The organism is Pseudomonas sp. Marseille-Q7302, assembly GCF_965111925.1.
In genome coordinates, this window is the sequence record NZ_CBCOPK010000001.1 from 3,485,530 (window position 1) to 3,540,949 (window position 55,420).

The window sequence follows — 55,420 nt, forward strand, 5'->3', positions numbered from 1 at the left end:
CGAACACCGAGGTGCCGAGGATATCGCCGGGCAAGAGGTCCGAGGTGAACTGGATACGCTGGAAGGACAGCCCCAGCACCTTGGCCAGGGCATGGCTGAGGGTGGTCTTGCCCATGCCGGGCAGGTCCTCGATCAGCAGGTGCCCGCGCGCCAGCAGGCAGGCCAATGCCAGCCTGACCTGGGTTTCCTTGCCCAACAAAACGCCGTCTACCGCCTTGAGACAGGCGTTCAACCTATCGTGCATGCCCTGAGGTCTCTCGCCTTGCGCCGACGCGGGAAGGCGTCGGCCTGCAGAACGAGAATAGCAGCACCTTTTGCCGGTAGCCGCGCCCGGGAGATTTAACGCTTATTTCAGGGTGGCGAGGATCTCTTCCACGGCGCGTGCCGGATCGGCCGCCCGGGCGATGGGACGGCCGATCACCAGGTAGTCGGAGCCGGCATCCAGCGCCTCGCGCGGGGTAAGGATGCGGCGCTGATCGTCCAGGGCGCTGCCGGCCGGGCGAATACCAGGGGTGACCAGTTGCAGCGCCGGTTGCGCGGCCTTGAGCGCCGAGGCCTCCTGGGCCGAACAGACCAGGCCGTCCATTCCCGCGCGGGCGGCGAGGCCGGCCAGGCGCAGGACCTGTTCCTGGGGATCCACGTCCAGACCGATGTCGGCCAGGTCCTCACGCTCCATGCTGGTCAGCACGGTGACACCGATCAGCAGCGGCTTGGGTCCGCTGAAGGCCTCCAGGGTCTCGCGACAGGCGGTCATCATGCGCAGGCCACCCGAGCAGTGGACGTTGACCATCCAGACGCCCATCTCCGCGGCAGCCTTGACCGCCATGGCGGTGGTGTTGGGAATGTCGTGGAATTTCAGGTCGAGAAACACCTCGAAACCGCGCGTGCGCAAGGCCTCCACCACACCGGCGGCGCTGGCGGTGAACAGCTCCTTGCCAACCTTGACCCGGCAGGTGGCGGGGTCGAGCCGGTCGGCCAGCGCCAGGGCGGCGGACGACGAGGGGAAATCCAGGGCGACGATGATGGGAGACTGGCAGGCGGACATGGGGGCTCTCGGCAAAACGGCAAAGGCCGGCATTTTCGCAGAAAAGCGCCGCGCGGGCACTTGGCAGCTGCCCGACGTGGCCTTGGTCAGTCAACTGGGCCTGAGCAACCGCTCGCGCAGCCAGTTGCCCGCCGGCCCCAGTGCTCGTCGCCGTGACCAGACCACATCCACCACCACCCGCTGCGGCCAGCCTGGCACGGCCAGTTCCACCAGGCGGTCCTGGCCAAAGGTCTTCACCAACCAGAGCGGCAGCTCGGCCCAGCCGAAGCCTTGCACCGCCATGTCCAGCAGCAGCAGGTAGTCCGGCGCCGACCAGCAGCGCCCCCGGGTGTCCGGCAGACGGCAGACCTGCTGGGAGGATTCGGTCACGGTGCTCAGGCGCAACAGGCGATAGGGCGCGAGGTCGGCCGTGGTGACCCGCGGCAGCTCCGCCAGCGGGTGATCGGCAGCCACGTACAGGCCAAAGGTCACCAGGCCATCCAGGGTCGCCGCCTCGATATCCGCCGGGTACGGCGGCTGACCCGCCAGCAGGCCCAGGTCCGCCCGCCCCTGCACCAGGTTGAGCACATCGGCGTCCTCGGCGATCAGGCATTCGAATTCGAGATCCGGATAACGCTGGTCCAGCTCGGCCAGGAGCGCCTCATAGCGGGTGGGCTGGTAGGTATCGGAAATCACCAGCGTCAGGCGTGGCTCCACGCCGGCCGCGAGCTGGGTGGCGCGATTGGCCAGGCGGTCGTGGGCGGAAAGCACGGCGCGCGCCTGATCGAGGAGCTGCTCACCCGCCGCCGTAAGCAGGGGATAACGGCCCTGCCGGTCGAACAGCACCACTCCCAATTCATCTTCCAGCCGGGCAATGCTCTCGCTGATGCTGGACTGGCGCTTGCCCAGGACGCGTCCGGCCGCGCTGAAAGAGCCCGAGGCAGCAGCTTCGACGAAGGCCTCCAGGGCCTCGGCATTGGGATACATATCGGCTCCGCCTATGGAGACCACTTTGATCCCCCTAGCTTAGCCGATGAGACTGAAGGCCTGTCCATCGCGGAGTATCCCCATGTCCATCCAGCTCACCCAGCGCCCTGCCAGTGCCCGCGTGCTGCACGCCTTGCTCTTCGAAGGGATCGCCGTGCTGCTCGCCACCCCGACCCTGGCCTGGCTGCTGGATCGCTCCCTCGGGCACATGGGCCTGCTTACCGCTGCCTTTTCCGCCATCGCCATGATCTGGAACCTGGTCTTCAACCTGGGCTTCGATCGACTGCAGCAACGCCTGGGCTTCACCCGTGGGCTGGGTGTGCGCCTGCTGCATGCCCTGGGCTTCGAGGGCGGACTGATCGTGGTGCTGGTGCCGCTGGCCGCCTGGTGGCTGTCCATCAGCCTGTGGCAGGCCCTGCTGCTGGACCTGGGACTGATCCTGTTCTTCCTGCCCTATACCCTGGCGTTCAACTGGCTCTACGACCTGGGTTATGCCGCCTGGCTCAGACGCACGGGCGCGGCTTGCCGGGCGCACTGATAAGCTCTCCTGTGGTCGAAGCTTTACAGCCACTCAAGGAGAAGACAGATGCCCTGGTATGCCTGGTTGATCCTGCTAGTCGCCGTCGGCTCGGTGGTCGGCAGCCTGCTCATGCTCAAGGACACGGCGCGCAAGGTGCCCCTGACCGACGAACAGAAAAACAAGATTCGGCAGCGCAATGCCGAGATGGATGCCAAGGAGGCCCAGGACCGCTGAAGGCAACCCTGGCTCCCGGACAAGGCCCTGCCGCATCAGCGTGCCGCAGGGCCTTGCTTCGTCAGGACTCCAGTGGCGCCTTGGTGTTGACGTACTCCGGCACCTGCGCCAGCGGCAGGCTGCGTACCTGCTCAGCGGTAGGTCCCTGGCGCTTGGGCAGCGGCTCCAGGCGCTGCGGCTGACCGCTTTCCAGGGCGCGCTCGATGGCCGCCAGCACGCGGACGTCGCGCCAGCCCTCCTCCCCGTCCATTTCTGGCTGGCGATCCTGCAGGATGCAATCGGAGAAGTAGGCCGTCTCGCCGCCGAAATGATCCACCACCGGTGCCTTGTGCTCCTGGGTTTCGCCATCCACGGTCAGGCGATAGCCAATCGCGACGCCTTCACCGAAACCAAAGCACGGCGAGGCCTCGATCTCACCTTTGCGGCCCACCAGCTGGAAACGCTCGGTATTAGGCCCACTGAAGCTGACGGTAAAACTCGCCAGCCGCTCCTCGGGGAAGCGCAGGGTCACGGCCACGGCATCCCAGGTCGTGACGTCGCGCCCTGGTGTTTGCACCCCCACCGCACTGACTTCGATGGGCTCGTCCCCAAAGAGCGCCCGCACGGCATTGAGCGGATAGGGCCCCATGTCGGTGACCGGGCCGGCCCAGAAGCCACTCTGCGCCCGGTGATTGGCCGTATCGACCGGCTGGGTGAAGGTCGCGGTGAACAGGCGCGGATCGCCGATCTCGCCCTTGCGCACCCGCTCGATCATCTCCACCGTGCCCGGCTCGCAATGCAGTCGATAGGCGATCATCAGCTTGGCTCCGGAGCGCTCCGCTGCCGCGTTGATCGCCTGGCATTCTTCCTCGCTGATCGCCATGGGCTTTTCCAGCAGGACGTGGATACCGGCATCCAGCGCCGGCACCGCGAACTCCAGATGGCGAAAATTGGGCGTGGCCAGGTAGATCGCATCAATCTCACCCGACGCCAGCAGGGCTGGAAACTCTTCGTAGGCATAGCTCTTGAGGCCGTACTTGGCGGCCAGATCCCGCGCCTTGATGGGATCGCCGGTGACCAGGGCGGTCATCTCGGAATTATCTGTCTGACCAACCCCGGGCATGAAGGCGCCCTGGGAAATCCAACCACCGCCTACTACCGCATAACGAATCTTGCCTGTCGCACTGGGCATGGAACGCTCCCTAATCCAGGCAGACGACGTGTCCGCCACCTGAACTGTCGGCAAGCATCCAGGCGACTAAGTTCCGGACGGGTGTTCAACAATGGCAAGCCAGCTGCAGCGGGTTAGCGTCGAAAGCGCAACTCGACCTCGGCCCCTTCGAAATCGTCGCTGCGATCCCGGCTGATGACCCGCCCGCCCAGCTCGAAACGGCCAGGGTCATCCTTGCCGCGAAACAGCTGTGGCAGCAAGTTGGCTTCGGCAACGGTGTTCTCGGCCTTCTTGGGCGCGACGCGGCGTGACGTCAGCGCCTGGGGCGCCTCGACTTCACCCGGCATGCTGAGGTCGAGAGGATGGGCTGCGGCCGGTGGCGCCTTGGGCGCGGCAGGTTTCTTGAGTTGACTGTTCTTGGCCAGGTCCCGCTTTTTCAGTGGCGGCGCGGGTAGCACGAAGGCCTTGGCTGGCAAGGGGTCCAGACGCAAGGCACGCAGGTCCGCCGCACTGCCTTGCGCCGCACTTGCCACGGGTGGCGCGGCAGGTGCGGGTGCAGGAGCGGCAGCCGGCGCGGCTGGGGCCTTAGCGGTCTTTGGTGGCGCGTCGTTGTCGCAACCGACCAGCGAAAGAGCCACCGCCGTCACCATCATCGCCAGGTATGCACGCATAGGTCCACCATCAGCAAGGCAAGGCGCCTCGACCGGAGCGGCAGGCGCGACAGGAGTCATCTACTACAACCGACCCGCCGGCCGCGAACCAGGTTCCAGAAGCGCCGCTAGGCGGCCAGGGTTTCCTGGCAGAGCTGACGAGCGAGCAGGCCGAGGGTCATCAGCGCCCGCTGGGCATCGCGCCCCCAGGGCAGACCGCAATTGAGGCGGATGCAGTGGTTGAACTGGTCGGTGTTGCTGAAGATCATGCCCGGGGCAATGCTCACCCCCTGATCCAGGGCGCGCTGGTGCAGCAGGCGGGTATCCACCCGCACCGGCAGGCTGACCCAGAGGATGAAGCCACCCTTGGGCCGACTCATCTGGGTGCCCTCGGGGAAATGCTCCTGGATCGCCAGCTGGAAAGCGGTCATGTTGCGCCGGTACTCCTGGCGGATGGCGCGCAGGTGGCGGTCGTAGCCACCATTCTCCAGATAGGCGGAAACGCCCATCTGGGTCACGCTGCAGGCCGAATGGGTGGTGAAGGTCTGCAGTCGGCAGATGTCCTCCTGATAGGGCCCGGCCACCACCCAGCCGATACGGACGCCGGGCGACAAGGTCTTGGAAAAGCTCGAGCAGTAGATGACGCGTCCCTGCTTGTCGAGGGCCTTGAGCGCCTTGGAGCCGCTTTCGTAGGTCAGCTCCCCGTAGATGTCGTCTTCGACGATGGCGATGTTGCGCTCCGCCGCTAGCCTGAGCAGCTGCTTCTGCCGCGCTTCGGGCATGCTGCCACCCAGGGGATTGCTCAGTCGCGGGGTCACCACCAGGGCCTTGACCGGCCACTGGCTCGCCGCCAGCTGTAGCGCCTCGACGCTGAGACCAGTTTCGGGATCGCAGGGAATCTCGATCACCTTGAGGCCCAGCACCTCGGCCAGCTGCAGGAGGCCATAGTAGGACGGCGACTCGGTGGCGATCAGATCGCCTGGCTTGGTCAGCACCCGCAGCGACATCTGCAGGGCATCCACGCAGCCGTGGGTGATCACCACCTCCTCCGGACCCACCACCACCCCGGCATCGCGCAGGCGGATCGCCACCTGACGGCGCAGGGGCTCGAAGCCCGGACTGTGCAGGTAGGAGAAAGCCGCGCGGGCCTGGAAGCGGGTGACCTTGGACAGTTGCTGGTGCAGCGCCCGCAGCGGCAGGTAATCGGTCTGGGGCACGGCCATGCCCAGGGGCACCACGCCTTCGCGACGCGATTCGGCCAGGACCTGGCTGATGATGCCCGCGCGGGTCACCAGACTGGGCCGCTCCACCGTGGCGATGTCCGGCGTCGGCGCGGTTAGCGCCGGAGTCTGGTGCACATAGAATCCCGACTGCGGTCGGGCACGGATCAGGCCCTGGTCTTCCAGGGTGGCATAGGCCTGCAGGACACTGGCATGGCTCACGCCCAGCTGCTGACTCAACTTGCGCACCGACGGCACCCGCTCGCCGGGCTTGTAGACCCCCGTGCGGATATCGTTCGCCAATTGCTGGGCGATGCGCTGATAGAGCAACAGGTTGGTCATGGCGTCTTCCTGGACGAGAGCGGAACAGTAGCAGGCTATTCTGGAGGTATACCGGTACAGCTAGCCTCGACCTTACCGCTTCCCTTCCCGGGGCGGCAATGTCCAAAAACGACAAGGAACCGGCGCACCTCTCTTTGACGCCAAGGGCTCTGCCGAGAGGCTTGCCGCGCCCATGAAAAAGCCCGCCAAAGGGCGGGCTCTTGGCTGGCGAAAAACCTCAGATGGCCTTTTCCAGCTCCGGGATCAGCTCGAACAGATCACCCACCAGGCCATAGTCGGCCACCTGGAAGATCGGCGCCTCCTCGTCCTTGTTGATGGCGACGATCACCTTGGAATCCTTCATGCCCGCCAGGTGCTGGATGGCACCGGAGATGCCGACGGCGATGTACAGCTGGGGCGCGACGATCTTGCCGGTCTGACCGACCTGCATGTCGTTGGGCACGAAGCCGGCGTCCACCGCGGCGCGCGAGGCACCTACCGCAGCGCCCAACTTGTCGGCCAGGGCGTAGAGGATCTTGAAGTTGTCGCCGTTCTGCAGCCCACGACCACCGGAGACCACCACCTTGGCGGCGCCCAGCTCGGGACGATCGGACTTGGCCAGCTCTTCGCCAACGAAGCTGGAAACCCCAGCGTCCTTGACCAGGCTCACGGCTTCGATGGCGGCGGAACCACCCTCGGCGGCGACCGGATCGAAACCGGTGGCGCGCACGGTGATCACCTTGACCGGCGCCGTGGAGCGCACGGTGGCGATGGCGTTGCCGGCATAGATCGGCCGCTTGAAGGTGTCGGCGGATTCGACGGCGATGATCTCGGAGATCTGGTCGACGTCCAGCAGCGCGGCCACGCGCGGCAGGAAGTTCTTGCCATTGGTGCTGGCGGGGGCCAGGACATGGCTGTAGTTGGCAGCCAGCTCGACCACCAGCGGCGCGACGTTTTCCGGCAACTGGTGGGCATAGGCGGCGTTGTCGGCCAGGAGCACCTTGCTGACGCCAGCGATCTTGGCGGCGGCCTCGGCGACCGGCTGGGCATTCTGGCCGGCGACCAGCACATGGATGTCGCCGCCGATGGCCTGGGCCGCGGCCACGGTATTCAGGGTGGCGCCAAAGAGGTTGGCGTTGTCGTGGTCGGCAATGACGAGAATGGCCATCAGATCACCTTCGCTTCGTTCTTGAGTTTTTCGACCAGTTCGGCCACGGACTTGACCTTGATGCCCGCCTGACGGCCTGCCGGCGCTTCTACCTTGACCACCTCGTAAGAGGCGTTCACCGCCACGCCCAAGGCGTCCGGGGTCAGGGTTTCCAGCGGCTTCTTCTTGGCCTTCATGATGTTGGGCAGCGAGGCGTAGCGCGGCTCGTTCAGGCGCAGGTCGGTGGTGACCACCGCCGGCAGCTTGAGCGATACCGTCTGCAGACCGCCATCGATCTCGCGGGTCACGTTGAGGCCGTCACCCGCCTGCTCCACCTTGGAGGCGAAGGTACCCTGGGCGAAGCCGGTCAGGGCGGCCAGCATCTGGCCGGTCTGGTTGTTGTCGCTGTCGATGGCCTGCTTGCCGAGGATCACCAGCTGCGGCTGTTCCTTGTCCACCACCGCCTTGAGCAGCTTGGCGGTGGTCAGCGACGACAGCTCGGCAGTGCCGGTGTCGATCAGCACGGCGCGATCGGCGCCCAGTGCCAGGGCGGTACGCAGTTGCTCCTGCGCCTGGGCCGGACCCGCGGTCACGACCACGATCTCGCTGGCGATACCCTTTTCCTTCAGGCGCACCGCTTCTTCCACGGCGATCTCGCAGAAGGGGTTCATGGACATCTTGACGTTGGCCAGGTCGACACCGCTCTGGTCGGCCTTGACGCGGACCTTGACGTTGTAGTCCACCACGCGTTTGACAGCTACGAGAACCTTCATGAATCCCTCGATTTATTCTGGTGAATAAACAGGACGCCAAGGCGGCCTTGCGTTGGACACGACCCCTGCCGATCCAACCTTGTTGCAAATCTTTCCTATGTTGACCTCCACGGCAGCAGGGGTCAACGCGACAGTCCGTCAGGGGCCAGTAACTCCCGAGTCTAACAGGCTTGCAGAAAATTTAAACAAACGTTTGAATGGGTGCTAGGGAGCACGCCGGATATAATGAAGTCTTTTGTTGCACCCCTACATAAATAACCAAGATCGTGAGTTTTGCCTGAGGAGAGTGAGCCGTGGAACGCGAATACATGGAATTCGACGTGGTGATCGTCGGGGCCGGCCCCGCGGGCCTGTCCGCGGCCTGTCGCCTCAAGCAGCAGGCCGCCGAAAACGGCCAGGAAATCAGTGTGTGCGTGGTCGAGAAAGGCTCCGAGGTCGGTGCCCACATTCTCTCCGGCGCCGTCTTCGAACCCCGCGCCCTGGACGAGCTCTTTCCCAACTGGAAGGAACTGGGTGCGCCGCTTAACACTCCGGTCAAGCGCGACGACATCTACCTGCTCAAGGACGATCGCCAGGCCACCAAGGTTCCCAACTTCTTCGTGCCCAAGCCCATGCACAACGAGGGCAACTACATCATCTCCCTGGGCAATTTCTGCCGCTGGCTGGGTCAGCAGGCCGAGGCCCTGGGCGTGGAGATCTATCCGGGCTTCGCCGCCCAGGAACCGCTGATCGATGATCAGGGCGTGGTACGCGGCATCATTACCGGCGATCTGGGCGTGGATCGCGAAGGCCAGCCCAAGGACGGCGTCTACACCCCCGGTATGGAGCTGCGCGGCAAGTACACCCTGTTCGCCGAAGGCTGCCGTGGCCATCTGGGCAAGCAGCTCGGCCAGAGATTCAAGCTTGGCGAAGGCGCCGATCCGCAGCACTACGGCATCGGCATCAAGGAGCTGTGGGAGATCGATCCGGCCAAGCACGAGCAGGGCCTGGTGATCCATACCTCCGGCTGGCCGCTGGACAAGGAGAATCCGGGTGGCTCCTTCCTCTATCATCTGGAAGACAACCAGGTAGTGGTAGGTCTGATCGTCGACCTGGCCTACAGCAACCCGCACCTCTCACCCTACGACGAATTCCAGCGCTACAAGCACCACCCGGTGGTGGCCCAGTACCTGGAAGGCGGCAAGCGCGTCTCCTATGGCGCCCGCGCCCTGGTCAAGGGCGGCCTGAATTCCCTGCCGAAGATGGTCTTCCCGGGCGGCGCCCTGATCGGCTGCGACCTTGGCACCCTGAACCCGGCCAAGATCAAGGGCAGCCATACCGCCATGAAGTCCGGCATGCTCGCCGCCGACGCCATCGTCGCCGCCCTGGCTGCCGGTCGCGAGGGTGACGAACTCCAGGGTTACGTGGATGGCTTCAAGGGCAGCTGGGTACAGGAAGAACTCCATGCCAGCCGCAACTTCGGTCCGGCCATGCACAAGTTCGGCCCGCTGCTAGGCCCGGCCTTCGCCTTCGTCGAACACAACCTGCTGGGTGGCGCCCTGCCCTTCACCCTGCACGATCGGCGCATGGACCATACCTGCCTGAAGAAGGCCGACGAGGCGCCGCGCATCAGCTATCCCAAGCCGGACGGCAAGCTGAGCTTCGACAAGCTGTCCTCGGTGTTCCTCTCCAACACCAACCACGAAGAAGACCAGCCGGTCCATCTGAAGCTGAAGGACCCGTCGATCCCCATCTCGCAGAACCTGCCGCTGTATGACGAGCCGGCGCAGCGCTACTGCCCCGCCGGGGTCTACGAGGTGGTCCGGGATGGCGGCGAGCCGCGCTTCCAGATCAATGCCCAGAACTGCGTCCACTGCAAGACGTGCGACATCAAGGATCCCGCGCAGAACATCACCTGGGTGGCGCCGGAAGGCAGCGGCGGCCCCAACTACCCCAACATGTGAACCATGCAAAAGGGCCCCTCGGGGCCCTTTTGCTATCCGGCAGCCGCAACGGGAAAGAACACCCCGCGGCTCCAGAGCCCAAGCCAGGCCTTACCCTCGTGGGTGCCCTCCTCGACCCTGTCCATCAGTCGGTAGAAGACCGCCCGATTGAGCCGTGCCTCCAGTCCGCCGCGCACCCGTACATAGGGTGCCGGCTGGTCATCCTGCTCGGTGAAACGCAGCGGATGCTCGGCGCCAGCGGCGACCCGATCCCCGACGTTGGTGAGGAAATCCAGGACCTGGTCCCGGCCGCTGCCGCTCCACTCGACATCCACGGCCAGAAAGGGCACATCCTCGACCTGGATGCCCACGCACTCCACCGGCGTGACCAGCACATAGCGTTCGGGATCGCGCCTCAGGATGGTGGAGAACAGGCGAACCATCGCTGGTCGGGTGATGGGCGTACCCTGGTGGTACCAGGTCCCATCGCGGGCGATGCGCATGTCGATATCGCCACAGAAGGGCGGATGCCAGAGGTCCACGGGCGGCAGCTTGCCGTCCTTGGCGACTGGCAGCTGCGCCAGCAGATTCCGCGTCACGTCAATCTGGGTCACGCCCTTCTCCTCTACCGGGTGCCCAAGCCGAGTAGACGTTGGGCATATTCATTGAGCGCCGGACCGAGCAGGTCTTCCGGACGCTCATCATAGAACGTCAAGAAGCCGCCACGGCTGCGGATCCGCGCTGTGTCCACCAGGCGGAAGGTAGCGGTCTCCACCAGCATCATCTGGACGACGCTGCGGTCGCGGCCTACTCGTCCGATGTCATCCTGATCTTCCCATTCCTCCCAGGTACCGATGCGGTCATCCGCCCCGGCGAAGCGGGTGTAGAGCACATAGTGCGCGCCCAGTTGCCGGGCCTTGGCCATGGCTTCGTCGAAGCCCTCGGGCTTATCCGCGCGCCTTACCCGCGGGAAGTATTCCACAAAGCCTTTGAAGGCCTCTTCCGCTACCACGTTCGGGCGGGCGTAGGGATGGCCCACGGGCACGAAGGCGCCCTGGGCTATGTAGATATAGGAGTCGGCCTGCAGGCGAAAGTTGTTCAGCCGCTGGGTCTTGCTGTAATCGAGCAGCCCTGCATCACGCAGGTGATATTCAACGCCGGACGCCATGTCACTGACGTTCATGCAGCCGCCCAGGCAGCTCAGCAAAACCGAAATGACCAGAAAACGCAGATTAATCATGGAACAGAGCCCCTGTCCGGCGCCAAGATGCCGTCGATACAGGGGCCTTAGCAGCTTTCGCGCCAGTTGCTAGCCGCCGATGATCTTCATCACCGTCACGCCACCGGAGAAGGCTACGTCCTGCTTGTCCCCCAGCGCCTTGACCAGCAGCCGCTGCAGGGCCGGCAGGGCCAGATGCCTGGGCTTGTCCAGCAGATCGCCGACATAGTGGCGGTTGCTGGACGACAGGCAGCCGTGCAGCCAGCCGGTGGACGACAGCCGTAGCCGCGAGCAGGTCCGGCAGAAGGGGACGCTTTCGTTGGCGATGATGCCGAAGTGACCACCCGACTCGACGCGATAGCGCAAGGCGGTGGAGTCCACCGGTGCATCGGCCTGCACATAGGCATGGCGCGAACCGATGATCTCCAGCAATTCCGCCAGTGGCACCAGCTGGTTGTTGAAGTGCACGGAATCCTTGGCCAGATGGCCCATGCGCATCAGCTCGATGAATCTGAGTTCGAAACCGCGCTCCAGGCAGTACTCCAGCAGCGGCAGCACCTGATCGAGATTCTGGCCCCGCAGCGGCACCATGTTGAGCTTGATCTTGAGGCCGGCGGCACGCGCCGCTTCGAGCCCGGCCAATACCGTGGCCAGGTCACCACCGCGCGCCAGGCGCGGAAAGGCCTCGGCATCGAGGGTATCGAGCGAAACGTTCAGACGGCGGATGCCGTGGTCGATGAGGAAATCGAGCTTGCGCGGCAGCAGCTGGCCATTGGTGGTCAGGCTGATGTCCTTGAGGCCGAGCTGGGCGACGCGGGCAAGAAAGGGCTCCAGCCGCGGCGTGACCAGGGGTTCGCCCCCCGTGATGCGCAGACGCTCGATCCCCGCGGCATCGATGAGGTATTCCACCCCGCGAGCCATGGTGTCGGCACTGAGCTCGTCCTGCGCAGCCACGAGTCGCTTGCCGTTGGGCACGCAATACGTACAGGCATAGTTGCAGGCCGCCGTGAGGCTGATCCGCAAGTTGCGAAACGCCCTACCCTGGCGGTCAACGATCATCTTGGGAACTCCAATAAGACAAGAGAAAAGGGATGGCACGGCATCCCTTGCCTCTATCGGACCCTAGGATCGGACAGGCGTTTCGACATCTCGCTTGCGGCGGTTGCCCATGCGAACGCCGATCTCCATGAGGAACTGGAAGAAACCCTCCTGATCCTCCAGCACGTCGCGCCAGAAGGGCGAATGGTAAAGGGCCACGGCCCCGTGCACCAGCGCCCAGGCGGCGCAGTAGTGGAAATAGGGAGGCACGTCCTCGAGCTTGCCTTCGTCGATCCGGCCCTCGATCAGGCTGGTCAGCCGCTGGAAGTTGGAGGTGCGGATGCTGTGCAGCTGCTCGACCAGTTCGGGTACCTGCCGCGTCTTGACCACCTTTTCCTCGAGCCGATCGAACAACCGATAGCGCTGTGGATCGCTCATGCGGAATTCGAAATAGGCGCGGGAGAGCGCTTCGCGGTCCCGGGCGACGTTGTCCGACTGGAACAGCTCGGCAAGGTCCCGTTCGTAATCCAGCATCAACCGCAGATAGATCTCGGCCTTGGAATTGAAATGCTTGTAGATGGTGCCTTTGCCGATACCGACCGCCTCGGCGATCATCTCGACGGTGACGCTGTCTTCTCCTTCGGAGAGAAAGAGTTGCAGTGCGGTATCGAGGATTTCCTGTTCGCGGCGACGGAACTCGCGGACTTTGCGGGATTCTTTCTGCATGGCAGCCCACTTGTTGTTTTGAAAAGGGATAGGGCCTTCGAATCGTCGGTTGCCCCTCGGCATACCGGCACTTCGTCACACCTTGGGCGAGCTCCACCGAGAGTATCGGTGAACCGCGCGGGCGCGCCCCTTATTATGCCCCATCACACCCAGATTGTACGGATCGAGTCAATGTCTTCCTGGAAGCACGAATTCCCTCAGGCCTACGCCATGCGGTACCTCAACCACGCGGCCGTGGCCCCCTGGCCCAAGCGCGCCGCGCAGGCCGTCACCGAATTCGCCGCCGAGAACTGCCAATACGGCGCGCGCAACTATCCGACCTGGCTCGTCCTGGAACAGCGCCTGCGTGACCGCCTGACCCGTCTGCTCAATGCGCCGGCCAGCAGTGACATCGCCCTGGTGAAGAACACCTCCGAGGCACTCTCCTTTGTCGCTTTCGGCCTGGACTGGCAGAGCGGTGACCAGGTGGTGATCAGCGACGAGGAGTTCCCCTCCAATCGGGTCGTCTGGGAAGCCCTGGCGCGCTTTGGCGTCGAGGTGGTGGAAGTCAGTCTGGGCGAGACGCCAGAAGCCAATCTGCTGGCTGCCTGCGGCCCCCGGACCCGACTGATGGCCATCAGCGCCGTGCAATACGCCAGCGGTCTGCGCCTGGACCTGCCCGCGCTGGGCCAAGGCTGCGAGGCCAAGGGCGTACTGCTCTGCGTCGATGCCATCCAGCAGCTGGGCGCCCTGCCCTTCGATGTCCAGGCCTGCAACTGCGCCTTCGCCATGGCCGACGGCCACAAGTGGATGCTGGGTCCGGAAGGCCTGGGGGTCTTCTACTGCCGCGCCGATTTGCGCGAGCAGCTGAAGCTGCACGAATACGGCTGGCACATGCTGGACAACGCCGGCGACTACAGCCAGCGCGAATGGCAACCGGCGAAGACGGCGATGCGTTTCGAGTGCGGCAGCCCCAACATGCTCGGGGCGGTGGCGCTGGAGGCCAGCCTATCGCTGCTGGAAGATGCCGGCATGCAGCAGGTGGGTCAGGATCTGCTGGCGCGGATCGAACTGCTGGACAGCCACATTCGCCGCCTGCCCGGCGCCATCCTGCATTCGCCGGCCGACCCACAGCGGCGTTCCGGAATCCTCACCTTCTCCCTCGAAGGCTGGGACAATCGCCAGCTGTTCGAGCGCCTCAAGACCGCCGATGTGGTCTGCGCCCAACGTGGTCCGGGCATCAGGCTGTCGCCGCACTTCTACACCAGCGAGCACGTGCTGGAGCAGACGCTGGACCTGGTCGGTGCGCTGGCACGCTTCTGAAGCGCCCTGAAAGGTCTGAGACCCGCAGTACCAGGGCAGTGCTATTCCAAAACTGTTTAAAAAATGTCCAGCCCAGGCTGGACCTTTCCCCGCGCTGACCAATACTCAAGTGACTGGCCGTGTCGACCCCCGCGACGCGGGCCAGGCAGGCGGTCCTCCGTCTAGGCGAACCGCTGGTCCGGCCCGGGTATCCCAGGATACCCGGGCCATTTTTTGCCTAGAGGGTGGCGCGGGGAAACAGCCGGCGGAAGTTGGCCGTGGTCTGCTCGGCCAGGGTCTCCAGGCTGACGCCACGCACATCGGCCAGGCACTGGGCGACCTCGACCACGAATTGCGGCAGGTTCGCCTTGCCTCTGTGGGGTACCGGGGCCAGATAGGGCGAGTCGGTTTCCACCAGCAGTCGATCGGCCGGCACCTGACGGGCTACTTCGCGCAGCTCGGCCGCATTGCGAAAGGTCAGAATGCCGGAAAAGGAGATGTAGAAACCCAGATCCAGGGCGGCCTTGGCCGTCGCCCAATCCTCGGTGAAGCAGTGCAGCACCCCGGCGCCTGGCAGATCGGCGGCGCCAAGCATCGCCAGGGTGTCGGCGCGCGCTTCCCGGGTATGGATCACCAGGGGTAGTGCCGTACGGCGGGCTGCCTCCAGGTGCAGGGCGAAGGACCGCTGCTGGATCTCGGCGGTATCCGGCTGATAGTGGTAGTCCAGCCCGGTCTCGCCGATAGCGGCAACGCGGGGATGGGCCAGCCGTTCCAGCAACCAGTCGAGATCGATGGCGCTGCCCTGGGCGGCATCCAGTGGGTGAATGCCCACCGCGCAGTGGACGTCGGCATAGCGCTCGGCCAGGGCCTGCACCGTGGGTGCATTGCCGGCATCGACGCCAATGCAGAGGAACTGGCTGACGCCACGGGCGCGCGCGGCATCCAGCGCTGCATCCAGGGAGCCGTCATGAAGGGAAAGATCGAGTCGATCCAGGTGACAGTGGGAGTCGACGAAGTGCACGAGAAATAGCCTTGAATCGGAAGACGCCCCGCCCCGAGCGGGACGGCGACGGCCTCACATGGTATGGGTGGGACGGTCCGACTTCAGGGAGCCGGCCAGATAGGTTTCGATCTTGTTGCGCGCGGTATTGTCGCCTTCGTTGAACTGCACGCCGACCCCGGCGGCACGATTGCCCTGGGCCCCCTTGGGGGTGATCCAGACCACCTTGCCGGCGACCGGGATCTTGTCCGGTTCGTCCATCAGGTTCAGCAACATGAAAACCTCGTCACCCAGCTTGTAGGTCTTGCCCGTCGGAATGAACAGGCCACCATTGCGGATGAAGGGCATGTAGGCGGCATAAAGCACCGACTTGTCCTTGATGGTGAGGGACAGGATGCCATTACGGGGGCCCAGGTTCTGCGGCAAACTCATGAGATTCTCTCGAGACAGGCAATACGGACGCGCGGATCGCTAGCGTCCGGGCACCAGGCCGGCCCAGCGGATCAACAGCGATTCCAGCAACAATACGCGGTTGAGGTTGGCTTTGCCCAGCACCTTCTGCCGCTCGGCATGCAGCCATTCCTGCAGCGCCAGGACCGCGGGCGGCGCGCTCTTCTCGGCCAGATAACCCAGCACCTTGGCCATGTCCGGCGCGGCCTTGTCGTCGACGCCACCCCACTGCTGGCGCAGCACGCCATGGGTCCATTCGCAGAACCAGTCGAGCAGCAGCGGCAAGGGCACGGCGTTCCAGCTCTCGGCCAGTTGGCTGGGCGCTGCCTGGCGCTTGAGCAGGCGCTTCACCCCCTCCACCACCAGCGCCCGGCGGGCGAGCACGTCTTCGCCATGCAGGCGCAGGGCTGCCAGCGGCGAGCCACCGGCCAGCACCAGCAACTGGGTGCGGATCTCCGGTTCGAGATCTGGCAGGCGCTCACCCAACCAGGCGAGACTTTCGGCGCGCGAAGGCACCGGGCAGGCCTGCTGCACGCAACGGCTGCGCACGGTGGGCAGCAGGCGACTCGGCTGGTGGCTCACCAGCAGCAGCACCGTCGCGCCCGAGGGCTCTTCCAGACTCTTGAGCAAGGCATTGGCGGCATTGAGGTTCATCGCCTCGACCGGCTCCAGGAGAATCAGCTTGCGTCCACCCAACTGCGCGGTCTGGGTGACGAAATCCACCAGGGCGCGAATCTGATCGACGCGGATGGGCTTTTCGGCCTCTTCCGGCTGGATCACGCAATAATCGGGATGAGTCCCTGCCTTCAGGAGCGAGCACGCCTTGCACTGGCCGCAGGCGGCATCACCCTGGGGCGCCTGGCACAGCAGCAGCGCGGCCAGGCGCTCGGCCAGGTCACGCTTGCCGATACCACGCGGACCATGCAGCAGATAGGCGTGGGGATGCTGCCGCCGGGGCCAGATCCGCGCCCACAGCGCCTGCTGCCAGGGATAGACGTCAGCCACCGAGCGTCGGCTCCAGAGAGGTGACCAAGGCGCGCAGATCCGCCTGCACCTCGGCCAGGCTGCGCGAGGCGTCGATGAGGCGATAGCGTGCCGGCACGGCCTGGGCGCGGTCCAGATAGGTCTGGCGCACCGCTTCGAAGAAGGCGCGTTGCTCCTGCTCGAATCTGTCCAGGGCACCGCGGCGGGCCGCCCTGGCCAGGCCAATCTCCACCGGCAGATCGAACACCAGGGTCAGGTCGGGTTGCAGGTCGCCCAGCACGAAGGCCTCTAGGGTGGCGATGCGCTCCACGGGGACACCGCGGCCACCGCCCTGGTAGGCATAGGTCGCATCGACGAAACGATCACACAGCACCAGGGCACCCCGTGCCAGGGCAGGCCGGATGACCTGGGCCAGATGCTGGGCGCGCGCGGCGAACATCAGCAGCAACTCGGTATCCACGGCCATGGGTTCGGCCGCTGGCGCCAGCAGGATCTCGCGGATGCGCTCGGCCAGCGGCGTGCCGCCCGGCTCGCGGGTCAGCACCACTTCACGGCCGGTGGCGCCAAGGAGTTCGGCGAGATAATCGCGGTTGGTGCTCTTGCCCGCACCCTCCGGGCCTTCGAGGGTAATGAACAGGCCGTTTGCGGTCATGGGGTTTCCTTGCTGTCAGGCGTCTGCGGGGCGGGGCTCGAGCGATAGTCGGAGCGACGCTTGAGCTGGAATTCCCGGACCGCCTGGTTATGCGCGTCCAGATCCTTGGAGAAGACGTGGCTGCCATCACCACGGGCGACAAAGTACAGGCTGTCGCCGTCCTTGGGATGCAGGGCCGCATGGATGGCCTCGCGTCCCGGCATGGCGATCGGCGTCGGCGGCAATCCCGCATTGAGATAGGTGTTGTAGGGCGAAGGCTCGCGCAGATCCGCGCGAGTGATGCGCCCGTTGTAGCGCTCGCCCATGCCGTAGATCACCGTGGGATCGGTTTGCAGCAGCATGCCGGCCGCCAGGCGCCGGACGAAGACCCCGGCGATCTCGTCGCGCTCTTCGGGCACGCCGGTCTCTTTCTCCACCAGCGACGCCATGATCAGTGACTGGTAGGCGTCCTTGTAGGGCACCGCGGGATCGCGCTCCTGCCATTCCTGGTCGAGTACGGCCTGCAGGCGCTGATTGGCCTGGCGCAACAGATCCGACTCGCGCTGGCCTTTCACATAGCGATAGGTATCGGGAAAGAAGCGGCCCTCGGGATGCTCACCGTCCAGACCCAGCCGCTTCATCAGGGCGGCATCGTCCAGTTCGGCGGTGTCGTGCTCGAGCTTGGGCTGGCGGGCCAGAGCGGCGCGAACCTGGTGGAAATTCCAGCCTTCCACCAGGGTGAGGCCATACTGCACTACATCGCCCTTGCGCCAAAGGCCGAACAGCTGCTCCACCGTCATGCCAGGGGTCAGGCGGTATTCGCCGCTGTGTAGCGTCTGCCCGGCTAGATTGAAGCGCCAGTACAGGCGCAGCCAGAAGGCGCCATCGAGCACACCCTCGTCCTCCAGGCGCAACAGAGTACCGCCGGGCGTCGCGCCCTTGGCGATCTCCACCAGTTGCTCACCATCGACCTTCAGCGGCTGAGTCAGCGCCTGGTGCTGGCGCCAACCGGCCATGACCAGCAGCAGGCCGCTAGCGGCCAAGACCGCCGTAAGCAGAGCTCTCGCCTTGCGCATCGGCTATTCCAGAATCTCGTTTATCGAACCTTGCAGTTTACGGGTCACCGGCCCCACGGACCAGTTCGCCGCTGCGTACCGGCGCACGGGCCAGATACCGTACTGGCTGTTGCAGAGAAAAACTTCGTCGGCCTGGAACAGCGCGTCCAGGGACAGTGGCATGACCGCCGTCTGCATGCCCTCCTGGGCGGCGAGGTCCATCAGCAGACCGCGCATCACGCCGGCCACGCCACAATGATCGAGCGCGGGGGTCAGCAGTCGGCCTTCGCGAACCAGGAACAGATTGCTGAACACGCCTTCGATCGGTCTGCCGTCCTGATCCAGCATCAGGCCTTCGGCATATTCGGTGGTGGTCCACTCCCCGCGAGCCAAGACCTGTTCGAGACGATTCAGATGCTTGAGCCCGGAAAGCAGCGGCTGGCTGGCCAGACGTGTGGTGCAGGGAAAGAGGGCGATACCCTCGGCAGCATGGGCCGCCGGATAGGCCGGTGCGGGTGAAGCCAGCAACAGTCGCCGGACCTCGGGCTCGGCTGGCGGCGCATAACCGCGCAGGCCATCGCCCCGGGTGAGCAGCAGCTTGGCGACACCCTCCCCCAGCAGCGCCGCATAGGCCTGGATCTCGGCCCCCACCTGAGCGAGGTCGCAGGGAATGCGCAATCGATGGCAGCCCGTGGCAAGTCGCTGCAGATGACGCTCCAGCAAGCGGGGCTGGCCCCGGCGTACGGCAATGGTCTCGAACAACCCATCGCCGTAGGCCAGGCCCCGGTCGCGCTGCAGACCAGGGGTTAGCGGTTGGCCGTTGAGCCAGTCCTGGATCAAGCGTCGAAGCGCCGGAACACCAGGCTGCCGTTGGTGCCACCAAAGCCGAACGAATTGGACAGCGCCACTTCGATGGGCCGCTGACGCGCCTCGTGGGGCACGAAGTCCAGATCGCAGCCGTCGCTGGGATTGTCCAGGTTGATGGTGGGCGGGGCCACCTGATCGCGCAGGGCAAGCACCGTGAAGATGGCTTCCACCGCCCCAGCGGCGCCCAGCAGGTGACCGGTCATGGACTTGGTGGAACTCACGCTCAGGCGCTTGGCCTGCTCGCCGAACACCTGCTTGAGGGCCGCCACTTCGGCCAGGTCACCGGCCGGCGTAGAGGTGCCGTGGGCATTGACGTAGTCGACCGCTTCCGGCGCGATGCCGGCGTCCTTGAGCGTCGCCCGCATGCAACGGGCAGCGCCCGCGCCGTCTTCCGGCGGGGCCGTCATGTGGAAGGCATCCGCGCTCATGCCGAAGCCGATCAGCTCGGCATAGATACGAGCGCCTCGCGCCTTGGCGTGCTCGTAGTCTTCCAGCACCAGAGCGCCAGCACCGTCGGACAGCACGAAGCCGTCACGATCGCGGTCCCAGGGACGGCTGGCGCGGGTCGGATCGTCGTTACGGGTCGACAGGGCACGAGCCGCGCCGAAACCACCAAGACCCAGACCCGAGGTCGCCATCTCCGAACCGCCGGCGACCATGACATCGGCCTCACCGTAGGCGATGTTGCGCGCCGCCATGCCGATGCAGTGCGTCGCCGTGGTACAGGCGGTGGCGATGGCATAGTTGGGACCCTGCAGACCCAGGTGGATCGACAGGAAACCGGACACCATGTTGATGATGGAGCCCGGTACGAAAAAGGGAGAAATACGGCGCGGACCCTGTTCGAGCAGCGACTGGCAATTCGCCTCGATATTGGTCAGCCCGCCGATGCCGGAACCCATGGCGACACCCATGCGCTCGCGATTGCCATCGTTGACTTCGATACCGCTGTCACGCATGGCCTGGAAGCTGGCAGCGAGACCGTATTGGATGAATAGATCCAGCTTGCGGGCTTCTTTCGCGGACAGATACTGCTCCACGTCGAATCCCTTGACCGATCCACCGATCCGCGTGCTGAAGGCAGAGACGTCCATATGCTCGATCGGCGCAATACCGCTGCGACCGGCCAGGATGCCCTCCCAGCTGCTCGCGACGTCGGCGCCAAGCGGCGATACCATGCCCATACCCGTGATCACGACACGTCTACGCGACACACCCAACTCCTCTTGTCCTTCCGGGGCGGCCACCCCACTTTAAAAAAGCCGATTCCATCGATCTTGATCATCGACCTAAAGAAAAGCCGCACGCCCTACAGGACGTGCGGCTTCTTGTGTCCGAAACTAGCGGCTACTTATTGCTGGTGAGCAACGATGTAGTCGATAGCTTCCTGGACGGTGGTGATCTTCTCAGCCTGCTCGTCCGGGATTTCGGTCTCGAATTCCTCTTCCAGAGCCATCACCAGTTCGACGGTGTCAAGGGAGTCGGCGCCCAGATCCTCGACGAAGGAAGCGCTGTTGGTAACTTCCTCTTCCTTCACGCCGAGCTGCTCAGCGACGATCTTCTTAACGCGTTCTTCGATGGTGCTCATACCGTGTTCTCACTCCTAAAGGAAAAATCCGCACAACGGATTGCGCGTAAGTGTATAGAAAGGGATTTCCGAATTTCAAGCTGACGCGACATCAAGACGTATGCGCGGCCATTGCTGGTCCGACAGTTTACCAGCTTAGCGCAATAGCCGCGCGGGGGTAACGCCGGTCAGCTCATGTACATTCCGCCGTTCACGGGGATCGTGGCCCCGGTCACATAGGCAGCGCCCTCACCGGCCAGGAAGCCAACCACCTTGGCGATTTCGTCGGCCTGGCCGAGGCGACCGGCAGGAATCTGGGTCAGCAGCGCGGTGCGCTGGGCTTCCGGCAGCTCACGGGTCATGTCGGTGTCGATGAAACCCGGCGCCACGGCATTGACGGTGATGTTGCGCGAACCTACCTCACGAGCCAGCGCCCGGGTGAAGCCCTCGAGGCCAGCCTTGGCGGCAGCATAGTTCGCCTGACCGGCATTGCCCATTGCCCCGACCACCGAACCGATGCTGACGATACGACCCCAGCGACCCTTGGTCATCCCCTTGAGCACGGCCTTGGAGAGACGGAACAGGCTGTTGAGGTTGGTATCGATCACGTCGTACCACTCATCGTCCTTCATCCGCAGCATCAGGTTATCGCGGGTGATGCCGGCGTTGTTGATCAGGATCGACGGGGCACCGAATTGCGCCTGGACCTGCTCGAGGGCGGTCGCGACGGAGGCGTTGTCGGACACATTGAGCACCAGGCCGGTGCCCACGATGCCATTGGCCTTGAGCGACTCGGCGATGCGCTGGGCGCCCGCCTCGCTGGTCGCGGTGCCGATCACGGTGGCGCCGAGCCGACCCAGTTCCAGGGCGATGGCTTGACCGATGCCACGCGTGGCGCCCGTGACCAGAGCGACCTTACCTTGCAGACTCATCTCGTTTTCCTCGATTCAAAAAGCCGCACGAGCGGCGGCGAAGGCATCAGGGGTGTCCAGGGCCAGCGTTTCCACGCCCTTGACGCATCTCTTGTTCAGACCGGCCAGCACCTTGCCGGGGCCACACTCCACCAGATGGGTGACGCCCTGGGCAGCCAGGTACTGCACGGATTCGACCCAGCGTACCGGGCTGTACAGCTGAGCCAGCAGATCCTGCTGGAGGCTGGCCAGATCGGTATTGACGCCGGCATTGACGTTTTGCACCACCGGAATCTCCGGCTGGCTCCAGCTGCAGCCGCGCACGTCCTCGGCGAAACGCTCCGCCGCCGGACGCATCAGCTCGCAGTGAGAGGGCACGCTGACCGGCAGGGCCACGGCGCGCTTGGCACCCAGCCCCTTGCACGCCTCGATGGCGCGCTCCACCGCAGCGGCGGAACCGGCGATCACCACCTGGCCCGGGGCATTGAAATTGACCGCACTCACGACGTCGCCCTGGGCGGCTTCGGCGCAAGCTGCCAGCACCTGAGCGTCTTCCAGGCCCAGGATGGCGGCCATACCGCCCTGCCCGGCCGGGACGGCCTGCTGCATCAGCTCACCACGACGCGCCACCAGGCGCACCGCTTCGGCGAACGGCAGGCTGCCGGCGGCGACCAGCGCCGAATACTCACCCAGGCTGTGACCGGCAACGTAGGCGGGCTTGGCGCCTCCTTCAGCCAACCACAGCCGCCAGAGCGCAAGGGAGGCGGTCAGGATGGCGGGCTGGGTACGGTCGGTCTGGTTGAGCGACTCCTGGGGGCCCTGCTGGGTCAGCGCCCAGAGGTCATAGCCGAGGACGGCGGATGCTTCCGCGAAGGTTTCACCGATCAGCGCGTGGTGCGTGGCCAGCTCACCCAGCATGCCCAGGGCCTGGGAACCCTGACCGGGAAAGACGAAAGCGAGAGAGGCAGACATAGGCAGGTCTCTTGTAGGTCCATTGCCGGCGAAACCGCGGTTCCGCCACTGACAGACTGAGATGTCGGTGTCGACCGGTCGGTCACACCGCTTTCAGAGCCGCCAAGTTTAACCGGATACGCTCGGGGAGATCAGTCTCCACATCGCGCAGCGCGCGCTCGATGGCCTGAACGAGACCGACTTCGCCTGCCGCGCCATGACTCTTCACCACTACCGCATTCAAGCCGAGAAAGCTCGCGCCGTTGCGCAGCTCCGGATCCCAGTGACGAAAACGCCGGGCCAGCCAGGGCTGCAGCAGCCGACGTTCGAGCCAGGAGGCCGTGCCGCTGCGCTCGACCAGCAGACGCAGCAAGGCCTCGCCGGACTTGAGCACGGCGTTGCCGGTGAAGCCATCGCAGACCACCACATCCGCGGCGGCGGCATAGAGATCGCTACCCTCGACGAAGCCGATGAAATCGAACGCCGGACTCTGGGCGAGGCGGCGCGCCACCTCTTGAATCACCGGCGTGCCCTTGCCCGGCTCCCGCCCGACATTGAGCAGCGCCACCCTGGGCCGGGCCAGGCCGCGCGCCTGGGCCGCACCCGCGCCCAGACAGGCGAACTGCACCAGCTGCTCGGCTGTGGTGTCCAGGTTCGCACCGAGATCAAGCAGCAGCGTCTGATGGTCTCCCCGCCCCGGCAGCGCCGACATCATGGCGGGCCGGTCGATCTCCGGCAGCGTCCCGAGCAGCAGCCGCGCGAGCGCCATCCAGGCCCCGGTATTGCCGGCACTCAGACAGCCATGGGCACGCCCGTGCTGAACCGCTTCGAGGGCGGCATGCATGGAGGTACGGGCGCGACTGCGCACTACCGTGGCGGGTCTTTCGTCAGGCCCGACGAGGGAGTCGACGTATTCGAAGTCCAGGCGAGCAGCAAGGGAAGCAGGCGGTGACCAGGCCGACAGGGCGTCGCGCTGACCACAGAGGAGAAGACGTAAGGCGGGGAAACGCTCGAGAGCGCTGAGTGAAGCAGGGACAATGCAGCGGGGACCGAAGTCCCCGCCCATTGCATCGATCGCGATGACGATTTCGATCGAGGATTACTCGTCGGAACCCTTGTCGATCACTTTGCGACCGCGGTAGAAACCGTCGGGCGACACGTGGTGGCGCAGGTGAACTTCACCGGTGCTCTTTTCCACGGACAGAGCGTTCGGTTCGAGAGCGTCGTGCGAACGACGCATGTCACGAGCGGAACGGGATTTTTTGTTCTGCTGAACAGCCATGATTTAACTCCTAAACGTTTGGGTCACGCTTCAACTGCGCAAGTACACTGAACGGGTTGGGTCGCTTTTCCTCGTCCGCCGGCTCTTCGGGCGCCTCGAAACCTTCAGGATGCTGGCAAGCCCCTTCTGGATGCGCGGGGATGATCGGCAGAGCGAGCAGCAGCTCCTCTTCGACCAAGCCATGCAGATCCAGCGGATCTTCACCAACCTCCAGGGCATCGTATCCCTGTGGCAAGGCATCGGCCGACTGCCCCTCCCAGAGCACGGCGAAATCGAATTCGCTGTGGATGGGAAGCACTGCCGGCTCCAGACAACGCTGGCAGATCATCTCGACCTCGGTATCGAGGACACCGTGGATGACGTACTGCCGCTGTTGATCACGCCCGAAGTCGAGGACGACGGCTACCGCGCCTTCGGACTTCACGAGCTGCTCGCCGACACGCCGCATGTTCGCGAGAGGCAGCTCACCCTTGAGGGTTACGCCGCGATCCGCCAATTTGCGAGGATCGACCTGAGGTGGAATTGGCCCATTCAACATAAGCGCGCCATTATAGGGACGGCCTTACGGCTGTCAAAGGAAATTAACCCCGAAGCGACTCCGACCGACCTTTGGTCGACCTCGCCCGAGAACAAACTGATGCCCCGTATTCTACTCGCTTCCAGCTCGCCTTACCGCCGCCAATTGCTGGAAAGGCTCTGCCTGCCCTTCGCTCACCAGTCGCCCGATATCGATGAAACGCCTCTACCAGGCGAGCACCCTCGCGATCTGGTGGAGCGGCTGGCCAGACTCAAGGCCGCCGCCCTGGGCGACCAGTCAGACCACACGCTCGTCATCGGCTCGGACCAGGCGACTGCCATCGAGGGCGAGATTCTTGGCAAGCCCCTGAGCCACGACCGTGCCCACCAGCAACTGGCCCGAGCCAGTGGCCGGACGCTGGTGTTCCATACCGGCCTCGCGGTGCTGGACAGCCGGACTGGTAAATGCTGGAGCGAGGTGGTGGATTTCCAGGTCCGCTTTCGGCCGCTGGATGCTGCGACAATCGACCGCTACCTGCTAGTGGAGCAACCCTACGATTGCGCAGGCAGTTTCAAGGCCGAAGGCCTCGGCATTGCCCTTTTCGAAGCCATGCAGGGGGACGATCCGACCAGCCTGATCGGCCTCCCCCTCATTCGCCTGACCGCATTGCTGCGCGAAGCGGGTCTGCAGGTGCCTTAGGCCACCCACAGACCATGCCGGCTAACGCAGCATCGGACCCTGCCAGCCCATATAGAGAGCAAGACGCTCGGCGACGCTGGCGCCCAGGCGCTTGGCAAAGCGATCGAAGGGAGAGTCTTCCTGGGTGAAGTCCATCAGGCGCTCCTCCTTGACCACGTCCCGCGCCACATAGCTGGTGCTGCCGAGGCCATCGATCAGCCCGAGGGACAACGCCTGCTCGCCGGACCAGACCAGACCAGAGAACAGCTCCGGATGACCCTCGACCTTTAGGCGATCGCCGCGACCTTTCTTGACGCTGTCGATGAACTGCTGGTGGGTGGTATCCAGCACCTGCTGCCAGAAGCGGGTTTCTTCGGGCTTCTGAGGCTGGAAGGGATCCAGGAAGGCCTTGTGCTCGCCGGAGGTATAGACCCGCCGCTCCACGCCCAGCTTTTCCATGGTGCCGACGAAGCCAAAGGAAGCCGCCGTCACGCCGATGGAGCCGACCAGGCTGGCCTTGTCGGCATAGATGGCATCGGCCGCACTGGCCACATAGTAGGCACCCGAGGCCCCCAGATCGGTGATCACCGCATACAGCTTGATGTCCGGATGCAGGCCACGCAGGCGCTTGATCTCGTCATAGATGTAGCCGGATTGCACCGGACTGCCACCCGGGCTGTTGATACGCAGCACCACACCGCGGGTGTTGCTGTCGTCAAAGGCCTTGCGCAGCGCCGTCACGACATTGTCGGCACTGGCCTTCTCGTCATCAGCGATCACGCCCTTGAGTTCGATGAGCGCGGTATGAGCGCCGGACTCGGTCACCCCGCCCTTCTTGCCCAGGGACAGCAGGGGCGTGAACAGCACCAGCATGACGATCAGATAGGCGAAGGTCAGCAGCTTGAAAAAGATGCCCCAACGCCGTGCCCGCCGCTGCTCGCGCACACTGGCGAGCATGGTCTTCTCGATCAGGGCCCAAGTCTTGTCGTCCGTCGGGCGCGAACGCCCGCTGTCTTCTTTCCACTCGTCAGCCATGCCCACTCTCACTCCTGACCACAACATTGTCACCTAGCCATAGCGCCAGGTCCGCGAAAGCTTCGATCACCAGGCGCGGCCCGAAATCCCTCAGGACCTCGACCGGCTGGGCACCATAGGCGACCCCGACCGCATCGACCCCGGCGCGCCGGGCCATCTCCAGGTCGAACACCGCATCCCCCACCAGCAGGGCACGCTCCGGCGCCACGCCGCAATGGGCGAGGATCTCCTGCACCATCTGCGGATCGGGTTTGCCGGCCGCCTCGTCGGCGCAGCGGGTAATGTCGAAGAAGTCACTTAGGCCATGCTGCTGCAGCGAGCGAGCCAGGCCACGACGGCTCTTTCCGGTCGCCACGGCCAGTTGATAACCCTGGGCGCGAAAGCGCTGCAGACCACTCATCACCTCAGGAAACAGCGGCGACGCCTCCTGCTCGCGACGGACGAATTCGGCACTGTAGGCATCGCGAAAGCCCTCGATCTGCGCCTGGGTCACCAGGTGTGGATAGAGGGTCTGGATCGCCGCTACCAACTCCAGGCCGATGATGCCCTTGATGGCCACATCACTGCGAGGCGGCAGCCCAAGCGTCTCGGCCGCCACGTGCATCACTTCGACGATCCGGCCGATGGAGTCAGCCAGGGTGCCGTCCCAGTCGAAGATCAGCAGCTGATAATCAGGCATCCAGACGCTCCAGCGTCTGACTCCAGGTGCTATCGACCGGCGCTTCCAGTCGCAGCTGGCCACCTTCCGGTAACGGAATCACCAGGCTCGCCGAATGCAGGAACAGCCGTTTGCCACCCAGGTCGCGGATCTCCTGGGAAAAGGCCTCGTCGCCGTACTTGGGATCGCCGGCGATGGCATGTCCGGCATGACGGGCATGGACACGGATCTGGTGGGTACGGCCGGTCACCGGCCGCGCCTCGACCAGGGTGGCGAATTCGCCATAGCGGCGCAGCACGCGAAATTCGGTGAGCGCCTCCTTGCCCTCGTCGTTGACTTCGACCATACGTTCGCCGGATCTGAGGGTGTTCTTCAGCAGCGGCGCATTGATCTTCTTCTTGGCCGCCGGCCAGTGGCCGCGCACCAGGGCGTGATAGCGCTTGTCCACGCCGTCGCCCCGCAGTTGCTCGTGCAGGAAACGCAGCATGCTGCGCTTCTTGGCGATCATCAGCAGTCCCGAGGTATCCCGGTCGAGGCGATGGACCAACTCGATGTCGCGGGCATCGGGACGCAGCTGGCGAAAGACTTCGATGACGCCGCCAGACAGGCCACTGCCACCGTGCACGGCGATGCCGGCCGGCTTGTTGATGACGATAAGGGCCTTGTCCTCGTGAACGATGGAATCCTCCAAGCGCTCAAGCAGTCCTCTGGCCAGAGGTGCCGGCTCATCAGGCTCGGACAGCCGCAGGGGCGGCACCCGGATCTGGTCACCGGCCTGAAGGCGGTAGTCAGGCTTGATGCGGCCCTTGTTCACCCGCACTTCACCCTTGCGCAGGATGCGATAGATGAGGGTCTTGGGCGCGCCCTTGAGCTGGGTACGCAGAAAGTTGTCGATACGCTGGCCGGCATAGTCGGCGGGCACATCAAGCAGTTGAACGCCGGTGCTGGGAGAGGGAGGCTTAGTCATGGGCGAATGATAGCAATTTTCCCTTATTTGAAGCACTTAAAGCTTGCTGCTATAGTCCGGAGGCGGTTATCAGTCCTGTCTGGATGACGCCGCTCGCGAGGCCGTCGATTCCGCCCGCGAATATAGGCTGCAAATGCAATAGTCACTGGACGTCTGGCCGTCCAGCAGACCGCCGACTCTGCCCAAGGGGGTGAGTGGCGATCTGCGATCCGCCTGGTAACCAAGGCAGCGGCACCCAGGGTGCCAGCTGTAAAACGACAACCGCTCCGGACCTTGCGGGCGGCACCTGATTCCTGAAGATTGTGTGCAGGATGGAGATGCACAACCAGCGTATCGCGTAGCCTGACAGTACGCCTGCAGCCCGCTTCGCGCCCAGCTTCGGCCAAGGTGACGATCGCAGGTGGAAGCCTCAAGGCCAACGGCCGATGCTCCAACCGAGCGACACCTGACACGAATCCCGCGACGACCCGGCTGCCTGAGCCTTTCGGCTGTCACGCCCGCACCATGCCTGGTTGATTCCTCCTCCTGTGGAGCTGCAACGGCAGTCGCTCAAGCGCCTGCAGGAGACGTAGTCGCGGCACGCCCCCGGGCCTGCTGCTGGACACGAAGACCGGATCTACACCGGTTTCGATACGACCCCGTGCACCCTTCTTTCGAATCCTGTTGCCACCCTGCGGGCCGAGAGCCTGGAACGTAGTGGTATTACATGAAGAGAATGCTCATCAACGCGACCCAGCCCGAGGAATTACGGGTTGCCCTGGTCGACGGTCAACGGCTGTTTGATCTGGACATCGAGTCCGGAGCCCGCGAACAGAAAAAGGCCAATATCTACAAAGGCCGCATCACCCGCATCGAACCCAGCCTGGAAGCCGCCTTTGTCGACTTCGGCGCTGATCGCCATGGCTTCCTTCCGCTGAAAGAGATCTCCCGGGAGTACTTCAAGAAGAACCCGGAAGGCCGCGTCAACATCAAGGAAGTGCTCTCCGAAGGCCAGGAAGTAGTCGTCCAGGTCGAAAAGGAAGAGCGTGGCAACAAGGGTGCCGCCCTAACCACCTTCATCAGCCTCGCCGGTCGCTACCTGGTGCTGATGCCCAACAATCCCCGCGCCGGCGGCATCTCCCGTCGCATCGAGGGTGAAGAGCGCAACGAACTGCGCGAAGCCCTGAACGGCCTCAACGCCCCGGGCGACATGGGCCTGATCGTGCGCACCGCCGGCCTGGGCCGCAGCACCGAAGAACTGCAGTGGGACCTCGATTACCTGCTGCAACTCTGGTCCGCCATCACCGAAGCCTCGGGTGATCGCAAGGGCCCCTTCCTGATCTACCAGGAAAGCAACGTCATCATTCGCGCCATCCGCGACTACCTGCGTCAGGACATCGGTGAAGTCCTGGTCGACAGCGTCGAAGCCCAGGAAGAAGCCCTGAGCTTCATCCGCCAGGTGATGCCGCAGTACGCCAGCAAGATCAAGCTGTATCAGGACAGCGTCCCGCTGTTCAATCGTTTCCAGATCGAAAGCCAGATCGAGACCGCCTTCCAGCGCGAAGTGAAGCTGCCGTCGGGCGGCTCCATCGTCATCGACCCGACCGAGGCCCTGGTGTCCATCGACATCAACTCGGCGCGCGCCACCAAGGGTGGCGACATCGAGGAAACCGCGCTGCAGACCAACCTGGAAGCGGCTGAAGAAATCGCCCGCCAGCTGCGTCTGCGCGACATCGGCGGCCTGATCGTCATCGACTTCATCGACATGACCCCGGTCAAGAATCAGCGCGCCGTGGAAGATCGCGTCCGCGAAGCCCTGGAAGCCGACCGCGCCCGCGTACAGATCGGTCGCATCTCCCGTTTCGGCCTGCTGGAAATGTCCCGCCAGCGCCTGCGCCCCTCGCTGCGCGAAACTAGCGGCATCGTCTGCCCGCGCTGCAACGGCCAAGGCATCATCCGCGACGTGGAATCGCTGTCGCTGGCTATCCTGCGCCTGATCGAAGAAGAGGCGCTCAAGGATCGCACCGCCGAGGTACGCGCCCATGTACCCATCCAGGTGGCGTCCTTCCTGCTCAATGAAAAGCGCAACAGCATCACCAAGATCGAGCTGCGTACCCGCGTGCGCATCATCATCCTGCCCGACGATCACATCGAGACCCCGCACTTCGAGGTGCAGCGTCTGCGTGACGACAATCCCGAGCTGCTGAACAGCCAGTCCAGCTACGAGATGGCCAACACCGAAGCCGAAGAGGTGCTGCCGGTCAGCTCCACTCGCACCCTGGTACGCCAGGAAGCGGCCGTGAAGGTCGCACCCGAGCGCGCCCCGGCACCCACCCCGGTCGCCGCCGAGGCCGTGGCGCCCGCCGCCCCTGCCGCCAAGGCCACCGCCGAACCCAACCTGTTCAAGGGCCTGGTCAAATCCCTGGTCAGCCTGTTCGCCGGCAAGACCGAAGAGCAACCGATGGTCGACAAGACCGCCGCCGCTCCGGAAGTCGCCAAGAGCAGCGACGAGCAGCGCCGCCAGGACGAGCGCCGCAACGGTCGCCAGCAGAATCGCCGTCGCGAAGGCCGTCGTGATGACGAGCGCAAACCACGCGAAGAGCGCCAGCCGCGCGCCGACCGTGGCGAACGCAGCGATCGCCCGGCCCGCGAAGAACGCAAGCCGCGTGAAGAGCGTCAGCCTCGCGAAGAGCGTCAGGCCCGCGAGGAGCGTCAGCCGCGCGAAGAGCGCGCCAACCGCGAAGAACGTCAACCCCGTGAAGAGCGTCAGCCTCGCGAGGAGCGCCAACCGCGCGAAGAGCGTCAGCCCCGTGAGGAGCGCGCCAACCGCGAAGAGCGTCAGCCCCGTGAAGAGCGCCAACCCCGCGAGGAGCGCCAGCCACGCGAGGAGCGCCTGAGCACCGAAGAGCGTCCCGCTCGCGAGGAGCGTCAGCCCCGTGAGGAGCGTGCCAGTCGCGAAGAGCGTCAGCCTCGTGAAGAGCGCAAACCGCGTGAAGAGCGTCAGCCGCGCGAAGAGCGCAAGGCGCGCGAAGAACGCCAGGAAGCGGCCAGCGCCGAAGAGCTGAACGAAGAAGAAGTACTGGAAGGCAACGAGGAGCTGGAAGAAGGCGAAGAGCGTCCGCGTCGCCGTTCCCGCGGCCAGCGCCGTCGCAGCAACCGCCGTGAGCGTCAGCGTGATGCCAATGGCAACTTCATCGAAGACGAAGAGCAGAGCGCAGCAGCCACGGACACCAACGTCGCACCGGCTGCCGCTGCCCTGGGTACCGCCGTCGTGGTCAGCGAGAGCGTGACCGCCATCGCCACCCAGGAACAGGTACGCGAAGCGCGTCAGCAAGAGCCGGCAGCTCCTGCCGACACCTCCGCTGCCGCCGAAGCGACGCAGGAAACCGCAGCGCAACAGCCTGCCGCCGACGCCCCTGCCCAGCCGGAGATCCTCACCCCCAACGTGAGCCAACTGCAGGACGAACGCGCGCCGCATCAGGAAGTGGAAATCGCCGCACCAGCTGCCGAGCAGACCGCTCCGGTGACCGCCACCGCACCCACTCCTGCGGCACCTGCCGAAAACGAAGCTGCCGAATCGGCCGCCGGTCGCGCCTCCAACGATCCGCGTGAGCGCCGTCGTCGTGAGCGCCTGGCTCGCGAAGCTGAAGCCGCACGCGCCAAGCAGGCCGAGCAGGACGCTCAAGCTCCTGCACTGGGCGCCATTGCCGAAACCGAGGAAACCTTCGCTACGGCAGCGGTAGGCACCGTAGAGCCGCAACAGGCTCCCGAGGCTCAGCCCGCGCAAGTCGTCGAAGAGCTGCCTGCAGCTGAAGCCGAGTCCGCCCCGATCGTGGTGGAAGAACCCGTCGAGGTCGTGCCTAGCCCTGCCCAGGAAGAAGCGGCTACCGTCGCCCTGACCGGCGAGGACGACACCCCTGCAGAGGCCCCCAAGGCCGATGCGGTGAAAAAGGACGAAGCCACCCAGGCCGAACTCGACCGCAAGCTCAAGGAGTCTCGGGAAAATCATCCCGGCTGATCTCCACCAGCCATGAAAAGGGGCGCCTAGGCGCCCCTTTTTTATGCCCCAGATTCGAGTGGGCACGAAGTACCGAGGGTGAGAAATCGGCCCCATGCAGATGAGCCGGCGGATCAACGCAGGCCGACCCCTCATGCATCAGGGCCCTACCCCAGGGAGGGTCTGCCTGTTGGAATACGGTAATGGAGTTGTCTCAACCCAACCTACGATGCTTGAGGAATCGACGTAGGTTGGCGCTCAGCATAGTGAAGCCCAACTTCAGCAAGGATGCACTGCTTGTTGGGCTTCGGCGATGGAGCTGCCTCAACCCAACCTACGGCATTCACCAAGCTGACGTAGGTTGGTGCTGAGCACAGCGAAGCCCAACGCTTGGGACGCGGCCTGAGTGTTGGGCTTCGGCGATAGAGCTGCCTCAACCCAACCTACGGCGCCCACCAAACCGACGCAGGTTGGCGCTGAGCGCAGCGAAGCCCAACGCCTGGAGACGCGGCCCGAACGTTGGGCTTCGGCGATAGAGCTGCCTCAACCCAACCTACGGCGCCCACCAAACCAACGCAGGTTGGCGCTAAGCGCAGCGAAGCCCAACGCCTGGAGACGCGACCCGAACGTTGGGCTTCAGCGATGGAGCTGCCTCAACCCAACCTACGGCGCCTAAGCACAAAATCTCAGGCATAAAAAAACCCAGCCGCTTGGCTGGGTTTTTTCGAGCGAATCCCGAGGGATTAACGCTTGGAGTACTGCGGACGCTTACGCGCTTTGCGCAGACCGACTTTCTTACGCTCGACTTCACGGGCGTCACGAGTGACGTAACCGGCTTTGCGCAGGGAGCTGCGGTAGCCTTCGTCGTACTCGATCAGGGCGCGGGTGATGCCGTGACGGATGGCACCGGCCTGGCCGCTTACACCACCGCCAGCGACGGTAACGTAGACGTCGAACTTCTCCAGGGTCTCGGTCAGCTCGAGAGGCTGACGAACGACCATGCGCGCGGTTTCGCGGCCGAAGAAGGTGTCCAGAGCGCGATCGTTGATGGAGATCTTGCCAGTGCCCGGACGGAGGAAGACACGAGCGGTGGCAGTCTTACGACGGCCGGTACCGTAATTTTGAGTTGCCGACATGTTGTACTATCCCGATTAAAACTTGAGTTCTTGGGGCTGCTGAGCGGTGTGCGGATGGTTCGCACCCTTGTACACCTTGAGCTTGCGATACATGTCGCGGCCCAGCGGGTTCTTCGGCAGCATACCCTTGACGGCGGTCTCGATGACGCGCTCGGGAGCACGGGCGATCAGCTTTTCGAAGTTGATCGACTTGATGCCACCCGGGAAACCGGAGTGATGGTAGTACATCTTGTCGGTAGTCTTGGCACCGGTCACACGAACCTGCTCGGCGTTGATGACGACGATGTAGTCGCCGGTGTCAACGTGAGGAGTGTATTCGGGCTTGTGCTTGCCACGCAGGCGAGTGGCGATTTCAGTAGCCAGACGACCCAGAGTCTGGCCAGCAGCGTCGACGACGTACCAGTCGCGCTTAACGGTTTCCGGTTTTGCGGTGAAAGTTTTCATTCTCTATGGCCTCAGAGGCCGCCCTGGTAAAAAGACGGCAAATTCTACACAACAGTGCAACCCCGGACAAGTCAGGGGCAGCCGGAAACAGACGCTCTTCGGGGGCTCGGGTCGGCGTCCGCTACGGCGATCTCGGCAGGCTTAGGCATCCCCCGCCAAGAAAGCTGCGGCATGATACCCGCTCACGATAAAAAAGCAAGCAGAAATCAGAAGGAAAACAACGCCTGGGTAGCCGCCGAGCCCTGACGCCGTGAGGCCAGATGGTCCGCCAGTCGTGTGGGTTCCGGCAGGCGATGGCGCCTGACGCAGGCCATGACCAGTGCTGGCGCGGTGGCCAGGCTGACCCGATGCCCAGGGGAGACGATCAGCGGCTTGACCCTGTCCTTGCTGCGCAATACCGAGCCTATCGTCGAACCATCTCGATCCAGCAGCTCGACCTGGCTGCCGCGGGTCTCGGCGAGTTCGGCGTGATGACCGGTAAGGATCTTCTTGGCCACACCGATCGTCGGCAGACCGGTGACCACGCCCAGATGAGCGGCGATACCCAGCCGGCGCGGGTGGGCGATGCCGTGGCCGTCGCAGAACACCAACTCGGGGGGCTCGGGCAGTTCTGCCAGTGCCTGGAGCAGTGCGGGGAGCTCCCGAAAGGATAGCAGGCCCGGTACATAGGGCATCACGGTGGGGATGCGGGCGACGGCATGGGCCAGGGGCTGCAGGGTCTCGGCATCCAGCAGGACAGCCACCGCGCGGGTGATCTCGCCACCCTCCTCGAAGCCCACGTCGACGCCGGCATAACGCCGCGGCGAGCCGAAGTCGTCATGCAACAGGACCTGCTTGGCCAGTTGCTTTTGCAGGATGCGCGCCTGGGTAGGCGAGCCATCCCAATCGGCGAAGGGATCAGAATTCACACGTACCTCCCGAAAGCTGGGTCAAAGGATTGATCCTTCAACCCAGCCAGGGTTCAGGGTTTGTGCGGTCGAGCGAGGTACTCGTGGGACTGCATTTCCAGCAGACGGCTGAGGGTGCGCTGGAATTCGAACTCCAGGCGACCGCCGGAATAGAGGTCCTTGAGTTCGACTTCAGCGGACAGGATCAACTTGACCTGGCGGTCGTAGAATTCGTCGACCAGGTTGATGAAGCGCCGTGCCATGTCGTCCTTGAGCGCATCCATCTGTTCGACGTTGCTGACCAGCACCGTCTGGAAGATCTTGCCCAGCTCGATGTAGTCGTTCTGGCTGCGCGGACCGTCGCAGAGGGCGCGGAAGTCGAACCAGGCGACGTCTTCGCAGGTGCGGCGGGCGCGGATCTCGCGATTCTCGATCATCAGCGGCACGTCTTCGCAGAGGTCGTTGCACTCGACGGTGAGCGAACGGAAGCTCTTGGCCATCGCGGCCTCGACCTCGTCGCTCAACGGATAGTGAAAGAGCTGCGCCTGCTCCAGGGCGCGCAGGCGATAGTCCACGCCGCTGTCGACGTTGACGATCTCGGTGTGCTCCTTGAGCAACGCGATGGCTGGCAGGAAGCGCGCGCGCTGCAGGCCGTCCTTGTAGAGACCGTCAGGCACGATGTTCGAGGTGGCGACCAGACTCACGCCGTTCTTGAACAGCTCTTCGAGCAGGGTGGCCAGGATCATGGCGTCGGTGATGTCGGAGACGAAGAATTCGTCGAAGCAGATCACCCTGGCTTCGTCGGCGAAGCGCCGAGCGATGATGGTCAAGGGATTCTTCTCGCCCTTGAGGGTACGCAGCTCTTCATGCACGCGCTTCATGAAGCGGTGGAAGTGGGTGCGCATTTTCTGCTTGAACGGCAGGGCGTCGTAGAAGGTATCGACCAGATAGGTCTTGCCACGCCCTACCCCACCCCAGAAATACAGCCCCTTGACCGGCGTAACCGTCTTGCGCCCGAGCAGCTTGCCAAACAGGCCGCCCTTGGACGCGGGCTCGGCGAGCAATTCGTCATAGAGGCGCTGCAGATGGCGAACGGCCTCTTCCTGGGCAGCATCGTAGAAAAACTCCGGGCGCTTGAGGTCGGCCTGGTAACGCTCGAGGGGGGTCATGGCGGCTTCTGGTCGGGTGGGAAAAAAGGGTGGTCACTGTAATGGCGGTCCCTGGCGTTGACAACGCCGGGGACCGCGGGTGCCCTTTAGGCTTCGGCCAATTGCGCCAGGGCGGCGCGGGTGCGCTCGACAAGGGCGTCACGGGCGGCGGGGGAATCGCTGGCGACGCCTTCGGCCACTACCTGATCGTCCAGCAGCAGCTGGAAGCCATTGCCGTCTCCCACCACGACACTGGCCGGCACACTGACCAGCTGCTTGCTGGTGATGCCGGCAGTCTTGGCCTCGGCGAAGGGGATCGACAGCGCCAGTTCGGTGCCGTCGGCGTCGAGCAGGCGGAAGCGGAAGCTCTCCCCTTCACGGAAGCTGACGAAGCGAGCGGTCTTGCTGGCCTTCTTCTTGGTGCCACCCGTGGCGACCTGGGTCTTGAGCGAGCGCAAGCCCACGGCTTCACGCAGTTCGCCAAGGAAGGGCGTGGCATAGCGGCGGGCCTTGGCGGCACCGGCCAGCAGGATGTCTTCCAGGTCGTCGGGACGGGCGATCAGCGCGGCATAGCGCTCGCGGGCTTCGCCCAGCTCGGCATCCAGCACCTCGAACAGCTGGCCCTTGGCTTCGCCCCAGGCCAGGCCGCCTTGCAGGGCCTCGCGGAAGGCCGCGCTCTGCTCGGCAGTGGCGAAGGCCTGGTAAAGCGTGAAGAGGTGGGCGCTGTCGGGATCCTTGGGCTCACCGGGCAGGCGCGAGTCGGTGACGATGCGGGCGATGGCGTCCTTGAGCTGCTTGGCACTGCCGAACAGCGGGATGGTGTTGTCGTAGCTCTTGGACATCTTGCGACCGTCGAGGCCGGGCAAGGTGGAGACGCTTTCCTCGATGACCGCCTCGGGCAGGGCGAAGTAGTCGCGGCCATTGCCGAACAGGTGGTTGAAGCGCTGGCCGATGTCGCGGGCCATTTCCACGTGCTGGATCTGGTCACGACCGACCGGCACGCGCCGGGCGTTGAACATCAGGATGTCCGCCGCCATCAGCACCGGGTAGCTGTAGAGCCCCATGGTCACCCCGGCATCGGGATCCTCGCCCTGCTCCAGGTTGCGATCGACCGCGGCCTTGTAGGCATGGGCGCGGTTGAGCAGGCCCTTGCCGGCGACGCAGGTGAGCAGCCAGGTCAGCTCGGGAATCTCGGGAATGTCGGACTGGCGATAGAAAGTCACCCGCTCCGGATCCAGGCCGCTGGCCAGCCAGGTGGCAGCGATCTCCAGACGCGAACGCTGGATGCGCGCCGGGTCATCGCACTTGATCAGGGCGTGGTAGTCGGCGAGGAAATAGAAGGAATCGGCATCGGCGGCCAGGCTGGCGCGGATGGCAGGGCGGATGGCACCGGCGTAGTTGCCCAGGTGCGGGGTACCGGTGGTGGTGATGCCAGTGAGGATGCGAGTGGTCATGGAGGGGCTGGGAATCCGAGAGACTAGGGCTTATCTGAAGAGGTCAGGCCTGCAAACGCGGCAGGACCAGGTCCTTGAGATCGACGAGCTTGCCATGGAAGAAATGACTGCACTCGGCGACGCGGAGCAATTCGTGGGGCTGTTCGAGCGCGGCGGACCAGGCATAGACGCGCGCCGGAGTCACCACCTCGTCGGCTTCGGGCTGGATGACGGTGAGGCGCGCCCGGGTGGGCAGGCGGCCATCGACCGAAAAGCGCTCCACGGGCGGCGCCAGCATGAACAGCTTGGCCACCGCCACACCCTCGCCTTCCAGGCGACCACCCAGGCAGGCGGCGACACAGGAACCGAAGGAGAAGCCGCAAAGGGTCAGCGGCAGGTCGGGATGACGTTCGCGCAACCAGGCCACGGCGGCCGCGGCATCGTCGATCTCGCCTTCGCCGCCGGCATGCACGCCGGTACTGGCGCCAACGCCGCGAAAGTTGAATCTCAGGGTAGCCAGGCCAGCTTCCCGAGCGATGCGCTGCAGGGTGGCGACCACCTTGTTCTGCATGGCGCCGCCGTGGAGCGGATGGGGATGACAGAGCAGGACCGCACCGGTGGGGGTATCCGGGGCCTGGTACAGCGCTTCCAGAGTGCCCGCGGGGCCCTCCAGGAGCAGGGATTGTTCACGGGCTGACACGCTTGACTCCGTGCCCTCGGACGAACAGTGCTCATCCAAGGAGTTGATTTTGATAGGGTCGATCCTGCGCGATGCCTGAGTGCGGGGTATGATGACGCCCAGCGAATGGCAGATGACGCAACCCAGTGTACAGGCTCGCCGGTCTGCCGTTACCGTAAAGCAAAGCCGCTCATAGAGGAAGTTTCGTGGAACAGTCGCTCACTACCTGGTTGTTGCCCCTGGTCGCGCTGCTGATCGGGGTCGGGATAGGTTTTCTGCTGGCACGTCTGGTGCCGGGTGCCGCGCCGAGCCGGGTGCAGCGCCAGCTGGATGACCTGCAGAAGAAGTTCGACGACTACCAGCACGAGGTCACCAGCCACTTCAGCACCACCGCCGGCCTGGTGCGCAAGCTCACCCAGACCTACCAGGACATGCAGTCGCACCTCTCCGAGGGCGCCGAGCGCCTGGCCCAGGACGAACTGACCCGTCAGCACCTGCTGGCGTCGCTGCATAGCGCCGAGCAACGCTATCCTTCCAGCCGCGAGCGCATCGACGGTCCGACCGAAGCGCCTCGGGACTATGCCCCCAAGGGTGACGGTACCCCCGGCACCCTCGATGAAACCTACGGCGTAAAAAGCCGCGGTTGATCGCCAAGGCCGGGGACTCCCCCGGCCTTTTGCTTTTCCGGCTACCGCCCTCTTCGCCCGGGGCGTGACACCCGGCCCTTTTCCGGCCCGTCATGGCATAATCTGCGGTTGCAGTCTTTCGCAGGAGAACGCCATGCCCGTAGCGGCCGATGGCCTGAGCCTCTACGGCATCAAGGCCTGTGACACCATGAAGAAGGCCCGCCTATGGCTCGACGAGCACGGCCAGGCCTATCGCTTCCATGACTACAAGCAGAGCGGCATCGACCGCGAGCGGCTGGCGGCCTGGTGCGCGGAGCATGGCTGGGACAAGGTGCTCAATCGCACCGGTACCACCTTCCGCAAGCTCGACGACGCCCAGAAGGCCGACCTCGATACCGTCAAGGCCATCGACCTGATGCTGGCGCAACCCTCGATGATCAAGCGCCCCGTGCTCGATCTCGGCGACCGTACCCTGCTGGGCTTCAAGCCTGATCTCTATGCCGCGGCCCTGACCTGAGCCCTGCGGCAACCGCCCCCACTACCGCACATCTCGCACCGACCGGATCGGTGCCTTTGCAAAGGAACAGTCACATGTCGAATGCCCTCTTCAGTATCGCCTTCGGTGTCGGCACCCAGAATCGCCAGGACGCCTGGCTGGAAGTCTTCTATGCCCAGCCTCTGCTGAATCCGCCAGCGGCGCTGGTGGAGGCGGTCGCGCCCCTGCTCGGCTACGAGGGTGGCAACCAGGCCATCGCCTTCGCCCCGGCCCAGGCGCGCGGCCTGGCCGAGGCCCTCAAGGGCATCGATGCGGTGCAGTCGGCCCTGCTGACCCGCCTGGCCGAAAGCACCAAGCCGCTGGTGGCCACCCTGCTGGCCGAAGACGCCGCGCCTGCTTCCACGCCAGAGGCCTACCTGAAGCTGCATTTGCTGTCGCATCGCCTGGTGAAGCCCCATGGCCTCAACCTGACCGGCATCTTCGCCCTGCTGCCCAACGTGGCCTGGACCAACCAGGGCGCCGTGGATCTGGTCGAGCTGCCGGCCGAGCAGCTGGAAGCCCGCCTGCGCGGCAAGCTGCTGGAAGTCTTCTCGGTGGACAAATTCCCCAAGATGACCGACTACGTGGTACCGGCCGGGGTACGCATCGCCGATACCGCGCGCGTACGCCTGGGCGCCTACGTGGGTGAAGGCACTACGGTGATGCACGAAGGCTTCGTCAACTTCAACGCCGGTACCGCCGGCCCGGGCATGATCGAAGGCCGTGTCTCCGCGGGTGTCTTCGTCGGCAAGGGGTCGGATCTGGGCGGTGGCTGCTCCACCATGGGCACCCTGTCAGGCGGCGGCAACATCATCATCAGCGTTGGCGAAGGCTGCCTGATCGGCGCCAATGCCGGCATCGGTATTCCGCTGGGCGATCGCTGCACCGTGGAATCGGGTCTCTATGTGACCGCGGGCACCAAGGTGGCGGTACTGGACGACCAGAACCAGCTGGTGCGGGTGGTCAAGGCACGCGAGCTGGCCGGTCAGAGCGACCTGCTGCTACGCCGCAACTCGGAAACCGGCGCGGTCGAATGCAAGACCAACAAGACCGCCATCGAACTCAACGAAGCGCTGCACGCGCACAACTGAGTCCATAACCGGGCAGCCCGCCGCGCGCGGGCTACCCCGGAGCTGTCGCCATGTCGCTACCCTCCCCCTGGAGAGCCGAATTTCCGGCTTTCACCGCTTTCGCCGCCGACGGCATCACCTACCTCGACAGCGCCGCCACGGCCCAGAAGCCCCAGGTGGTGCTGGACGCCCTGCTGGCCAGCTACAGCCTGGGCGCGGCCAATGTGCACCGGGCCCAGCACTGGGCGGCCGAGCGCGCCACCGCGGCCTACGAAGGCGCCCGGGGGCGGATCGCCGCCTGGCTGGGCGCTGTCTCGCCGCAGGAGGTGGTGCTGACCCGAGGGGCGACCGAGGCGCTCAATCTATTGGCCTACGGCCTGGAAGACAGCTTCGCCGCGGGTGATGAGATCCTCATCAGCGCCCTGGAGCACCACGCCAACCTGCTGCCCTGGCAGCAGCTGGCCCGGCGCAAGGGGCTGCAGCTCAGGGTGATCCCCCTGACGCCAAGCGGTCATCTGGATCTGGAGGCCGCCAGGGCGCTGCTGGGACCCAGAACCCGGCTGGTCGCGGTCAGCCAGTTGTCCAATGTGCTGGGAACCTGGCAGCCGCTGGTGGAGCTCGCCGCCCTCGTACGAGCACTCACACCGGCCTGGCTGGTGGTGGACGGCGCCCAGGGCGCAGTCCATGGCCGCCACCGTCCGGGTGACTTCGATGCCGACTTCTATGTCTTTTCCGGCCACAAGCTCTATGCCCCGGAGGCCATCGGCGTGCTCTGGGGTAAGGCCGACTGCCTTGCGCAGCTCAAGCCTTGGCAATTTGGTGGCGAGATGGTGCAGCACACCAGCTTCACTGAGGCCCGGTTTCACACCGCCCCCATGGGCTTCGAGGCGGGTACGCCGCCCATAGGCGCGGCCATCGCCCTGGGCGCGGCGGTCGACTGGCTGCAGGGACAGGATGAAAGTCTCATCCGCGGCCACGAGCAGGCGCTGAGTCTGAAGCTGTTGGCTGGCCTTGCCGCCCGTGACGGCATCCGCATCCTGGGCGAGCCCCAGATCGCCCTGGCCTGCTTCCAGGTCCAAGGCGTGGATGTTGGCGACCTTTCCCACCTGCTGGGGGAGCAAGGCATCGCGGTGCGCGCCGGTCAGCACTGCGCCATGCCGCTGTTCCAGACCCTGAATACACCCGGCGCACTGCGGGTATCCCTGGGCCTGTACAACGATGCCGACGACCTGCAGCGTTTCTTTACCGCGCTGGACAACGCCCTGGAGCTCTTGCGATGAATCTGCTTCCCGATGCGGCGGAAGCCCGCCGTGCCTTCGTCATCGCCAAAGGCTGGGAAGCGCGCTCGCGCCTCCTGCTGCAATGGGCCGAGCGCCTGCCGGCGGTACTGGAAGACCGCGACGAGGATCTGGTGCAGGGCTGCGAAAGCCGCGTGCGCCTGACCCATGAAGCCCAGGGCGAGCGGCACTTCTTTCGCGCCAGCAGCGAATCCCGGGTACTCAAGGGCTTGCTCGCCGTGGTGCTGGTGCGCGCCAACGGTCTCACCCGCGAGGAGCTGGGCCGCCTCGACATCCATGGCTGGCTGGGTGAACTCGGCCTGGAGCGGCAACTGTCGCAGTCGCGCAGCAATGGTTTGAACGCGGTGCTGACGCGGATGCGCGAACTGGCCGCCTAACCCTCGCCAGGTACCGAATTGCGCCGCGCCCGGAAGAACTCGGTCAGCACCTGACCACAGGCCTCGGCCAGCACCCCACCCTCCACCAGCACCCGGTGGTTGAGAAAATCCTGGTCAAAGAAGCGACCGCGGCTCTGCGCCATGCCGGCCCTGGGTTCGCTGGCGCCAAAGACCAGGCGCTGGATACGACTGTGGACGATCAGGCCGGCGCACATGCCGCAGGGTTCCAGGGTGACATAGAGGGTGGCTCCCGGCAGACGGTAGTTGGCCTGACGAGCAGCGGCGTCACGGATGGCCTGCATCTCCGCATGAGCGCTGGGGTCGTGAGCGCCTATGGGGCGATTGAAGCCACGACCTATGATCTCGCCGTCGAGGACTACCACTGCTCCCACCGGGACCTCGCCTTGCGCCGCTCCCTGCTGCGCCAGCGCGAGGGCTTCCCGCATGAAGAGGTCATCCTGACTGCGGTCGATGATGGGCAAGGGGCGAAAGCGGGCCATGACGGGACTCTGGTAAAAGGCGCCATGATACCGCTGCCAGCGGAGCCGGTCAGGACGTCGATGATGCGTGCATGACCTTGAATTAAAAGTGATCGCACCAATGGTTATCGAGCAATCCAGATGAAATAATGAGGTGAAATGACGTCTGGCAAGATGTGATCTATATCACATAGACGGCTATTTACCGCCCTGACGCCAACAGGCGCGCCGGTACAAGGTCCTATTCAAGAGTTCATTTGAGACAGTCGCATGATTGCTGCACCTTCCGGTCAGTCGCTGCAAAGCTGCGAAAGCGAGCCGATCCGCATTCCAGGCGCTATCCAGGCGCATGGCTACCTCCTCGCGTTCGACGAAAGAGAGCAGCTGATCAAGCACATCAGTCGCAACCTGACCGACCTGCTGGGCAAAGCGGAAAGCGAATTGTTGAATCAGCCTCTGGCGCAGACCCTGCCGCCCGAGCTGTTCGAACAGGTGCAGCACGCCCTGACCCTGGAGCATCTGGAAGAGGTCAACCCGCTGGCCTGGACGCGCCCGACCCGCGACATGGATGTGATCCTGCATCGCAGTCATGGCCTGGTCTTCATGGAGTTCGAGCCGGACGATCATGGTGGCGTCGAACCGGCCGGCCTGGCCCGCGCCCTGGCGCGCCTGCAGCAGGCGCGTACCTTGCCGGAACTGTGCGAAGGCGCCGTGCGTGAAGTGCGAGCCTTGACCGGCTTCGACCGGGTGGTGGTCTATCGCTTCGACGACGGTGGCGATGGTCAGGTGGTGGCCGAGAGCCGCGTCGAGGACATCGACAGCTATCTGGGCATGCACTTCCCCGCTGCCGACATTCCCGCTCAGGCACGCGCCCTCTATCACGAGAACTGGATTCGCAACATTCCAGACGCCAATTACGAGGCGGTGCCGCTGATACCGGCCTTCCTGCATGGCACCACCAAGGATCCCATCGACCTGACCCATGCCGTGCTGCGCAGCGTATCGCCCATCCATTGCCAGTACGTGCGCAATCAGGGCCTGCGCGCGTCCATGAGCGTATCGCTGATCAGCGATGACAAGCTCTGGGGCCTGATCAGCTGTGGCCACCGCGATCCCCTGTACCTTCCCTATCGCACGCGCATGGCCTGCCGCTCGGTAGGGGTGCTGGTCTCGCTGATGATCCGCGCGCTGGAGAATCGTCAGGTCCAGCGCGAGATCGACGCCCGTGAAGCGCAATTGGCCGCGCTGATCCAGGGCATGTGCGACAGCAAGGGCGAGGTGCTCAGCGGTCTCTGCGAACGGGCGACGGATCTGCTGGAACTGGTGGATGCCACCGGTGCCGCGGTCCTGGTGGAGGAAGAACTCTGCACCCTGGGTGAATGCCCGAGTGCGGAAGACATCCGCATGCTCGCGGCCTGGGTCACGGCGGAAATGGATGCCTCGGGCATCTATGCGACCCGTTGCCTGACCGACGAACTGCCGGACGCGCGGCGCTACAGTGACCGGGCCAGTGGTGTGCTGGCGCTGTCACTGCCCAAGCCGGTGCGTAATCTGGTGCTCTGGTTCCGCCCCGAGATCGTGACCACCGTGGTCTGGAGCGGCAATCCTGCCAAGCTGGAACCCACGACGCCCGCCTCGGGCTCAGGCCTCAACTATCCCCATCCACGGCGCTCCTTCGATGCCTGGAAGGAACTGGTACGGCTGCGCTCCGAGCGCTGGCGGCCTTCCGATCTGTTCGCCGCCAAGGATTTGCGCCGCTCGGCGGTCGAGCTGGATCTGGCGCGTCAGGTGGAGCGTGAACGCCAGGCGGTGCGGCTGCGCGACGAGATCGTCGCGGCCGTTTCCCATGACCTGCGCAGCCCCATTACCATCATCCTGATGAAGGTGGGGATGATCCACCGCATGCTGGAAAAGCTGGCGCTGGGCGATGATCGTCTGCCCAGTTCGCTGGAGGTGATCGAGACGGCCGCCAATCGCATGAATGCCCTGATCAACGATCTGCTGGACCTGTCGAAGATCGAATCGGATCGACTCGCCCTGGACCTGAAACCCGCGCGTCTGGCAGACGTCTGCGCTCAGCCCATCCTGCTGTCGCGTCCGCTGGCGGAGATCAAGAACATCAACCTGGAGTATGCGGTCGACCCGGATCTCCAGGTACTGGTGGAGGCCGAGCGCATCTTCCAGGTACTGATGAACCTGCTGGGCAATGCCATCAAGTTCACCGCACCGGGTGGCCTGGTGCAGCTCAGCATGCAGCGCATCGGCACCCTGGCCGAGATTAGCGTGACCGACAATGGCCGCGGCATGAATCAGGCGCAGCAGGCGCGGGTCTTCGAGCGCTTCTGGCACGTTCAGGAAGACAATCCCACCGGCCACGGCCTGGGCCTGTATATCGCCAAGGGCATCGTCGAGGCCCATGGGGGCGAACTGAGCGTCGTCAGTGCCCTGGGCGAGGGCAGCACCTTCAGGTTCACCCTGCCCGTCGCGCCCTAGCGAGGCAGGACACAGAAAGGGAAAGCCCCGGTGGCCGACAGCGACGTTGAAACCACCGGGGGAGCCAAGGCTCGCTGTAATGGACGTCAGCGAAACGCCTTGAATTCCCACCTTTCGTCGGCATTGAAGGTCATTTTCTTCAATACGGCAGGCGGTCACGCTCGCTAGGGTCAGGTCTCCTCAATCGACGAGACCTCAAGATGACCCTGATCCTCTCCATGGCCGCCTTTGCCCTGGTCGCCTCTCTCTCGCCCGGCCCGGTCAACCTGGTCGGCTTCAATACCGGCCTTACCCATGGTTGGCGTCCAGCCTTGTGGCACGTTGCGGGTGCCACCCTGGGCTTCGTGGTGTTGCTGGTGGCGGTCGGCCTTGGCCTGCACGAGGTACTGGAAACCTGGCCGATGCTGCTCTGGGTCTTGCGCGTGGCCGGCGCGCTCTTCCTGCTGTACCTGGCCTGGAAGCTGGCGCGGGCCTCCGGCGACCTGGGCGTTGGACAGACGCGGCAGTGCCCGGGCTTTCGCGACGGCGTCCTGCTGCAGTGGCTCAATCCCAAGGCCTGGCTGGCTGCGGCCGCCGGCGTGGCACTGTTCGTTGGCGAGGATCGCGGACGCCTGGCGCTGTTCGCCGGCCTCTATCTGGTGATCTGCTTCGCTTCGCTCGCCTGCTGGGCGGTGGCGGGCGAATGGCTGCGAGGGCGATCCCTGACGGCCGCGCGGCTGCGGCTGCTGAATCGCGTCCTTGCGGCGCTGCTGGTGCTATGCGCCGCCTCCCTGCTGTGGGAGGGTTGAAGCGGCGCGGTACTGACCAGGGGTGGCCGCCACCAGGCGCTTGAAGGTGCGCTGCAGGTGGGCCTGGTCGGCGAAACCAGTGGCCAGGGCGACCTCGGCCAGCTCCTCGCCCTGGCGTAGCCGTTGTCGCGCCAGGCGGATGCGGCGATCGATCAGATAGGCATGGGGGGTCAGGCCAAAGCGCCGGCGGAAGCTGCGAATCAGCTGGGTGGGCGAGAGATCCGCGACCTGGCTCAGCTGGTCCAGGCTGACGCCCTCACCGCAGTGGGCATCGAGAAACTCGGCGGCGCGGCGCAAGCGGCGATCCTCACGCTCCCGCGCGGCGGCGATGGGCGTGCGCCCCAGTCGGGCCAGCACGGATTCGAAATACAGCAGCGCCTGGCTCTGGCGCTGCAGGGCAAGGCTATCGGGATCGACCAGGCAGGCATGCAGTGCTTCCAATCCGGCGTACAGCCGGTCGTCCTGGGACAGCTGCACGGCCAGCGGCTGGAAGTCCTCAGCGCCTGGGCGCTGTAGCTCGGCCAGCCAGCCAGCGTCCACATGCAGCATGCGATAGCGCCAGGCGCCCTCGCCCTGGGGATTGCAGGCATGGACGTCGCCGGGATTCATCAACACCAGGGTACCCGCCCCTACCAGTTCGCGGGTCGGTCCATTGTGATAGCGGCTGCGCCCACCCAGCACGGTGCCGATGGAAAAGGTCTCGTGGGAATGAGGGGCATAGCAGAGCGCGCGACCGTCCTGGATGGAACGGGCTTCGAGAAAGGGCAGCGCAGGATCACGCCAGAAGTGGGGTACGGCGGTGCCGGTAGCGGTCATGCGGCGGGAATTCCGGGACGACGGACCGGATCAGTCTAGACGTCGTCCCGGAAGGGGGAAAGCCAGGCGTCAGCGCGTGGCGGCGTCCTCGGCCTCTTCCAGCAGGACATCGGCCGTGATGACGTAGTCGGCGTCGGGATGCAGCTCGGCACCCAGCGCCAGTTGCTGCGCCGCGGCAGCCAGGGTCGGTGCGCCCTGGAAGGTGGCATTGAGTTCGGCCAGCAGGAGGCCCATGTCCTTGTGCATCAGGGCAGCGGGGAATTGCGGCGCGAAGTCGCCCTCGCGCAGGGCCGCCAGCTTGCGCTGGTGGTGGGGCGAGAGCACTGCCAGATCACCGAACACCTCGAACAGCACCTCGGCATCGAGACCGGCGCGGGTGGCATAGGCCAGGGCTTCGGCCAGGGCGGCGAGACCCGCGCCCATCAGGCCGTTGATGGCCAGCTTGATGGCCGCGCCCTGCCCGGTTGGACCGACGTGATGGACGGTCTTGCCCAGGGTTTCGAGGATCGGCCGAGCACGCTCTACCGCCTCGGGTTCGCCACCCGCCAAGACCACCAGTTGCGCCTGTTCCGCCTCGGGCGTGCTGCCGGACACCGGCGCCTCGACCACGGCGATGCCACGGGCACGACCAGCGGCTTCCAGGCGCAGCGACAGCGCAGGCGAATTGGTGCTGGTGTTGATCAGCAGCCGACCGCTTTCCAGACGGGCGAGGACGCCGTCGGTGCCGAGCAGGACCTGTTCGAGAATGGCGTCGTTGGGCAGGGAGACGATCACCACTTTCGCCTGAGGCAGCAGCGTCGCCAGCGGCTCCATGGGCGTGCCATGGCGCTCGCCGTCCTGCTGGTGCTCGGCGTAAGCGCGGACCGGATAGCCGGCCTCGCGCAGGTTGGCGCCCATGCGCTGGGCCATGGCGCCAAAGCCGATGAAACCGATCGAGGGATGCGCGGACATGAGGGGGAGCTCCCGGTAGAGGATGGTGGTATCTCGACTCTACCTCCGGGCCGGGGTTCCGCTCCTGGAGACCAGTCTGCACCGTCGCTGGACGAGGGACTCTTCAGACCAGGCTAGATCCCGCTGAACCAGTTGTAGCCCTGGTCCTCCCAGTACCCGCCAGGATAGTCGTTGGTCACGAACAGCGCCTGGATGTGCTTGGGATTCTTGAAGCCGAGCTTGGTGGGCACCCGCAGGCGCAGCGGATAGCCGTAGTCCGGCGGCAGAGCCACCTGGCCGAAGTCCAGCGCCAGCAGGGTCTGGGGGTGCAGCGCCGAGGCCATGTCGATGCTGGAGTAGTAGCGGTCGGCGCACTTGAAGCCGACGTACTTGGCCGTGGTGTCGGCGCCGATGCGTTCGAGGAAGGTACGCAGGGGCACCCCACCCCACTGGCCGATGGCGCTCCAGCCCTCGATGCAGATGAAGCGGGTGATGTCGGCGCGCTGCGGCAGGCGGCGCAGGTCTTCGAGGGTCCAGGCCTGCTTGTTGGCGACCAGGCCGGAGACCTCCAGGCGGTAATCGCTCAGGTCGACTTCCGGGACATTGTATTCGGGGTAGAAGGCGTTGAAGGGAAAGGGATCGGTGATCTGGCTGGCGGCATAGGTCGGCGCCAGGCGGTCGCGACCGAACAGCCAGGCCTGCACCCGGTCGTTGAAGCGCGACATGGACCAGAGCACCTTGTCCACGCTGTCGCCGTCCTGCAGGTTGCAGCCGCTGAGCATGGCCAGGGCGCCTACCGTAAGGCCCTGCTTGAGCAGCAGGCGTCGCTGCAGATTCTCCACCTGCCGCTGTTGCGCCGGTTCCAGGCGCAGGCGTTCACGCCGACTCATCGTTAACCTCCTCGTGCGCCCGACCGGTGATCATCGGCGGCAGGGTGCGGGGGACCAGGATGACCAGGGCCAGGTGTACGACGACAAAGGCGCCGATCCCGGCCATGGCGAAGAAATGCACGTAGCGGGCAGTGTCGAAGCCGCCGAGCAGGGCCGCCAGCCCCTGCAATTGCACCGGTTTCCAGATCGCCAGGCCGGAGAGCACCACCAGCACCCCGAGGGCCAGTACGCCCCAGTAGAGCAGGCGCTGCACGGCGTTGTAGGTGCCGAGGTGATGCCCCAGACGCAGGCGCACGGCCGCGGCGAAATCACGGCCAATGGCGCGCGGTGACAGCGGCAGGAAATCCCGCCGGAAGTGGCCGCTGAACAGGCCATAGAGCAGATAGATCAGGCCGTTCGCCAGCAGTAGCCAGAAGACCGCCAAGTGCCAGGCGATGGCGCCGCCTAGCCAACCGCCGAGGGTCGCCCAGGCGGGAAAGGTGAAGGGGAACAGCGGCGAGGCGTTGTAGATCGCCCAGCCGCTCATGAACATGCAGGGCATCGCCAGGGCGTTGAGCCAATGGGTGAGGCGCACCGGCCAGCGGTGCACCAGTCGCCGTCGCGAGGTGGTCATGGCATTTCCCTCTTCACCGCGAGATGGAGGCGGTCGCCATCCCAATCAGGCGACCGCGGGGGGGTCTTACATGGGCGGGGTGAAACCGTCCTTGCCGACAGCCACGCCCTTGGCGTGCTTGCCGTCTTCGGCGGGGAACAGCACCACCTTGGCGCCGGGCTTGAGCAGGCTGCGGTCGCCCTTCTCGACATAGGCGATGGGCACGTCTTCCGGTACCACCAGCTGCTTCTCGCCGCCTTTGTACTGCACGGTCAGGGTACGGCCGTTGGCCTTCTTGAGTTCGCCCACGGTGCCGTTGGTCATGGTGCCGGTGCTGCCGTCGGCGTTTTCCCAGCCGTAGTGGCCTTCGCCGGAGCCGCGCAGGCTGGCCTCGAACACGGTCACCTCCAGCGCCTTGAGGGTGCCATCGGGCTGGGGGGTGGCGGCGGAGCCGATGAAGCTGTTGGCTTCGATGCGATCCAGGTTGGCCTTGGACACGGCGCGGTAGCTGGTCTTGTCGTCCAGCATCAGGGTCTGGTGGGCACCATTGCGGGTGGTGAAGGCCAGGGTGTCGCCCTGGACGCTGTCCACGGTGCCACGCATGGGCTTGACGGTGGGCATGGGCGCGGCCTGGGCCAGCAGGGCGCTGCCGGCGAGCAGCAGGGCAAGGGAACCACGGAGCAGGGTCTGGGTACGCATGAAACCTCCTGGGATAGGGAATCGCCCCGCCACAGTGCGACGCGTGGGGGGTCAGCAAGATGACCGGCGAATGACAAAAATGTCACCCAGCGAAGCGACCGGAGGCCCTACCATTACACCATGCACATTCTCCTCATCGAAGACGACCAGAAGACCGGCGAGTACCTGAAGAAGGGCCTCGGTGAATCCGGCTACGCGGTCGACTGGACCCAGCACGGCGCCGATGGCCTGCACCTGGCGCTGGACGGCCGCTACGACCTGGTCATCCTCGACGTCATGCTGCCCGGCATCGACGGTTGGCAGATCATGGAGGTGCTGCGCAAGAAGCACGACGTGCCGGTGCTTTTCCTTACCGCCCGCGACGGCCTGCAGGATCGCATCCGCGGCCTGGAGCTGGGCGCCGACGACTACCTGGTCAAGCCTTTCTCCTTCGTCGAGCTGCTGCTGCGCATCCGCACCCTGCTGCGCCGCGGCGTGGTGCGCGAGCCCGAGCACTTCCACCTGGCCGATCTGCAGCTGGATCTGCTGCGGCGGCGGGTGACCCGAGGCGACGACCTCATCGTCCTGACCAACAAGGAGTTCGCCCTGCTGCATTTGCTGCTGCGGCGCGAGGGCGAGGTGTTGTCGCGCACCCTGATCGCCGCCGAGGTCTGGGACATGAACTTCGATAGCGACACCAACGTGGTGGACGTGGCCATCAAGCGGCTGCGCGCCAAGGTCGACAACCCCTATCCGGTCAAGCTGATCCATACCGTGCGCGGCATCGGCTACGTCTGCGAGGTCCGCCCTTGAGCGCCCGCTCACCCTCGCTGATCCTGCGCGCCACCCTGGGCTTCGCCCTGGTGGCGTTGCTCGCCGTGGGCGGCGCAGGCATTTTTCTCTACCACAGCCTGGAACGTACCGTGCTGGAGCGCGCCGACTACGCCCTGCTCGGTCGCCTGGCGCACTTTCGCAGCCTGCTCAGTGCCGACCTGTCCCTGGAGACCCTGGGCCGCAGTCCGCAGCTGTTCGCCAACATGCTGGGCAACGAGCAGGATGTCTTTCTCATCGGCATGCCGGGCGCGAGGCCCGTGATCGCCTCCAACCCGCTGCAGATCGCCCTCCCTGACCTTCCTGTCATCCCCCAGACCCGGCGGCCGACTCGCGCCGATCTGCGCGAAGGCACCCTGGCCGACGGGACTCGCTGGCGCGCGGCGCGGGTCGCGGTGAATACCCCCGAGGGACCGGTGGAACTGACCGCCGCCCATGTGCTGCGCAACGAGGACACCACCCTGGCCGATTTCCGTCTGGGGCTGCTCGGTGCCGTGACCCTGGCCTTCCTGGCTACCGCCGGGCTCGGCTATCTGCTGCTGCGCCGGGGCCTGGCCCCCTTGCGGCGCATCGCCCGCCATGCCGGTGGCATCACTCCGACCCGGTTGGCCGCCCCCCTGGAACTGGCCGATGCTCCGCGCGAGCTGCAACCGCTGGTGGAAAACTACAACGCCATGCTGGCGCGGCTGGCCGACGGCTATGGTCGGCTGGTGCAGTTTTCCGCTGACCTCGCCCACGAGATCCGCACCCCGATCAATGCCCTCATGGGCCATACCGAGGTCGCCCTGCGCCAGGTGCGTGGCACCGAGGAATACCAGACGCTGCTGGCCTCCAACCTGGAAGAGCTGGAGCGCATCTCGCGGCTGGTGGAAAGCATCCTCTTCCTCGCCCGCGCCGATGACGCCCAGGCGGTACTGACGCCGCAACCGCTGCAGCTGGCCGAGGAGCTGACGCGCATCGCCGATTATTTCGAAGGCCCGGCCGACGAGCGCAGCCTGCGCCTCGTCGTGGCAGGCGGCGGTGAGGTGATCGCCGATCCGCTCATGCTCCGCCGCGCCCTGAGCAACCTGGTGGCCAATGCCATCCGCTACGCCGAGCCAGATGGCGAGATCCAGCTGCAGGCGGACGGCGGGCGCATCCGCGTCAGCAATGCGGGGCCTGCCCTGGCGCCGGAACACCTGCAGAGGTTGTTCGATCGCTTCTACCGCGCCGACCCGTCCCGCCATCAGCCCCATGATTCCAACGGCCTGGGCCTGGCCATCGTCGCCGCGATCATGCGTCTGCATGGTGGGCGCGCCGAGGTCGAGCAGGATGCGCGGGGTATTCATTTCAGGCTGGTCTTCCCGACCCCGGCCGCCTGAACCGCGACCTGCCGCTCAAACCACGCAACCGCCCGTCACCAAAGGACTTTTTCCGCTTGCCCAGGACGGCTATGGGCTGCATCGACCCGTCCACTACTGTACATTCATCTACCTTAGGTAATAAGCAAGGGTGGTAGGCGATGAGCGTGGATGTCGAACTGGTGCTGGCCGGCAAGATCGGCTTCGCGGCGCACCAGAACGCGGTGCCCGTGCTGCGTGAATTGCGCCTCACCCACAGCGGCCCCGAACCCCTGGCCGACCTCAGCCTCACGGTGACCGCCGAGCCGCCTTTCGTGGTGCCGCGCACCTGGCACCTGGAGCGCCTCGATCCCCAGGGCACCCTCTATCTCGATGATCGCGACCTCGAATTCGACGCCGCTCTGCTCGGCAGCCTCCAGGAAAGCCTGGTCGCCCAGCTGACCTTCACGGTGCGCCAAGGTGACGAGATCCTGCAGACGCGGCGCTATCCGGTCGAGCTGCTGGCCCGTAACCAGTGGGGCGGCGTGGACAGCATGCCGGAACTGGCGGCGGCCTTCGTCATGCCCAACGATCCGGCGGTGGATCGCCTGCTGGGCGCTGCCGCCGAGGTCCTGCGTCGCGCCGGCAAGTCCACGGCGCTGGATGGTTACGAGGGGGAGTCGCGCCGCCGGGTCTGGGAGCTCAGTTCGGCGCTCTGGTCGGCCCTGTGCGGCTTGCAGCTGACCTACGCAGTGCCGCCGGCCAGCTTCGAGCGCCAGGGCCAGAAGATCCGCACGCCCGGCGCCATCCTCGACGGTGGCCTGGCCACCTGCCTGGATCTCGCCCTGCTCGCCTGCGCGGCCCTGGAACAGGCGGGCCTCAACCCGCTGCTGGTGATCACCCACGGTCATGCCTTCGCCGGGGTCTGGCTGCAGCCCCAGGAATTCGCTCAGCTGCTCACCGACGACGCCGAGCCGGTGCGCAAGCGGGTGGCGCTCAAGGACCTGCTGGTATTCGAGACCACCCAGGCCACCGCCTCCCCGCCGCCGTCCTTCAGCCAGGCGGTGCAACTGGCCGAGCGCCAGCTGGACGACGACAGTTTCGTGCTAGCCCTGGACATCCGTCGCGCCCGCCTGCAACGCATCCGCCCACTGGCGGTGCCCGGACAGCTCGCCACCCCCTTGGACGGCCTGCTGCTGCCGGGCGAAGCCCTGGAAGAGGCCCCGCCGCTGCCAGCCTTCGACGTGGACGTCGAGGCCGCGCCCACCACCCCGGTCGGTCGCCTGGCGCTCTGGCAGCGCAAGCTGCTCGACCTCACCACCCGCAACCGCCTGCTGCACGTGCCGGAAAACGCCCGCAGCGTGCCCCTGCTCTGCCCCGAGCCGGCGGCGCTGGAAGATCGCCTGGCCGAGGGCCGGGCGCTGCGCCTGGTGCCGTTGCCGGACCTGGCGGTAAGCGGTCGCGACGCGGTGCTGCACGAGGCGCGTGAACACGAGAACCTGCAAGACGAGTATGCCCGCGGCGCCCTGGCTCGTGGCGAGGTGGTCGCCCCCCTGGATGCGACCAAGCTGGACGCGGCCCTGGTGGAGCTCTATCGGCGCGCCCGCAGCGACCTTGACGAGGGCGGTGCCAATACCCTCTACCTGGCGCTGGGTTTCCTGCGCTGGAAAAAGGCCGCCGACGATCCCAAGCATTACCGTGCCCCGCTGATCCTGCTGCCGGTACGCCTGGAACGGCAGAGCGCCGCCAGCGGCATCACCCTGCACCTGTTCGAGGACGAGCCGCGCTTCAACCTCACCCTGCTGGAACTGCTGCGCCACGATTTCGACCTGGACATTCCCGGGCTCGATGGCCCCCTGCCTGGGGATGGCAACGGCATCGACGTGGACGGGATCTGGACCAAGGTCCGCCGCGCGGTGCGCGACCTGCCCGGCTTCGAGGTGAGCAGCGAGCTGCTGCTCGGTCAGTTCTCCTTCGCCAAGTACCTGATGTGGAAGGACCTCACCGAGCGTAGCGACCAGCTGATGGAAAGCCCGCTGGTGCGGCACCTGCTGGAGCGCACCACCGAATCCGGCGCCTACCTCAGCGGCGGCAGCTTTCCCCGCGAGCGCGAGCTGGATCGCCAGGTGACCCCGGCCGAACTCTTCACCCCGCTGCCGGCGGATTCTTCGCAACTGGCGGCGGTACTGGCCTCGGCCAGCGGCCAGGATTTCGTCCTCGACGGCCCGCCCGGCACTGGCAAGTCCCAGACCATCGCCAACATGATCGCCCACAACCTGGCGCTCGGCCGGCGGGTCTTGTTCGTCGCCGAGAAGCGTGCGGCCCTCGACGTGGTGTATCGCCGCCTGGAGGCCCAGGGGCTCGGCGAATTCTGTCTGGAGCTGCATTCGAGCAAGGCCTCCAAGGCCGAGGTGCTCAAGCAGCTGGAGCGCGCCTGGGACACCCGCGACGGCCTTGATGAAGAGGAATGGCTGGTCGAGGCCGCCGAGGTGGAGCGCCTGCGGGATCGTCTCAACGCAGTGGTGGAGCGCCTGCACCGCCGCTGGCCCAATGGCCTGACCCTGCAGCAGAGCATTGGCCGCGTCCTGCGCGACGCCGCCCCCGATACCCCACGCCTGGCATGGTCCCAGGCCGATGCCCACGACGCCGAGGCCCTGGCCGAACTACGCACCGCGGTACGCCGCCTGGCCCTGCATGCCGAGACCGGGCGCAGCCTGGCGGCGGATTTCGCCCTCTTGCCGGCGCATCCCTGGTCCAACGCCTGGCAGGACGTCCTGGTCACCGCTGCCGAACGCCTGCGCGACACCCAACACGACCTCCAGCAGGCGCGGCAACGCCTGCGTGATGTCCTCGGTCTGCCGCTGGCCGACCAGGTGGCGCCTCGCCGCCTGCTGGAGTTCGCCGAACTGCTGCAAAGCGCCGCCGGCCAGGACCTGGCCTTCGCCTTCGGCCCTGGCGCCGCCGAGCGCCAGCGTCACCTGGGACGCGCCCTGGAATTGCTGGCGGACTACCAGGCACTGGAGCGCGAGCTGTCGGTACCCTATGCCGCCGAAGCCTGTCGCCGCGTCGCCCTGACCCAGCTGGAAACCGCCTGGGACGCCGCCGGCCGCCGCTTCTGGATCTTCGCCAGCCGCGCCCAGCGGCAGGTCACCCAGGACCTCGCCCGCCAGGGCGAAACCCAGGGCCAACCCGATGTAGCTGCCGACCTGCCGCGACTGCGCCGCCAGCGTACCCTGCTTACCGAGCTGGACGACCTGGCGCCCACCCTTGGCAGCATCAGCGGCTGGCAAGGCGTCACCAGCGACCTTGACGCCCTGCTCGCTCGTCGCGCCCTGGCCGAGCGGCTCGGCACCGCGCTGCCAACCCTGGCGGAAACGCCCGAGCAGTTGCTGGCCCTGCGCCAGGCGGCAGCGCGCCGGTTGCAGCATCCCGAGGATCAGCCGGTGGACACCACCCTGGCCCCGGCCAGCAGTGCCTTCGCCGAGGCCTTGGATGCGGCCGAGGCGGCGCGCCAGGCATTCGCCGCGCAGGCGGGACTGGCCAGTGATACCGCCGCCGCCGAGCTGGTGCGCGCCGCCGCCGCGCTGCTGCGTCAGCCGGGTCGGCTCAAGGCCTGGTGCGATTGGCAACGCGTTCGCGAGGAAGCCGAGGCGCTGGGCCTGACGGCGCTGATCGCCCGTGCCACGACCGCCGCGGCCGACGACCTCCCGGCCCTGTTCGAGACCGCCTATGCCCGCTGGTTCGCCGCCACCGCCCTGGACGCCGAGCCGCTGCTGCGCGATTTCGTCCCGGCCGAGCACGAGAGCGATATCCAGGCCTATCGCCGGTTGGACGACCGGCTGCAGAATCTGGCTGTGCGCCATATCCGCGCCCTGCTCTGCCACGGCCTGCCGCCGAAGAACGACGCGGCGCGCCAGGGCGGCGGCTTCGCCGTGCTCAAGCACGAACTGCAGAAGCAGCGCCGGCACAAGCCGCTGCGCCAGCTGGCCCTGGAAATGGGTGACGCCCTGGCGCGACTGGCGCCCTGCATGCTCATGAGCCCGCTGTCCATCGCCCAGTACCTGCCTCCGGATGGCGGCCTGTTCGACCTGGTGATCTTCGACGAAGCCTCGCAGATCGCTCCCTGGGACGCCGTGGGCGCCATCGCCCGGGGCGTGCAGGTGGTGATCGCCGGCGACCCCCGGCAGATGCCACCGACCCGCTTCTTCGACCGCGCTGCCGGCGAGGACG

At 65.5% G+C, this 55,420-nt stretch carries 56 protein-coding genes (2 of these 56 running past the window's edge); 16 read left to right on the forward strand and 40 right to left on the reverse strand.

All coding sequences use genetic code 11. The features are described from left to right. The 3 genes from ACWPW1_RS16260 to ACWPW1_RS16270 form a co-directional block, all read right to left on the reverse strand. Positions 1–244: the beginning of an AAA family ATPase gene (locus tag ACWPW1_RS16260; protein ID WP_059315718.1), read on the reverse strand. Its footprint begins 674 nt before the window's first position; 244 of the gene's 918 nt are visible here — the first part of the coding sequence; its start codon is at positions 242–244; its stop codon lies beyond the left edge, outside the window. A gap of 102 nt (positions 245–346) precedes the next feature. Further along, complete coding sequence (gene pyrF, locus ACWPW1_RS16265) at positions 347–1,045, reverse strand: orotidine-5'-phosphate decarboxylase (protein WP_059315719.1); 699 nt, start codon at positions 1,043–1,045, stop codon at positions 347–349. 90 nt (positions 1,046–1,135) lie between these two features. Beyond that, the gene (locus tag ACWPW1_RS16270; RefSeq protein WP_454253421.1) at positions 1,136–2,011 is read right to left on the reverse strand and encodes a LysR family transcriptional regulator; all 876 of its coding nucleotides are present in this window, start codon (positions 2,009–2,011) and stop codon (positions 1,136–1,138) included. Between the two features lie 82 nt (positions 2,012–2,093). Here ACWPW1_RS16270 and ACWPW1_RS16275 point away from each other — a divergent pair, with 82 nt between their 5' ends. Beyond that, positions 2,094–2,549 (forward strand): multidrug/biocide efflux PACE transporter, encoded by a 456-nt coding sequence (locus ACWPW1_RS16275; RefSeq protein WP_454253422.1) that lies wholly within the window; start codon positions 2,094–2,096, stop codon positions 2,547–2,549. A gap of 48 nt (positions 2,550–2,597) precedes the next feature. Continuing rightward, on the forward strand, positions 2,598–2,765 hold the full coding sequence (locus ACWPW1_RS16280) for a DUF2897 family protein (protein WP_454253423.1): 168 nt from the start codon (positions 2,598–2,600) through the stop codon (positions 2,763–2,765). Positions 2,766–2,826: 61 nt separating this feature from the next. Here ACWPW1_RS16280 and ACWPW1_RS16285 read toward each other — a convergent pair whose 3' ends face one another. From ACWPW1_RS16285 to ACWPW1_RS16305, 5 genes are all read right to left on the reverse strand, one after another. Further along, positions 2,827–3,936 (reverse strand): Gfo/Idh/MocA family protein, encoded by a 1,110-nt coding sequence (locus tag ACWPW1_RS16285; RefSeq protein WP_454253424.1) that lies wholly within the window; start codon positions 3,934–3,936, stop codon positions 2,827–2,829. A gap of 113 nt (positions 3,937–4,049) precedes the next feature. After that, positions 4,050–4,586 (reverse strand): hypothetical protein, encoded by a 537-nt coding sequence (locus ACWPW1_RS16290; protein ID WP_454253425.1) that lies wholly within the window; start codon positions 4,584–4,586, stop codon positions 4,050–4,052. 107 nt (positions 4,587–4,693) lie between these two features. Continuing rightward, positions 4,694–6,127: an aminotransferase-like domain-containing protein gene (locus tag ACWPW1_RS16295; RefSeq protein WP_271655605.1), complete on the reverse strand. Its 1,434-nt coding sequence runs from the start codon at positions 6,125–6,127 to the stop codon at positions 4,694–4,696. Positions 6,128–6,344: 217 nt separating this feature from the next. Next, positions 6,345–7,274, reverse strand: coding sequence for an electron transfer flavoprotein subunit alpha/FixB family protein (locus ACWPW1_RS16300; protein ID WP_454253426.1), 930 nt, complete (start codon positions 7,272–7,274; stop codon positions 6,345–6,347). After that, on the reverse strand, positions 7,274–8,026 hold the full coding sequence (locus ACWPW1_RS16305; RefSeq protein WP_059315725.1) for an electron transfer flavoprotein subunit beta/FixA family protein: 753 nt from the start codon (positions 8,024–8,026) through the stop codon (positions 7,274–7,276). The genes ACWPW1_RS16300 and ACWPW1_RS16305 overlap by 1 nt, the downstream gene beginning before the upstream one ends. A 293-nt stretch (positions 8,027–8,319) precedes the next feature. Here ACWPW1_RS16305 and ACWPW1_RS16310 point away from each other — a divergent pair, with 293 nt between their 5' ends. After that, positions 8,320–9,969, forward strand: a complete 1,650-nt coding sequence (locus ACWPW1_RS16310) for a 4Fe-4S dicluster domain-containing protein (protein WP_173149423.1) — start codon at positions 8,320–8,322, stop codon at positions 9,967–9,969. Between the two features lie 32 nt (positions 9,970–10,001). Here ACWPW1_RS16310 and ACWPW1_RS16315 read toward each other — a convergent pair whose 3' ends face one another. The 4 genes from ACWPW1_RS16315 to ACWPW1_RS16330 form a co-directional block, all read right to left on the reverse strand. Further along, a complete protein-coding gene (locus tag ACWPW1_RS16315) occupies positions 10,002–10,562 on the reverse strand; it encodes a DUF1285 domain-containing protein (protein WP_454253427.1) in 561 nt (186 codons plus the stop codon). Between the two features lie 11 nt (positions 10,563–10,573). Continuing rightward, entirely contained in the window at positions 10,574–11,188 is a 615-nt protein-coding gene (locus tag ACWPW1_RS16320) for a DUF4823 domain-containing protein (protein ID WP_156428967.1), read from the reverse strand. 69 nt (positions 11,189–11,257) lie between these two features. Further along, positions 11,258–12,226 carry a GTP 3',8-cyclase MoaA gene (locus ACWPW1_RS16325; protein WP_059315728.1) on the reverse strand — a complete coding sequence of 323 codons (969 nt, stop codon included), beginning with the start codon at positions 12,224–12,226 and terminating at the stop codon, positions 11,258–11,260. A gap of 63 nt (positions 12,227–12,289) precedes the next feature. Continuing rightward, positions 12,290–12,931 (reverse strand): TetR/AcrR family transcriptional regulator, encoded by a 642-nt coding sequence (locus ACWPW1_RS16330; RefSeq protein ID WP_007160588.1) that lies wholly within the window; start codon positions 12,929–12,931, stop codon positions 12,290–12,292. A gap of 171 nt (positions 12,932–13,102) precedes the next feature. Here ACWPW1_RS16330 and ACWPW1_RS16335 point away from each other — a divergent pair, with 171 nt between their 5' ends. Continuing rightward, a complete protein-coding gene (locus tag ACWPW1_RS16335) occupies positions 13,103–14,233 on the forward strand; it encodes an aminotransferase class V-fold PLP-dependent enzyme (RefSeq protein WP_271655608.1) in 1,131 nt (376 codons plus the stop codon). A 217-nt stretch (positions 14,234–14,450) separates the two neighbouring features. Here the strand turns inward: ACWPW1_RS16335 and ACWPW1_RS16340 are convergent, their stop codons facing one another. The 13 genes from ACWPW1_RS16340 to ACWPW1_RS16400 form a co-directional block, all read right to left on the reverse strand. Further along, entirely contained in the window at positions 14,451–15,233 is a 783-nt protein-coding gene (locus ACWPW1_RS16340) for a TatD family hydrolase (protein WP_434774689.1), read from the reverse strand. Between the two features lie 54 nt (positions 15,234–15,287). Continuing rightward, positions 15,288–15,644 carry a PilZ domain-containing protein gene (locus tag ACWPW1_RS16345; protein ID WP_017641886.1) on the reverse strand — a complete coding sequence of 119 codons (357 nt, stop codon included), beginning with the start codon at positions 15,642–15,644 and terminating at the stop codon, positions 15,288–15,290. 39 nt (positions 15,645–15,683) lie between these two features. Continuing rightward, positions 15,684–16,667 carry a DNA polymerase III subunit delta' gene (locus ACWPW1_RS16350; protein ID WP_454253428.1) on the reverse strand — a complete coding sequence of 328 codons (984 nt, stop codon included), beginning with the start codon at positions 16,665–16,667 and terminating at the stop codon, positions 15,684–15,686. Then, positions 16,660–17,298 carry a dTMP kinase gene (tmk, locus tag ACWPW1_RS16355; RefSeq protein WP_434774690.1) on the reverse strand — a complete coding sequence of 213 codons (639 nt, stop codon included), beginning with the start codon at positions 17,296–17,298 and terminating at the stop codon, positions 16,660–16,662. The genes ACWPW1_RS16350 and tmk overlap by 8 nt, the downstream gene beginning before the upstream one ends. Continuing rightward, positions 17,295–18,353 (reverse strand): endolytic transglycosylase MltG, encoded by a 1,059-nt coding sequence (gene mltG, locus ACWPW1_RS16360; RefSeq protein WP_454253429.1) that lies wholly within the window; start codon positions 18,351–18,353, stop codon positions 17,295–17,297. The genes tmk and mltG overlap by 4 nt, the downstream gene beginning before the upstream one ends. Positions 18,354–18,356: 3 nt before the next feature. Then, positions 18,357–19,169, reverse strand: a complete 813-nt coding sequence (pabC, locus tag ACWPW1_RS16365) for an aminodeoxychorismate lyase (protein ID WP_454253935.1) — start codon at positions 19,167–19,169, stop codon at positions 18,357–18,359. Next, entirely contained in the window at positions 19,169–20,413 is a 1,245-nt protein-coding gene (gene fabF / locus ACWPW1_RS16370; protein ID WP_059315735.1) for a beta-ketoacyl-ACP synthase II, read from the reverse strand. The genes pabC and fabF overlap by 1 nt, the downstream gene beginning before the upstream one ends. 137 nt (positions 20,414–20,550) lie before the next feature. Continuing rightward, entirely contained in the window at positions 20,551–20,787 is a 237-nt protein-coding gene (gene acpP / locus ACWPW1_RS16375) for an acyl carrier protein (protein WP_007160597.1), read from the reverse strand. 167 nt (positions 20,788–20,954) lie between these two features. After that, entirely contained in the window at positions 20,955–21,698 is a 744-nt protein-coding gene (fabG, locus tag ACWPW1_RS16380; protein WP_454253430.1) for a 3-oxoacyl-ACP reductase FabG, read from the reverse strand. Between the two features lie 15 nt (positions 21,699–21,713). Continuing rightward, positions 21,714–22,649: an ACP S-malonyltransferase gene (gene fabD / locus ACWPW1_RS16385; RefSeq protein ID WP_454253431.1), complete on the reverse strand. Its 936-nt coding sequence runs from the start codon at positions 22,647–22,649 to the stop codon at positions 21,714–21,716. Positions 22,650–22,731: 82 nt separating this feature from the next. Next, positions 22,732–23,721: a phosphate acyltransferase PlsX gene (plsX, locus tag ACWPW1_RS16390; protein WP_454253936.1), complete on the reverse strand. Its 990-nt coding sequence runs from the start codon at positions 23,719–23,721 to the stop codon at positions 22,732–22,734. 6 nt (positions 23,722–23,727) lie between these two features. After that, on the reverse strand, positions 23,728–23,910 hold the full coding sequence (rpmF, locus tag ACWPW1_RS16395) for a 50S ribosomal protein L32 (RefSeq protein ID WP_010797729.1): 183 nt from the start codon (positions 23,908–23,910) through the stop codon (positions 23,728–23,730). Positions 23,911–23,920: 10 nt separating this feature from the next. Further along, positions 23,921–24,448, reverse strand: coding sequence for a YceD family protein (locus ACWPW1_RS16400; RefSeq protein WP_082696371.1), 528 nt, complete (start codon positions 24,446–24,448; stop codon positions 23,921–23,923). 99 nt (positions 24,449–24,547) lie between these two features. Between ACWPW1_RS16400 and ACWPW1_RS16405 the strand changes: the two genes are divergently transcribed. Then, positions 24,548–25,126, forward strand: a complete 579-nt coding sequence (locus ACWPW1_RS16405; RefSeq protein WP_454253432.1) for a Maf family protein — start codon at positions 24,548–24,550, stop codon at positions 25,124–25,126. A gap of 21 nt (positions 25,127–25,147) precedes the next feature. On the opposite strand, the gene sppA is transcribed toward ACWPW1_RS16405, so the two are convergent. From sppA to rluC, 3 genes are read right to left on the reverse strand one after another with little or no spacing between them, the layout of a single operon-like run. After that, entirely contained in the window at positions 25,148–26,140 is a 993-nt protein-coding gene (gene sppA, locus ACWPW1_RS16410; RefSeq protein ID WP_454253433.1) for a signal peptide peptidase SppA, read from the reverse strand. Continuing rightward, positions 26,133–26,819 carry an HAD-IIIA family hydrolase gene (locus ACWPW1_RS16415; protein WP_059315738.1) on the reverse strand — a complete coding sequence of 229 codons (687 nt, stop codon included), beginning with the start codon at positions 26,817–26,819 and terminating at the stop codon, positions 26,133–26,135. Before ACWPW1_RS16415 ends, sppA begins: the two co-directional genes overlap by 8 nt. Further along, on the reverse strand, positions 26,812–27,765 hold the full coding sequence (gene rluC, locus ACWPW1_RS16420) for a 23S rRNA pseudouridine(955/2504/2580) synthase RluC (protein ID WP_059315739.1): 954 nt from the start codon (positions 27,763–27,765) through the stop codon (positions 26,812–26,814). Before rluC ends, ACWPW1_RS16415 begins: the two co-directional genes overlap by 8 nt. Before the next feature lie 706 nt (positions 27,766–28,471). Here rluC and rne point away from each other — a divergent pair. After that, positions 28,472–31,762, forward strand: a complete 3,291-nt coding sequence (gene rne, locus ACWPW1_RS16425; RefSeq protein WP_454253434.1) for a ribonuclease E — start codon at positions 28,472–28,474, stop codon at positions 31,760–31,762. A gap of 722 nt (positions 31,763–32,484) precedes the next feature. Here rne and rpsI read toward each other — a convergent pair. From rpsI to ACWPW1_RS16455, 6 genes are all read right to left on the reverse strand, one after another. Further along, positions 32,485–32,877, reverse strand: a complete 393-nt coding sequence (gene rpsI, locus ACWPW1_RS16430; RefSeq protein ID WP_007160608.1) for a 30S ribosomal protein S9 — start codon at positions 32,875–32,877, stop codon at positions 32,485–32,487. A gap of 15 nt (positions 32,878–32,892) precedes the next feature. Then, a complete protein-coding gene (gene rplM / locus ACWPW1_RS16435) occupies positions 32,893–33,321 on the reverse strand; it encodes a 50S ribosomal protein L13 (RefSeq protein WP_007160609.1) in 429 nt (142 codons plus the stop codon). 206 nt (positions 33,322–33,527) lie between these two features. Then, positions 33,528–34,229, reverse strand: a complete 702-nt coding sequence (nfi, locus tag ACWPW1_RS16440) for a deoxyribonuclease V (protein ID WP_323148746.1) — start codon at positions 34,227–34,229, stop codon at positions 33,528–33,530. Between the two features lie 53 nt (positions 34,230–34,282). Next, positions 34,283–35,377, reverse strand: a complete 1,095-nt coding sequence (zapE, locus tag ACWPW1_RS16445; protein ID WP_007160611.1) for a cell division protein ZapE — start codon at positions 35,375–35,377, stop codon at positions 34,283–34,285. An 86-nt stretch (positions 35,378–35,463) separates the two neighbouring features. Then, on the reverse strand, positions 35,464–36,810 hold the full coding sequence (locus ACWPW1_RS16450; protein ID WP_313648606.1) for a tryptophan--tRNA ligase: 1,347 nt from the start codon (positions 36,808–36,810) through the stop codon (positions 35,464–35,466). A 43-nt stretch (positions 36,811–36,853) separates the two neighbouring features. After that, positions 36,854–37,489, reverse strand: coding sequence for an alpha/beta hydrolase (locus ACWPW1_RS16455; protein WP_454253435.1), 636 nt, complete (start codon positions 37,487–37,489; stop codon positions 36,854–36,856). A gap of 185 nt (positions 37,490–37,674) precedes the next feature. On the opposite strand from ACWPW1_RS16455, the gene ACWPW1_RS16460 reads away from it, so the two are divergent. The 5 genes from ACWPW1_RS16460 to ACWPW1_RS16480 all read left to right on the forward strand — a co-directional run bounded on the left by ACWPW1_RS16460 (position 37,675) and on the right by ACWPW1_RS16480 (position 41,374). Then, entirely contained in the window at positions 37,675–38,115 is a 441-nt protein-coding gene (locus ACWPW1_RS16460) for a YhcB family protein (RefSeq protein WP_007160614.1), read from the forward strand. A gap of 133 nt (positions 38,116–38,248) precedes the next feature. Further along, positions 38,249–38,611, forward strand: coding sequence for an ArsC family reductase (locus ACWPW1_RS16465; protein ID WP_454253436.1), 363 nt, complete (start codon positions 38,249–38,251; stop codon positions 38,609–38,611). A 74-nt stretch (positions 38,612–38,685) separates the two neighbouring features. Then, a complete protein-coding gene (gene dapD / locus ACWPW1_RS16470) occupies positions 38,686–39,720 on the forward strand; it encodes a 2,3,4,5-tetrahydropyridine-2,6-dicarboxylate N-succinyltransferase (protein ID WP_059315746.1) in 1,035 nt (344 codons plus the stop codon). Between the two features lie 50 nt (positions 39,721–39,770). Beyond that, complete coding sequence (locus ACWPW1_RS16475; protein ID WP_454253437.1) at positions 39,771–40,979, forward strand: aminotransferase class V-fold PLP-dependent enzyme; 1,209 nt, start codon at positions 39,771–39,773, stop codon at positions 40,977–40,979. After that, positions 40,976–41,374 carry a SufE family protein gene (locus ACWPW1_RS16480; RefSeq protein ID WP_059315748.1) on the forward strand — a complete coding sequence of 133 codons (399 nt, stop codon included), beginning with the start codon at positions 40,976–40,978 and terminating at the stop codon, positions 41,372–41,374. The genes ACWPW1_RS16475 and ACWPW1_RS16480 overlap by 4 nt, the downstream gene beginning before the upstream one ends. Here ACWPW1_RS16480 and tadA read toward each other — a convergent pair. Further along, positions 41,371–41,874, reverse strand: coding sequence for a tRNA adenosine(34) deaminase TadA (gene tadA / locus ACWPW1_RS16485; RefSeq protein ID WP_454253438.1), 504 nt, complete (start codon positions 41,872–41,874; stop codon positions 41,371–41,373). The genes ACWPW1_RS16480 and tadA overlap by 4 nt on opposite strands. Positions 41,875–42,123: 249 nt before the next feature. Between tadA and ACWPW1_RS16490 the strand changes: the two genes are divergently transcribed. Together ACWPW1_RS16490 and ACWPW1_RS16495 are read left to right on the forward strand one after the other, a co-directional pair. Continuing rightward, the gene (locus ACWPW1_RS16490) at positions 42,124–44,346 is read left to right on the forward strand and encodes an ATP-binding protein (protein ID WP_454253439.1); all 2,223 of its coding nucleotides are present in this window, start codon (positions 42,124–42,126) and stop codon (positions 44,344–44,346) included. Between the two features lie 200 nt (positions 44,347–44,546). Continuing rightward, on the forward strand, positions 44,547–45,134 hold the full coding sequence (locus ACWPW1_RS16495; protein WP_271655623.1) for a LysE family translocator: 588 nt from the start codon (positions 44,547–44,549) through the stop codon (positions 45,132–45,134). Here ACWPW1_RS16495 and ACWPW1_RS16500 read toward each other — a convergent pair. The 5 genes from ACWPW1_RS16500 to ACWPW1_RS16520 all read right to left on the reverse strand — a co-directional run bounded on the left by ACWPW1_RS16500 (position 45,102) and on the right by ACWPW1_RS16520 (position 49,061). Then, a complete protein-coding gene (locus ACWPW1_RS16500) occupies positions 45,102–45,950 on the reverse strand; it encodes an AraC family transcriptional regulator (RefSeq protein WP_454253440.1) in 849 nt (282 codons plus the stop codon). The genes ACWPW1_RS16495 and ACWPW1_RS16500 overlap by 33 nt on opposite strands. A gap of 69 nt (positions 45,951–46,019) precedes the next feature. Beyond that, positions 46,020–46,901: an NAD(P)-dependent oxidoreductase gene (locus tag ACWPW1_RS16505; RefSeq protein ID WP_454253441.1), complete on the reverse strand. Its 882-nt coding sequence runs from the start codon at positions 46,899–46,901 to the stop codon at positions 46,020–46,022. Positions 46,902–47,014: 113 nt separating this feature from the next. Further along, positions 47,015–47,770, reverse strand: coding sequence for a molybdopterin-dependent oxidoreductase (locus ACWPW1_RS16510; protein WP_454253442.1), 756 nt, complete (start codon positions 47,768–47,770; stop codon positions 47,015–47,017). Beyond that, entirely contained in the window at positions 47,757–48,383 is a 627-nt protein-coding gene (locus ACWPW1_RS16515) for a cytochrome b/b6 domain-containing protein (RefSeq protein WP_017640013.1), read from the reverse strand. Before ACWPW1_RS16515 ends, ACWPW1_RS16510 begins: the two co-directional genes overlap by 14 nt. 66 nt (positions 48,384–48,449) lie before the next feature. Continuing rightward, a complete protein-coding gene (locus tag ACWPW1_RS16520) occupies positions 48,450–49,061 on the reverse strand; it encodes a hypothetical protein (protein WP_007160626.1) in 612 nt (203 codons plus the stop codon). Positions 49,062–49,181: 120 nt separating this feature from the next. On the opposite strand from ACWPW1_RS16520, the gene ACWPW1_RS16525 reads away from it, so the two are divergent. The 3 genes from ACWPW1_RS16525 to ACWPW1_RS16535 form a co-directional block, all read left to right on the forward strand. After that, entirely contained in the window at positions 49,182–49,853 is a 672-nt protein-coding gene (locus tag ACWPW1_RS16525; protein WP_059315754.1) for a heavy metal response regulator transcription factor, read from the forward strand. Beyond that, on the forward strand, positions 49,850–51,232 hold the full coding sequence (locus tag ACWPW1_RS16530; RefSeq protein ID WP_454253443.1) for a heavy metal sensor histidine kinase: 1,383 nt from the start codon (positions 49,850–49,852) through the stop codon (positions 51,230–51,232). The genes ACWPW1_RS16525 and ACWPW1_RS16530 overlap by 4 nt, the downstream gene beginning before the upstream one ends. 140 nt (positions 51,233–51,372) lie before the next feature. Beyond that, positions 51,373–55,420 carry the 5' portion of a DUF4011 domain-containing protein gene (locus tag ACWPW1_RS16535; RefSeq protein ID WP_454253444.1) on the forward strand. The gene runs 1,085 nt beyond the window's last position, so only the first 4,048 of its 5,133 coding nucleotides appear in the window; its start codon is at positions 51,373–51,375; its stop codon lies off the right edge, out of view.

Coding starts and splice junctions, on each gene's coding strand:
- ACWPW1_RS16510 (WP_454253442.1), bottom strand. CDS start 47,770: ATGAGTCGGCGTGAACGCCTGCGCCTGGAACCGGCGCAACAGCGGCAG.
- ACWPW1_RS16345 (WP_017641886.1), bottom strand. CDS start 15,644: ATGAGTTTGCCGCAGAACCTGGGCCCCCGTAATGGCATCCTGTCCCTC.
- ACWPW1_RS16280 (WP_454253423.1), top strand. CDS start 2,598: ATGCCCTGGTATGCCTGGTTGATCCTGCTAGTCGCCGTCGGCTCGGTG.
- ACWPW1_RS16320 (WP_156428967.1), bottom strand. CDS start 11,188: ATGATTAATCTGCGTTTTCTGGTCATTTCGGTTTTGCTGAGCTGCCTG.
- ACWPW1_RS16295 (WP_271655605.1), bottom strand. CDS start 6,127: ATGACCAACCTGTTGCTCTATCAGCGCATCGCCCAGCAATTGGCGAAC.
- tadA (WP_454253438.1), bottom strand. CDS start 41,874: ATGGCCCGCTTTCGCCCCTTGCCCATCATCGACCGCAGTCAGGATGAC.
- ACWPW1_RS16275 (WP_454253422.1), top strand. CDS start 2,094: ATGTCCATCCAGCTCACCCAGCGCCCTGCCAGTGCCCGCGTGCTGCAC.
- rpmF (WP_010797729.1), bottom strand. CDS start 23,910: ATGGCTGTTCAGCAGAACAAAAAATCCCGTTCCGCTCGTGACATGCGT.
- ACWPW1_RS16325 (WP_059315728.1), bottom strand. CDS start 12,226: ATGATCGTTGACCGCCAGGGTAGGGCGTTTCGCAACTTGCGGATCAGC.
- pyrF (WP_059315719.1), bottom strand. CDS start 1,045: ATGTCCGCCTGCCAGTCTCCCATCATCGTCGCCCTGGATTTCCCCTCG.
- zapE (WP_007160611.1), bottom strand. CDS start 35,377: ATGACCCCCCTCGAGCGTTACCAGGCCGACCTCAAGCGCCCGGAGTTT.
- rplM (WP_007160609.1), bottom strand. CDS start 33,321: ATGAAAACTTTCACCGCAAAACCGGAAACCGTTAAGCGCGACTGGTAC.
- ACWPW1_RS16270 (WP_454253421.1), bottom strand. CDS start 2,011: ATGTATCCCAATGCCGAGGCCCTGGAGGCCTTCGTCGAAGCTGCTGCC.
- ACWPW1_RS16505 (WP_454253441.1), bottom strand. CDS start 46,901: ATGTCCGCGCATCCCTCGATCGGTTTCATCGGCTTTGGCGCCATGGCC.
- ACWPW1_RS16300 (WP_454253426.1), bottom strand. CDS start 7,274: ATGGCCATTCTCGTCATTGCCGACCACGACAACGCCAACCTCTTTGGC.
- ACWPW1_RS16465 (WP_454253436.1), top strand. CDS start 38,249: ATGCCCGTAGCGGCCGATGGCCTGAGCCTCTACGGCATCAAGGCCTGT.
- ACWPW1_RS16515 (WP_017640013.1), bottom strand. CDS start 48,383: ATGACCACCTCGCGACGGCGACTGGTGCACCGCTGGCCGGTGCGCCTC.
- ACWPW1_RS16400 (WP_082696371.1), bottom strand. CDS start 24,448: ATGTTGAATGGGCCAATTCCACCTCAGGTCGATCCTCGCAAATTGGCG.
- acpP (WP_007160597.1), bottom strand. CDS start 20,787: ATGAGCACCATCGAAGAACGCGTTAAGAAGATCGTCGCTGAGCAGCTC.
- ACWPW1_RS16495 (WP_271655623.1), top strand. CDS start 44,547: ATGACCCTGATCCTCTCCATGGCCGCCTTTGCCCTGGTCGCCTCTCTC.
- ACWPW1_RS16525 (WP_059315754.1), top strand. CDS start 49,182: ATGCACATTCTCCTCATCGAAGACGACCAGAAGACCGGCGAGTACCTG.
- ACWPW1_RS16500 (WP_454253440.1), bottom strand. CDS start 45,950: ATGACCGCTACCGGCACCGCCGTACCCCACTTCTGGCGTGATCCTGCG.
- ACWPW1_RS16405 (WP_454253432.1), top strand. CDS start 24,548: ATGCCCCGTATTCTACTCGCTTCCAGCTCGCCTTACCGCCGCCAATTG.
- mltG (WP_454253429.1), bottom strand. CDS start 18,353: ATGCGCAAGGCGAGAGCTCTGCTTACGGCGGTCTTGGCCGCTAGCGGC.
- fabD (WP_454253431.1), bottom strand. CDS start 22,649: ATGTCTGCCTCTCTCGCTTTCGTCTTTCCCGGTCAGGGTTCCCAGGCC.
- ACWPW1_RS16450 (WP_313648606.1), bottom strand. CDS start 36,810: ATGACCACTCGCATCCTCACTGGCATCACCACCACCGGTACCCCGCAC.
- ACWPW1_RS16520 (WP_007160626.1), bottom strand. CDS start 49,061: ATGCGTACCCAGACCCTGCTCCGTGGTTCCCTTGCCCTGCTGCTCGCC.
- ACWPW1_RS16475 (WP_454253437.1), top strand. CDS start 39,771: ATGTCGCTACCCTCCCCCTGGAGAGCCGAATTTCCGGCTTTCACCGCT.
- ACWPW1_RS16335 (WP_271655608.1), top strand. CDS start 13,103: ATGTCTTCCTGGAAGCACGAATTCCCTCAGGCCTACGCCATGCGGTAC.
- ACWPW1_RS16330 (WP_007160588.1), bottom strand. CDS start 12,931: ATGCAGAAAGAATCCCGCAAAGTCCGCGAGTTCCGTCGCCGCGAACAG.
- ACWPW1_RS16490 (WP_454253439.1), top strand. CDS start 42,124: ATGATTGCTGCACCTTCCGGTCAGTCGCTGCAAAGCTGCGAAAGCGAG.
- fabG (WP_454253430.1), bottom strand. CDS start 21,698: ATGAGTCTGCAAGGTAAGGTCGCTCTGGTCACGGGCGCCACGCGTGGC.
- ACWPW1_RS16480 (WP_059315748.1), top strand. CDS start 40,976: ATGAATCTGCTTCCCGATGCGGCGGAAGCCCGCCGTGCCTTCGTCATC.
- rluC (WP_059315739.1), bottom strand. CDS start 27,765: ATGACTAAGCCTCCCTCTCCCAGCACCGGCGTTCAACTGCTTGATGTG.
- ACWPW1_RS16415 (WP_059315738.1), bottom strand. CDS start 26,819: ATGCCTGATTATCAGCTGCTGATCTTCGACTGGGACGGCACCCTGGCT.
- rne (WP_454253434.1), top strand. CDS start 28,472: ATGAAGAGAATGCTCATCAACGCGACCCAGCCCGAGGAATTACGGGTT.
- ACWPW1_RS16305 (WP_059315725.1), bottom strand. CDS start 8,026: ATGAAGGTTCTCGTAGCTGTCAAACGCGTGGTGGACTACAACGTCAAG.
- ACWPW1_RS16290 (WP_454253425.1), bottom strand. CDS start 4,586: ATGCGTGCATACCTGGCGATGATGGTGACGGCGGTGGCTCTTTCGCTG.
- ACWPW1_RS16285 (WP_454253424.1), bottom strand. CDS start 3,936: ATGCCCAGTGCGACAGGCAAGATTCGTTATGCGGTAGTAGGCGGTGGT.
- tmk (WP_434774690.1), bottom strand. CDS start 17,298: ATGACCGCAAACGGCCTGTTCATTACCCTCGAAGGCCCGGAGGGTGCG.
- dapD (WP_059315746.1), top strand. CDS start 38,686: ATGTCGAATGCCCTCTTCAGTATCGCCTTCGGTGTCGGCACCCAGAAT.
- sppA (WP_454253433.1), bottom strand. CDS start 26,140: ATGGCTGACGAGTGGAAAGAAGACAGCGGGCGTTCGCGCCCGACGGAC.
- rpsI (WP_007160608.1), bottom strand. CDS start 32,877: ATGTCGGCAACTCAAAATTACGGTACCGGCCGTCGTAAGACTGCCACC.